Source organism: Streptomyces sp. NBC_00057, assembly GCF_045041165.1.
Taxonomy (GTDB): Bacteria; Actinomycetota; Actinomycetes; order Streptomycetales; family Streptomycetaceae; genus Streptomyces.
Genome location: NZ_CP108256.1, coordinates 5867202 through 5924872, shown reverse-complemented (window position 1 = coordinate 5924872; position 57671 = coordinate 5867202). Strand labels below are relative to the sequence as shown.

Here is a 57671-nt window from a genome sequence, read left to right as displayed (position 1 = left end):
GGTGCGCAGCACCGCGCTCCAGCGCGGTGAAGCCGCCCGGGTGGTTCTCGACGTGCTGGCGTACTTCGACGAGACGACCGACGACTTCGTCCGCCGCCGCCACCGCGAACTGCAGTCCGGCGGCCTGGTGAACACGGAGATCTTCGAGCGGATCGCGGCCGAGCTGCCGCACCGGGCGGTCGCGCCGCCGGAGCTCTCGCTCCGCCAGCTGCGCCGCATCGTCTACGGCTGAGCAACGGGCACCACAGGTACATCGATGGAGGGGCAGAGACTTTATGTGCGGAATCGTCGGATACATCGGGAAGCGTGATGTGGCTCCGCTGCTGCTGGAAGGGCTGCAGCGGCTGGAGTACCGGGGTTACGACTCCGCGGGCATCGTCATCACCGGCAAGGCGTCGGCCGGGAAGCCCGCCGCCCTGAAGATGGTCAAGGCGAAGGGCCGGGTCCGCGAGCTCGAGGCCCGCGTTCCCAAGCGTTTCACCGGCACCACCGGTATCGCTCACACCCGCTGGGCCACCCACGGCGCCCCGAGCGACGAGAACGCGCACCCCCACCTGGACGCCGACAACAAGGTCGCCGTCGTCCACAACGGCATCATCGACAACGCCTCCGAGCTCCGTGCGAAGCTCGTCGCCGACGGTGTCGTCTTCCTCTCCGAGACCGACACCGAGGTGCTGGTCCACCTGATCGCCCGCGCCCAGGCGGTGACCCTGGAGGAGAAGGTCCGCGAGGCGCTGCGGTCGGTCGAGGGCACGTACGGCATCGCCGTCATGCACGCCGACTTCAACGACCGCATCGTGGTAGCCCGCAACGGCTCCCCGGTCGTACTCGGCATCGGCGAGAAGGAGATGTTCGTCGCCTCCGACGTCGCCGCGCTGGTGGCCCACACCCGCCAGGTCGTCACCCTCGACGACGGTGAGATGGCCACCCTCAAGGCCGACGACTTCCGTACGTACACGACGGAGGGCTCGTCCACGACGGCCACGCCGACCACCGTGGAGTGGGAGGCCGAGTCGTACGACATGGGCGGCCACGACACGTACATGCACAAGGAGATCTCCGAGCAGGCGGACGCCGTCGACCGGGTGCTCCGCGGCCGGATCGACGACCGTTTCTCCACCGTGCACCTCGGCGGTCTCAACCTGGACGCCCGCGAGGCTCGCGGGGTCCGCCGGATCAAGATCCTGGGCTGCGGGACCTCGTACCACGCGGGCCAGATCGGCGCCCAGCTGATCGAGGAGCTGGCCCGTATCCCCGCGGACGCCGAGCCCGCCTCCGAGTTCCGTTACCGCAACCCGGTCGTCGACCCCGACACCCTGTACGTCGCGGTCTCCCAGTCCGGTGAGACGTACGACGTGCTGGCCGCCGTCCAGGAGCTCAAGCGCAAGGGCGCCCGGGTGCTCGGTGTGGTCAACGTGGTGGGTTCGGCAATCGCCCGGGAGGCCGACGGGGGTACGTACGTCCACGCCGGCCCCGAGGTCTGTGTCGTCTCCACCAAGTGCTTCACGAACACGGTCGTCGCGTTCGCGCTGCTCGCCCTGCACCTGGGCCGGATCCGGGATCTGTCGGTCGCCGACGGCAAGCGGATCATCGAGGGGCTGCGCAGGCTGCCCGCCCAGATCAGCGAGATCCTGGCGAACGAGGACGAGATCAAGAAGCTGGCGGCGGAGTATGCGGACGCCAAGTCGATGATGTTCATCGGCCGGGTGCGCGGCTACCCCGTCGCCCGTGAGGCCTCGCTGAAGCTCAAGGAGGTCTCGTACATCCACGCGGAGGCGTACCCCGCCTCCGAGCTGAAGCACGGGCCGCTGGCGCTGATCGAGCCCTCGATGCCGACGGTCGCGATCGTGCCGGACGACGATCTGCTGGAGAAGAACCGCGCCGCGATGGAGGAGATCAAGGCCCGCAGCGGCCGCATCCTCGCCGTCGCGCACCAGGTGCAGGAGAAGGCCGACCACACCATCGTCGTACCGAAGAACGAGAACGAACTGGACCCGATCCTGATGGGCATCCCGCTCCAGCTCTTCGCGTACCACACGGCGCTGGCCATGGGCCGTGACATCGACAAGCCGCGCAACCTGGCGAAGTCCGTCACCGTCGAGTAGGCATCCCCGCACGGGCTGTGCCCGGAGCAGAGCGGCCCCGTACCCACCGCCACCGCGGGTACGGGGCCGCTCCCGTCGGGGCCGGCGCCTCTTCCCCTTGCCGCATCGGCCCGGTCACTGCCTCAGCCGGTGGCCGTCACCCGTCGGCCGGCAGCACGCCCCGGCAGCGCCGTGGGCCAGTCGGCCAGCGCCGCCGTCGCCCCGTACCAGGCGGCGAGACCGGACACCGCGGCGAGCCAGCCGCCCGCCTTGGCCAGGCTCCCGCTGTCCGCGAACTGCCCGACGCCCAGGAGCAGAAGCGCCAGGAACAGCAGTGCGTATGTCCCCTGGGCGAGCAGACCGCCACCGGCCGCGCCGAGGGTCAGACTGAGCGCGAACAGGGCCCAGAGCAGCAGGAACAGCCCTGCCGCATGGCTGGAGACATGCGCGTCGGCGCCGGTGCCCCAGGTGAACCAGAAGGCGCCGAGTCCGGCGAAGGCCGTGCCGGTGAAGCTGTTTCCCGCGCGGAACTCCAGGAGTCCGGCGACGAACAGGGCGATACCGCCGACATACAGCGCGAGCGAGACGGCGTCGGCCGCCGTCACACCGTCCACGACTGCGGTGTGACCGATACCGAACGCCAACAGGGTGAGTCCCAGGGCGAGATGGCCGAGGGTAGAGGTGCTGGTGCTTCCCGCAGAGACGTCATTGTCCACGGCGGGCTCCCTTCACATGCAGTGGTCCTGCTTCCCAGTGACCCTTATGTACCCTTCACAAGCGCACAATCCACCCCTACGCATCGGTAGACTGCCGGTTTCCACAGGCGAGTTGACGCCACGTCCACTGCGGGGTCCGGAACCGGTGACGGGGGTGACGGCAGAGGCGTCCGGGACGGGGAACGCTCAGGGGATGACGACGACCGGGCGCTGTGCGCGCCGCGCGAGGCGCCCCGCCACCGAGCCGAAGATGCGGCCGACGATGCCGTGCGTGGAGCCGACGACGATGGCGTCGGCCGAGTACTCCCGGCCGACCTCCTCCAGCTCGTGACAGATGTCCCCGCCGCGCTCGACGAGCACCCAGGGAACCTCGGAGAGGTAGTCCGCGCAGGCGAGCTCCAGGCCGAGCACCTCGGTGCGGTGGTCGGGCACATCGACGAAGACGGGCGGCTCGCAGCCTGCCCAGACGGTGGTCGGCAGCCGATTGGCGACATGCACGATGATCAGGCCGGAACCCGATCTTCGGGCCATGCCGATGGCGTATGCGAGGGCGCGCTCACTGGACGTCGAGCCGTCGAAGCCGACCACGACCCCATGCCGGAAGGCGGGGTCGCAGGAATGACGTGTTTCTTCGACCGCCTGCGGGTCCGACCTGGGGTCGGTCACCTGCTTGCGGTCGGCGGGTTCGGGGATTTCGTGACCGGCCATCGGTGTCTCGGCGAAGAGAGTCCTCGTGAGGAGAGCGACTTGGGGAAGATGCGTCAGCGGGCGGTGTTGCGGTGTCCGGGAATCATCTTCCCAACCCCTTACCCCCAAGGGTACGGCGCCACTCCTCCACTGCCCAGACCCGCACATAGCGCGTGCGACGTTTCACGGAGCATGCCCGAGGCGGACCCGTATGGCAATGCCGGTTGCGCTGTACATCGACGCCGGCGGGCCGAAACGCCTCCCCTCGGTGACCGGGCGGACCCTATCCGTCACCCACTCCACAGCGCACCGGGACCGCCGCACCCCCGGCGTGGATCACCACTCCGCCGTCGAGCGCCGCGCCGGCGGTCCACTCCCAGGAATCACACCGCGCCGACCCCGGCACGTCCGCCCCGCGCGGAGCTCTCCGACCGGCGGCGGACCGATATCGGCCCGCCGGTCGGGATCCCGCTGTCCGCCGGTGCCGCCGCGTCATTCCGTACGATCGGCCGTCCGACCTGCCGAGGGGGCGCAAGGAAGTGGCCACCCATCGTGGTTGTGCGCCGGTCGACTGACTGAATCACATACGCACAACCGACTATTTTCAGCCAACTTCACACCCCTGTCGCTTCCTTGCCGAATTGGCCGATCAACCCCCTTGCCACCAGGCAGGAAGAGACCGCGCGGTACGCTTCCACCCGACGGGGACGGGCCATGAACGCGAGGCGCACTTCCCTGCACGGCCGCTGGATGAAACCCTTCGTGATCGAATGCTTCCCGCCAAGTTGCCTTGTCGACATAACGCCGGTTGGTGAACTTGTCACGCCGGCACCACGGGACGCAGTAGATTCGATCTTGAGTATCGAAGACGGGGACTCGTGCAGGACCGAGGGGAAAAGTGCAGGAGCGACAGGCCCGTAAGGACCAGGAAGACGCGAACACCGAGGGGGGCTTAGCGTCATGAGCCAGGACTCCGCCGCCGCAACGGAGGCTGTACGGAAGCTCAGTGGGCGACGACGACGAGAAGTCGTCGCCGTACTGCTGTTCAGCGGCGGCCCCATCTTCGAGAGCTCGATCCCGCTCTCCGTGTTCGGAATCGACCGCCAGGACGCGGGAGTTCCGCGCTACCGACTCCTCGTCTGCGGCGGGGAAGAGGGGCCGCTGCGGACCACCGGAGGACTCGAACTGACCGCGCCCTACGGGCTGGAGGCGATCAGCAGGGCAGGCACCGTCGTGGTGCCCGCCTGGCGTTCGATCACCTCGCCGCCCCCCGCGGAGGCGCTGGACGCGCTACGCCGCGCCCACGAGGAAGGGGCCCGCATCGTCGGGCTGTGCACCGGCGCGTTCGTGCTCGCCGCCGCCGGTCTGCTGGACGGCCGCCCGGCGACCACGCACTGGATGTACGCACCGACGCTGGCCAAGCGCTATCCGTCGGTGCATGTCGATCCTCGTGAGCTCTTCGTCGACGACGGCGATGTGCTCACCTCCGCCGGGACAGCAGCCGGGATCGATCTCTGTCTGCACATTGTCCGCACGGACCACGGCACGGAAGCCGCCGGGGCACTGGCCCGCCGGCTCGTCGTGCCGCCGCGGCGCAGTGGCGGCCAGGAGCGCTACCTCGACAGGTCTTTACCTGAGGAGATCGGCTCCGACCCGCTCGCCGAGGTCGTGGCCTGGGCGCTGGAGCATCTCCACGAGCAGTTCGACGTGGAGACGCTGGCTGCGCGCGCCTACATGAGCAGGCGGACCTTTGACCGGAGGTTCCGCTCGCTCACCGGCAGCGCACCGCTCCAGTGGCTGATCACCCAGCGGGTGCTGCAGGCGCAGCGGCTGCTGGAGACGTCCGAGTACTCGGTCGACGAGGTCGCGGGCCGCTGCGGCTTCCGCTCGCCGGTCGCGCTGCGCGGACACTTCCGGCGCCAGCTGGGCTCCTCCCCCGCCGCATACCGGGCCGCATACCGGGCCCGCCGTCCGCAGGGCGGTGGCGCGGAGGCCCTCGCCCCGGCGATCGAGCCGATCGTGCCCGCGCAGGGCACCTCGGCGGGCCGGCGTGCCACGGCTGCGGCCACCCCACCGGGTCCGCATGCCGTCACGTCGGCGACGGTCGGGGCGGGGCAGCCGGAGCACGGGAAACCGGGCCCCGACGCGTACTCCACCGGGCGCCCGCCCCTGCCGGGTCAACGGAGTGCGCCGTAGGGTGGGGCCATGAACGATCGCATGGTGTGGATCGACTGCGAGATGACCGGGCTCTCGTTGACGGAAGACGCACTCATCGAGGTGGCCGCACTGGTCACCGACTCGGAGCTGAACGTGCTCGGCGAAGGGGTGGACATCGTGATCCGCCCACCGGACGCGGCACTGGAGACGATGCCCGAGGTGGTGCGCCAGATGCACACCGCCTCGGGTCTCCTCGACGAGCTGGCCCAGGGCACCACCCTGGCCGACGCCGAGGCCCAGGTGCTGGCCTATGTCCGCGAACATGTGAAGGAGCCCGGCAAGGCCCCGCTCTGCGGGAACTCGGTCTCCACCGACCGCGGCTTCCTGGCGCGGGACATGTCGGCCCTGGAGGGCTACCTCCACTACCGGATCGTCGACGTGTCCTCGGTCAAGGAGCTGGCGCGCCGCTGGTACCCGAGGGCGTACTTCAACAGTCCGGAGAAGAACGGCAACCACCGGGCGCTCGCGGACATCCGTGACTCCATCACGGAGCTGCGCTACTACCGCGAGGCGATCTTCGTGCCGCAGCCCGGGCCGGACTCGGAGCGCGCCAAGGCGATCGCGGCACGTGTCGCGCCGCCCACGCCGTAGGACGTTGCGAAGCCGCTGGTCATGGACCTTTCGGGGGCCGGGATCAGCGGCTGAACAACTAGGGCGCGAGCACCCTCTCGGACCCTGTACACTTTTTCTCGGCCGGTCAGAAAAAGACCGGGCATGGTGGGTATAGCTCAGATGGTAGAGCACCTGGTTGTGGTCCAGGATGTCGCGGGTTCGAGTCCCGTTACTCACCCTGAAGAGAAGGGCCCCGGTCAATGACCGGGGCCCTTCTCGTACCTGAGCCACCCTCACCGGCGACTGTGTGACGGTCGTCACGAGGAGTCACGGACGAGTTCCGTGGGGAGCACGATCTGCGGACGCTCCTGGTTCTCGCCCGCGATCTCCTGGAGCAGTACGCGGGCCATCGTGCGGGCCATCTCCTCGACCGGCTGGCGCACGCTGGTGAGCGCCGGGTCCATGTGACGGGCCACGGCCGAGTCGTCGAAGCCGATGAGAGCCACATCGTCCGGGATGCGCCGGCCGGCCTCACGCAGCACCTGGCGGGCCCCTGCGGCATGACGTCGGAGGCGGCGAAGCCCGCGTCGACGTCGGGGCGGCGGGCGAGCAGGTCGCGCATGGCCTGTGCGCCGCCTTCCTCGGTGAAGTCTGCGGGGGCGATCAGCTGCTCGTCCGGTCCGGGACCGGCCGCGGAGACCGCCTTGCGGTAGCCGTCGAGGCGGCGCCGGGCACCGTAGACATCAAGGCGCCCGGTGATCGTGGCGATGGAGCGGCGGCCCCGGGAGATCAGATGGCCGACGGCTGCGCGGGTTGTCGGAGTCGACCGCGGCGAGCGGTTCCGAGGCGGATCTGCGGCCGCTCATCACGGCCGGCATGCCGAGCTGCTCCAGCAGGTCCGGGAGCGGGTCGTCGGCGTGGACGGAGACCCAGCAGCACTCCGTCCACGCCGTGTGCGGTCGGATACTGGGCCAGCCGCCGGCGCTCGCGGTCGCTGGAGGTTGAGGGTGACCGAGGTCTGTGCGGTAGCGGGGACGACCACTACCACCGCTACCGCGACGACGTGGCGCTGCCACCGCTTGACGGCGCCGGACATGATCACTCCGACGATCTGCTTGCCGAAGATCACGAAGACCACGAGCAGCGGCAATGTGCTGATCAGCGCACCGGCCATCACGATGCTCTGGTCGGGGGTGTAGGAGGCGCTCAGCCGGCCGAGGGCCACCTGGAGCGTGGGGTTCTGCTGATTGAGGGCGAGGTAGGGCCAGAAGAAGTCGTTCCACGCCTGTACGAAGGTGAGCATCCCCAGCACCATCATCGCGGGGCGGGCCACCGGGAGCACCACGCTCCGCACGATGCGGAAGTTGTTCGCGCCGTCGACCTTGGCAGCCTCGATGAGTTCGTAGGGCAGTGCCTCGGTCAGGTACTGCCGCATGAAGAACACACCGAACGCGCTCACCAGGGTCGGGAAGATCACCGACTCCAGCTTTCCGCCCCAGCCGATGTCGGACATCATCATGAACAGCGGGACGACGCTGAGCTGCGGCGGGATCGTAAGCGTGGCGATGACCGCGGTCATCGGTCCGCCGCGGCTCCTGAAGCCCATCTTGGCGAACGCGTAACCGGCCAGGGTGCAGAAGAAGAGCGTCGCCGCCGTGATGCAGCCGGAGACGATGACGCTGTTGACGGTGACCACATAGGTTCACCGTGTCCGGAATCCGTCTGCCCGGCTCTGCGGGGACGGAGCCAGTGCTGCGATCATCATGACGAAGGCGGAAGGCGCGGCCGAGGGGGAACAGAATGATTTCTGAGCCGGAGTTGGCGGGGGAGTTCGGTGGGGTTGAAACCCGCGAGGTGATGGGCGACTTCGACCGGGAGTTCGTTGGGGAACGTCGGCCGCGAAGGCCGTGGCTGTGGGCGCTGGGCGGGGCGGTAATGGCGTCGGCCCTCTGGGCGGCGGCGCTGTTCCTGTATGAAGTAGGCGATCGGAAGCCGGACATGCATGGGTACCAGCTGGGCCAAGACCCTTGCCCATCTTTACAGCTGAAGTCGATCGGCACGGCGATCGCACCGCGAGAGTCCACCACCAAGGTCGAATCAGGGCTGTTGAACCATGCTGTCCTCGACCAGATCCAGTGCTTCATTCCTCTTCGGTCCCGGGCCGGGGCGGAGCGGCCCGGGAACGGCTGGTCCATCGAATACACCGTCGGAATCACGGTGGCACTGCACAAGAAGACCGACCCCGGCGCCGAATTCGAGGCGCGGCGAGGGGTGACCGATCTCGGCGTTGATCCTGAAGCGAAGCTGGAGACGGTTCCGGAACTTGGTGACAAGGCGTATCTGCTGACCCGGGATGACGGTAACTCGGAGCTGCGGGTGCTGGAGGGCGGAGCGGTCCTCACGCTGAGTCTCTCCGCCTTCACGGTGCACCAGAGCGACGACCGCAGCGAAGACGAGGCCGGTGACGGGCCGGACATCCCTGACCTGTCCCCGTACCAATCGGCCATGATCAGCGACATGCGTGACCTGATGTCAAGCCTCAAGCAGTGAGCTTGAGATTCAACCTCCGCGAACATCGACCGGCGTGTCACCGGACCCGGCGAACATTCATGGTCACCGCACTAGCCGAACGCCGACGGCGGTGGCGCCGGTGAAGGCCTGGCGTCCGCGTCGCTCACCGCCGCCGCGCCGCCGGTGAAGTCGGCGAGCGCCCGCCCGTGTTCGACGCGTCCGGGGTGCGGGTCGGTCGCGACCCGGCGGGTCAGCTCCGCGACCTTCAGCGGCAGATCCGAGGCGAGCAGCACGGCGTTGCCGAAGCGACGGCCGCGCCACACGGTCGGGTCGGCGGCGAGCGCCAGTTCGGGGAAGACCGTGCCCGCGGTGGCGATCTGGCCGCGCAGATGGGTCAGCGGCGGGCCGTCCGCGAGGTTGGCCACGTAACTCCCGCCGGGCTTCAGGACCCGGCGCACCTCGGCGAGGAACTCGGTGCTGGTGAGGTGCGCGGGGGTACGGGCCCCGCTGAAGACATCGGCGATGACGAGATCCGCCCAGCCGTCCTGGATCTTCCCGAGCCCGGCGCGGGCATCGGTGGCCCGGACCCGGATCCTGGCCTGTGGGTCCAGCGGCAGCTCCCGGCGGACCAGTTGGACGAGCGCGGCGTCCACCTCGACGATCTGCTGGGTGGATCGGGGCCGGGTCGCGGCGATGTAGCGGGCGAGCGTGAAGGCGCCGCCGCCCAGGTGCACCACGTGCAGGGGCTGCCCAGGGGGTGCGACGAGGTCGGCGATGTGGCCGATCCTGCGCTGGTACTCGAAGGACAGATACGTGGGGTCGTCGAGGTCCACATGGGACTGGGGGGCTCCGTCGAGCGTCAGCGTCCAGGCATGCGGACGCTCCCGGTCGGGCACCAGCTCGGCGAGACCGCCGTCCACCGGTTCGGCGAGGGGTTCCGTCCTGCGCCCGGTCCCGCGTTCGGTCCTGCCGTCGGCCTTGCGGTCGGACCGCTTACGGGCGCCCGCACCGCCGCTCGACGCTCCTCGACGTGCCACTGCTGCTCGTGCCTGCTCACTGCTCATCGCTCCGGGCCGGTACGGAACCGGCCGTGCCGGGGAAACCCGGCCACCGGCCCATTATGGGCGCGCGGGCGGGGAGCCTGCAGTCAGCGGCAGTTGTCGGCCGCCTCGATCAGCCGGGCCGCCTGGTCGAGAGCGGCCCGCAGCACGGCCGGGTCGGTGACCGGGGCGTCCCCCTCGGGCGGCAGCAGCCAGCCGCTGCCGGTGACGGGCGGCTCGGTGGGGATGCGCAGCCCGCGGCCGTCGGTCCGCGTACAGGCGCTGCCCGGTACGTCCCATGCCTCGGCGGTCCCCGGGGGAACCAGGAATCCGAGGGTGTCGCAGGGGCCGTCGTGCAGGACCGGGCCGACGGCTTCCTGGTCGGCGCCCCGACGCAGGATGTCCACGGCCTCCAGTCCCTGGCGTGCCGGGACTGTCACCAGGTCGCAGGGTGCGGCGCCGCGGTCCTCCGTGGGCGCGGTGGGCACCGTGGCACCCGTTGCGGCCGTGGTCGTCGCAGTCGTCCGCGAGCCGGTCTCCGTGCCGATGTGCAACAAGGGACCTCTCCTCTCATCGCCGGGCGGAGCCGGATTCCGTCTCCACGTGGACCAACGCGCCGACGGCGTCAAGGGCTACGGTGCCACGCCGCCGCAAAGGGTGGCAGTTCATGGCGGATCGCGGGCGAGATATCCCCTTTGTAGGCAAACGCCGTGTGTGCGCTCCGTCACAACCGGTACGTTCTTGCTCCGCCGGGACACCGGAAGCAGGAGCCCGGCTGCACCAGAGAGGGCTCAGCCATGGTGTCGACAGGGGCAGTTCCCAACCTCTCCTTCCGGCGGCTGCGCGGACCGCGCTCCGCCGGGGAGTTCGCTGCCGCGGTACGCAGGTCCGCCCGCGAGATCGGCGAGCAGGTCGCGTGCGACGCCCGGTACATCGGACGCGTGGAGTCCGGCGAGATCCGCTGCCCCAACTACGCGTACGAGCGTGTCTTCCTGCACATGTTCCCCGGCGCCACCCTGGTGGACCTGGGCTTCTCACCGCGCGAATCGGTACGCGGCCGGGGGGCGCGGACCACTGCCGAAACCCCACCGCCCCCCACGCTCCACAGCGACACCGACGAGGAGAGCGACGTGCTGCGTCGCGTATTCATGACGAGCGGCACCACCGCGATGGCGACCGCGACCCTGGGCCTCGGCCTCGGCGGCACGTCCGCCGCCGCCCTGCCCGACCGGCACCGGGTCGGAGAGGCCGAAGTGAGCGCCGTCGAGAAGGCAGTACGGCAGATCCGGCTGCTCGACGACCGGCACGGCGGTGACGGCCTGTACCGCAGGGCGTCCCAGCCGCTGCGGGCGGCGTACGCGCTGCTCGACTCCGGAACCGCCACCAAGCGCTCCACAGCCGACCGGTTGCATGCCGGGGCGGGCGAACTGGCCATCTCGGTGGGCTGGCTGGCCCATGACTCGGGCCGGTTCGAGGACGCCCGCTCGCACTATGCGGAGGCTCTGGCCACGGCGCGAGTGGCGGGCGACGCGGCGCTGGAGGCGCATGCGTTCTGCAATGCGTCGTTCCTGGCCAGGGACACGGGGAGGCCCCGCGAGTCCGTACGCGCCGCCGAGGCCGGGCAGCGGGCGGCGCAGCCGCTGGGCTCGCCGCGGCTGCTGGCCCTGCTCGCGCTGCGGGAGGCGGGGGGCCGGGCGGGGCTCGGGGACCGTACGGGCTGCGAACGGGCGATCGGCCGGGCGCACACCGCGTTCGAGCGCGGTCCGTCCGACGCCGATCCGGAGTGGATGACCTTCTTCCGGGAGGCGGAGCTGGAGATGCTGGAGGCGCAGTGCTGGTCGGCGCTGGGCGACTGGCCGCGGGCGGCCCGCCATGCGCTGCGGGCGACGCGGCTCCAGGACCCGCACTTCACCCGGAACCTGGCGCTGTACCGGGCCGAGCTGACCACGGACCTGGCCCGGGCGGGCCGGGCCGCGGAGGCGGCGACCGCGGGCCACCAGGTGCTGGACCTGCTGGACCGCGTCCAGTCGTCCCGCATCCGGGCGATGCTGGCGGGGGCGGCGGGGGTACTGGCGCCGCAGCGGGGTGCGGCGGAGGTCGGGGGGTTCCTCGAGCGGCACGCGGAGGTCTCCGAGGCGGGGGCGTAGGCGTTCGCAGAACGGCCCGGATTCCACGCGCCCCGCGCCACGTGACCGGTTCCGTCCTCGATCGCCGGACGGGCCGGCTTCCACCGCGCGCCGGCAAGATCGAGCCCGTCCGGCGATCGATGCCCCCCGCTGCCGGGGGCGGCAGGACTACCGGTCCAGGTGGCCCGTGTCGTTCCAGCGTTCTATCGCGGGCGCACCGTACGCCCACCCCAGCACCGACAGCGACGTCGGATCGAGCCGGATGCGCGCCGCGAACGACACGTCCTCGCCCAGCCACCGCGCCCCCAGTGCCCGCAGGATGTGACCGTGGGCGAAGACCAGGACGTCGCGGTCGGCCGAGCGGGCCCAGTCGACGATCTCGTCGGCGCGGGCGGACAGCTCGGCCAGGCTCTCCCCCTCCGGCACCCCGTCGCGCCAGATGAACCAGTCGGGACGGATCGCCTTGATCTGTGCCGGGGTCATCCCCTCGTACGCCCCGTAGTCCCACTCCAGCAGCGCGTCCCACGGCTCGGCCCGGTCCGCGAAACCCGCGATGTCGCAGGTCTCCTTGGCCCGCAGCAGCGGACTGGTGCGGACTTCCAGGCCCGGCAGGTCCGCCCACGGCTTGCGGTGCAGCCGCTCACCGAGGAGCTTGGCGCCCGCACGGCCGGTGTCGAGCAGTGGGATGTCCGTCCTGCCTGTGTGATTGCCCTTGACGGACCATTCCGTCTGGCCGTGCCGGGCGAGCAGGATACGCGGTGCCATGACGGCTCTCCCTGGGGCTGAGATCTGAGGCCGGAGATCGAGACAGAACGGATCGTCCGGTTTTCCCATCATCGCGCACGTCTTCGGGAGGCAACCTCCGGGGCCGAACCGGCGTCACTCCCTGCGCGGAGAAATCTGTGCACACACGGGGCACCCGACAAGGACCCCCGGGAGAATCGCAACCGACCCGCACCGTACGGTTGTACGCCCGCCGTCGGTCGCATGAACACATGATGGAGAGCTTCCGGATGCAGCATGCCAGCACCGCGTACGTGCCGCGCCCGCGGCCCCGTTGGTGGACCGAGCTTCCGCTGCTGGCCCTGGTGTACGCAGCCTACTCGGCGGGCCGGCTGGTGGTACGCGGCGACGTGTCCACGGCCGTCGACCACGGTCTGCGCATCCTGGACCTGGAGAAGACGCTCCACATCAACTTCGAGCACCCGCTCAACCGGCTGTTCACCGAGCACCCCTCGATAGGCATACCCGCCGACTTCGTGTACGCGTCCCTGCACTATCTGGTCACCCCGGCCGTTCTGATCTGGCTCTTCCGCCGCCGCGAGGCCGTGTACCGCAGAGCCCGCACCTGGCTGATGACCTCCACTCTGCTCGGCCTGATCGGCTTCACGCTGATACCGACCTGCCCGCCCCGGCTGCTCCACGCCACTCACGGCTTCGTCGACACAATGGCGCAGTACAGCTCGTACGGCTGGTGGGGCACCGGGGCGAGTGCCCCGCGCGGCATGAGCGGTCTGACGAACCAGTACGCGGCGATGCCGAGCCTGCACGTCGGCTGGGCGCTCTGGTGCGGAATCCTGCTGTGGCGCCACGCCCGGCACCCGCTCGTACGGGCCGTGGGCATCGCCTACCCCCTGGTCACCACGTTCGTGGTGATGGGCACCGCCAACCACTACTTCCTCGACGCGGTCGCGGGCGCTGCCGTGATGGGCGTCGGAGCCCTGCTGGCCGGACCGGTGACGCGTCTCGCCGACCGGGTCGCCGCCCGGCTCGGGACCCGCTTCCCGCGGTTCGCCCGGACCACGAAGTCCCCGATTGTCAGTGCCGGATGCAAGACTTCGGCGGGTGAGCGAATCCCTGGCCAGCGGACCACCTCCGCAGATTCCACCGATGCCGCAGCATCGGCCGACGCAGGCACCGCGGCCGGTCGCGCAATCCGGGCCGACGCCGCTGCCCCCGCAGGCGCGGGAGCAGCGGGGGACGACACTCCGGCAGCGGCTCGCTGAGCTGCGGGGCCCGGCTGTCGCACCGCGTCCGCTGGATGCCCGCGCGCTGGCCGCCCTCGCCGCCAACCCCGGCTGCCGACGTCGCGCCCTGCTGGACGGCGCCGGGGTGGACAAGGCCGCGCTGGCCACGGCGCTCGGTTCACCGGCCCCCTTCGGCCAGTCGCAGTTCGCTTTCGTCCGGGGCAACGCCTTCGAGGCCAAGGTCAAGGCCGACAGCGGTACGGAGCTGATGCGGCTGCTCCACGAGCGCCTCGGCGGCGGCGCCGAGGCTCCGCGCGAGGTCCTGGTGCCCGATCTGACCGCGGCCGGTCCCCAGGGCCGCGCGGCGCGTACGGCGTTGGCGCTGCGGGAGGCGACCGAGGCAGGCGGCTGGGCGCTGCTGGACCACCCGATGCTGGCCCTGGATGTGGCGGGCTCCCCGACCTATCTGGAGCCGGACGCGGTCGCCGTGCACCCCGACGGCACCTGGACGGTCGTCGAGATCAAGTCCTTCCCCATGATCGACGGTTCTGCCGACGCGGCGAAGGTCGGTGCGGCGGCCCGGCAGTCCGCCGTCTACGTACTGGCGCTGGAGCGGATCGCGGAGCTGACCGAGGGTGCGGAGGTCGGCCACCGGGTGCTGCTGGTCTGCCCGAAGGACTTCTCCAATCTGCCCACCGCCTCGGTCGTCGACGTACGCAAGCAGCGTGCGGTCACCCGGCGCCAGCTGGCCAGACTGACCCGGATCGAGGACATCGCGGCGGCCCTGCCCGAGGGCACCACCTTCGATCCGGAGTGCTCCCCGCAGCAGCTCGACGCCGCGGTCGAATCGGTCGGCGCGGCGTATGCCCCGGAGTGCCTGGCCGCTTGTGAACTGGCCTTCCACTGCCGGGCGAAGGCCCGCGCGGCCGGTGCCGTGGAGGCGCTGGGGCGGAGCGTGCGGGGTGAGCTCGGCGGGCTGACGACGGTGGGTGCGGTGCTGGCCGCCGCCGCGGGCAAGGAGGGCGACCCGGCGGATCCGACGGTCGTGGCCCTGCGGCGCGCGGCGGCGCTGCGCGCCGAGGCGCTGGAGGGCAGTGCGTCATGTCGCTGATCAGTACCCTGGCCCGGCTGGAGGCCGTGGACAGCGGCCGGGCACAGCCCATGACGACGGTCCTGCACCGCCATCTCACCGACCGGCCGCTCGTCCTGGTGCCACTGACCACCGCCGGTGAGGCGGGCGCCCCGCTGGGCGCACTCGTCGGGACCGACCGGGAGGCGCCCCGGCTGCTGGCGGTTTCGCAGCCGCGCGACCGGGATCTGCGGTTCGCGTTCCTCGCCGAGCTGGCCGAGGCGGTGCTGCCGCACATCGAGGCGTACGAGGATGCCGTCGAGCCCGCCGAGCGCAATGAGACCGATCCGGAGACCGGGAAGAAGGTCAAGGTCGAGGTCGAGCTGTGCGCGAACGCACCGCAGTTGATCGTGCCGAGCCGGGCGGGCATCGATTTCGTACGGCTGCTCGGTCGCTCCATGCGGTTCAGGCGCACGGCCGAGGACGATCCCGACACCCCGTACCCCGCCCCTGCCCGTGTCCCGCTGCTGGGCCGCTGGCTGACGCACTACGGGGAGCGGGCCAGAGTGCCGGGCTCCTCACTGCTGCTGGCCACGACCGATCTGCTGAACCGCCACTGGGCGACCGGGCAGAGCAGCCTGGAGGATCAGCATCTGGGCGCGCTGCTGGCCTGGATCGCCGCCCCGACGGGCGAGTCCGGGGCGCGGGCTGCGCTCCGTGCGGAGCTGGAGCGGGACGGCGATGGGCAGCTGCTGTGCCCGCCGGCCGGTCCGGCCACGGACCCCGCGTTCGACAACCGGCTGCTGGCGCCCGCCATCGAGAAGTACGACCGGGCGCGCACCTCCCTCGCAGCGGCCGAGGACGGTCTGGCGGCCGATGCCCGGCTCGCCGAACTGACCGCCGCCGAGCGGGACATCAGGGCATTGCTGGCCGGGGTGCTGCGGCCGACCTGGGACGCGGTGTGGCAGGGGCTCGATCTGCTGAAGGAGCTGCCCGAGGGGTCTCGGGCCGGTGACCGCTGGACGAGGGACCGCTGGTCGTTCACCGGTCACCGGGACCGGGTGCGGTCCGGTGAGCCGCCGCAGCCTCGCCGGGACGATGCGGTGACGGCCGCGCAGAAGCTGGCCTCGCGCGAGACGGCGCAGGCCCAGCTGGAGGCGCAGGAGGCGCTGGACGATCCGCTGGTGCTGGCCGGGCGGCGGCTGGCCGGTGAGGCGTTCGTCGGCGACGTGACGGAGGTGGTGATGGCGTACAGCGAGTCGAAGCGCCCGTCCCCGCGCCCGCTGGTCACGGTCCGCACGGACGAGCGCCCGCATCTCGGGGAGCGCACCAAGGTGTACCGCTCGCTGGACGGCAAGCCGCAGACCGCCGAGTTCGTGGAGTACGCCGCGGAGCCGGAGGACGGGAACGCGCCCCTGCTGGTGCTGCGGATCACCGACCGGATGGGCCGGAGCAAGGAGCCGGCCCCGGGTTCGGTGCCCGAGCCGGGCGACCGGATCGCCTGGACGCTGTTCGAGCACGATCAGCGCGGCGGCCCGAAGCTGCCGGACCCCGAGGAGACGCCCTGGACGCACGGCGGCCCGCCGGGCGCCACTGCCGGGCAGGCCGAGAGCCCCGATCCCGTGACCGCGGAGGACCTTCTGTGACGGCCGTATTCGACCCGGGCGCCCAGGCCGCGCGGGCGACCGACGCGATCCTCGCCGACACCCTGGGCGGTACGTCGCGCGGCATCGTGGTGGACTCCCCGCCGGGCGCGGGCAAATCGACGCTCGTGGTGCGTGCCGCACTCGAACTCGCGGCGGCCGGGCACCCGTTGATGGTGGTCGCGCAGACCAATGCCCAGGTCGACGACCTGGTGGTGCGGCTGGCCGAGAAGGACCCGGGGCTGCCGGTCGGGCGGTTGCACAGCAATGACTCCGACCCGTACGACAAGGTGCTGGACGGCCTGGCCAATGTACGGAAGTCGGCCAAGGCGTCGGATCTCGCCGGACTCGACGTCGTCATCTCGACGGCCGCCAAGTGGGCGCATGTGAAGAACGTCGAGCCGTGGGGGCATGCGATCGTCGACGAGGCGTACCAGATGCGTTCGGATGCCCTGCTGGCCGTCGCGAGCCTCTTCGAACGGGCGCTGTTCGTCGGCGATCCGGGCCAGTTGGACCCGTTCTCGATCGTCGGCGCGGACCAGTGGGCGGGGCTGTCGTACGACCCGTCCGCGAGCGCGGTCTCCACGTTGCTCGCGCACAATCCCGGGCTGCCGCAGCACCGGCTGCCGGTGTCGTGGCGGCTGCCCGCCTCCGCCGCGCCGCTCGTCTCGGACGCGTTCTACCCGTACACCCCGTTCCGCAGCGGTACGGGCCACGGGGACCGGCGGCTGACGTTCGGCGTCGCGTCCGACGGCTCTGCGCCGGACCGGGTGCTGGACGAGGCCGCGGAATCCGGCTGGGGCCTGCTCGAACTCCCGGCCCGGCACACCCCGCGCACCGATCCGGAGGCGGTACGGGCGGTGGCCCTGGTCGTCCGCCGGCTCCTCTGCCGGGGTGGCGCGGCGACGAGCGAGCGCTCCCCGGATCCGGTCCCGGTGACGGCGGACCGGGTCGCGGTCGGCACCGCCCACCGCGACCAGGCGGCGGCGGTACGGGCGGCGCTCGCGGAGCTGGGTGTGACGGGCGTGGCGGTGGACACGGCGAACCGGCTCCAGGGCCGCGAGTTCGATGTGACGGTGGTCCTGCACCCGCTGTCCGGCCGCCCGGACGCCACGGCGTTCCATCTGGAGACGGGCCGGCTGTGCGTCCTGGCCTCGCGCCACCGGCATGCGTGCATCGTGGTGTGCCGGGCGGGCGTCACGGAGCTGCTGGACGAGCACCCGTCGACGGAGCCGGTGCAGCTGGGGGTCACGGTGAAGTTCCCGGACGGCTGGGACGCAATGTTTACCACATACCTTCACCTCCTGGAGCACCGTGTGTCCTGGCGTCCCTGAGCTGCGATGACGCGCAGGCAGTCAGTCCAGGGACGCCAACGCACCCGCTATGAGAGAACGTGCAGCCGCTCCCCTCACGGCTCCCTGTGACAGCCGCTCAAAGGCCCGGCTGTACAGCTCGACCTGGCTGGGCTGCGTAAGGGTGGCAGCAGCATCCAGGGTGTCCGCGTGCACCCTGGTGTCGTCGAAGATCGTGAAGGTGGGCATGGGCCACAGGGCTCGTTGCGCGGAGAACGGGATGAGCCCCACGGCTACGTTCTGGAGATCCATGACCCCAAGCAGGTGGCCAAGCTGTGCCGCCATGGTCTCCGCGCTGCACAGCCGGTACCGCAGCACCGACTCCTCCAGTACGAACGAGAACCGGCGTGCGCCATTGCTCAGCACCTCGTTACGCCTCACCCGGGCCGCCACAGCATCGCTCACGTCGTCCGGGGTCCCCCGGAAGTCTGCGATCGATGACAGCAGGGCAGCGGCGTATCCGGGTGTCTGGAGGAATCCGGGGATCACGTCGGAGACGTAGACCCTGAATATCTTTGTTTGTTGGTAGAGATCCCCAGTCGACTCCTGCAAACGGCGGAGACCGCTTCGCTGGAGTCGCCTCCACTGCACATGAGCGTCTGCGGACTGCCTGTTGGCAGCGATCAGGTCGGGGGCCTGGTCATCAGCGGTGCAGGCCCGGCACCACGCTTTGATATCCGCGTCGGAGGGAGGGGTCTTGGCATTCTCGATACGGGATGACTTCGACTCTGACCAACCGCACCTGACGGCCAGCTCCCGCCCGCTGATTCGATCGCCGTCGGGAATCGTGTCCCAGCCCCCGACCTTTCGCCAATGCTGTCGCCCGGCCGGTGCTCTTCAAGTCGTCATGCCGAGCATTCTCTCTCACCGCGAGTCGCCCGGTCTCGGCGTCCGGGGAAGAATCGGGCTGACCACAGACCGTGACGGACCCTCAGGCGACCTGATCCACTTCACGGAATCCGTGCCTGAACCGGTGAACGGGAGCCACTGCATCGGCGAGTTTGGGAGCCACTTTGCTCCATCTGTGACGAGGGCCCGACACAGGTCCATGATCGTCAACGGGTTCGGGAGCCACCCCTGTCGGGTGACATCACGCCTGTGGATGTGGAGTGTCCGCCGTGGTCCGGAGGTGTTTGGCGATAGTTTGGTTGCCCCGGGTCCTGCTGGTCCGTGTCCCTGACAGGCGCGGTTCGGCAGGGCCCGGCCTCGCGTTCGGCCGGCTATTGGTCGGCGGTGTGCTTAAGGACGTGCGCTCAGCCGTCTACGGGGATCGGCCGGTTCGGTGGGCCGTCGGTCAGCAAGGACGCCAATAGTTTCGGCAGCTCAGCCGGCCGCAGCACATCCGAGGTCGCGGCCAGTTCCGCTATGGTCCACCAGCGGTGCCCGGTGATCGCGGCCTTCTCGATCTCCTCGAAAGCCGAGGTATCGACCTGGAACGCAGGCGTCCGGGCCATGTAGTAGCGCTGGCGAACCTCATAAGCGACGCCGCCCCGGACCGCTGTCCACGGACGCCCTCGCCAAATCTCCGGACCCAGCGAGAGGTTCGTCAGCCCGGTTTCTTCTCGCAACTCCCGCAGGGCTGCCTGCTCGTGGCTTTCGCCTGGCTTGAGTCCGCCTCCAGGGGTGAACCACCGAACGGAACCGTCCCCCTTGTTCAGGGCAGAGAACAGCAGTAGCCGACTGGCGTCGTCCAGCAACACCACGCGCGCGCTCGGGCGCGGCACCAGGCTCCCCTCCGGTTTCATCACCTCGTCAGATTAGAACCGCGGTCCCTGGGTGACCAACGGAGTTGGTCACCGGGCTGAGCTTTCACGCAAGTCTGGTCAGAGCCGGATTCAGAGAGCCTCATGACCGTGCGGTGGCCTGGCGGTCGGCTTCGGTGGACTGGAAGCGGTAGGACTCGGTGCCGGTCTGGATCAGCGTGCAGCGGAACGTAATGCGGTCGGCGATGGCCGCGCAAAGCCGGCGGTCGCCGAAGGTCTTGTCCCACTCGGCGAACGGGGAGTTCGTGGCGACCGCGGTGGCCTTGCGCTCCTCGCGTTCGGTGAAGATCTGGAACAGCAGCTTGGCGCCCTTCTTGTCCAGGTTCGCGTAGCCAAACTCGTCCAGGCAGAGCAGGTCGACCTTGGTGTAGCGGGCCATGAGCGAGGACAGCCGCCTGGCCGCCTCGGCTTCGGCGAGCTCGTTCACCAGGGCCTGGGTGGTGATGTAACGGGCGGACAGTCCGGCCTCCGCGATCGCGGTACCGACCCCGATCAGCAGGTGGGACTTGCCGGTGCCAGAGTCACCGATCAGCACCAGCGGACGGCCCTCACGGACCCAGGACGTGGACTTCAGATCGGCGACGACTTCCGGGGAGACGTTGGGGTTCTTGTCGAAGTCGAAGTCCTCCAGCCGCTTTGGCCGGGGGAATTTCGCCGCGCGGACGAGCCTTTGCTGACGGCGGACGTCGCGGTCGGCGACCTCGGTCTGCAGCAGGTCCAGCAGGAACTGCTTGTAGGTCGACTGCTCGCGCCGGGCAGCGGCGGCCAGCTCCACGAACCGTTCACGGAACGCGGGAAGCCGCAGGTCCCGGCAGGCTTCGTCGATGCGAGCACGAAGTACACCACCACCCGCGAAGGCAGCAGCCGCAGGCGCTGCTCGCGCCGGCCGGTCTCCTCCAGCACCGCGTCCACCAGAGCAAAGTCCACGACCTGGGTCAACTCCCCCAAATGACCCGGCGCGAACACACCCCGGGCTGTCTCGATCGTGGACGTGATGACAGACTTCTCCTGCAACGGGACCCCTGACCTTGATCGACTCTCTTCGCCGATCGTTGATCTATCAGGCGGTCCCGTTGCGTTGTTCAGCAGGGCTTGACGTACAGCTCAGGGACCAAACGCAACGGTGTTGAACTCTTATGGGCTGACCCGCGATTGATTGGGGTGTGCCGGCCCGAGGTTTGGCTGGTGTGTGACTCTGAAGGTCGTCGTGCGGACGTGAACGGCTCCGTCCGCCACGCTCAACAACGGCCTGTGGTACTCGTCGGACGCCACTGTCATCTACGACACCGAAGACGGCGGGCAAGGGTGCCCGGGCGTGGAAGCTGACCGGTTCGCCGCTCCTGCGCTGACCACCCACCGGGGTCCTGAGTACTTCTACTCATGACTGTGACTTCGAGCGATCGGTGGCCAGGGGCGTTCGGATCCGCCCTGGTCAGCCCTCCGTGACGATTCGTAGTTGGCCACTGTGTCGACCGATAGTTGGCCATCGGGGATCCGAACTGCATGGCCGAGTCCGATTCGGGAGACCGACGTGCTTCGGCCCCCGTGCTGCTGTGCAGCGCGGGGGCCGAAGGGGTGCCGTCCTCGCTCCGACTCAGGTCACTGGATTACGGTGGCTCCGGTCACCATGCGTTGATGACCGGCGCGTCGGGTTCGTGCTGCCGCCAGGCCTCGTTGAGGCGCGCGAGCCGGTCCGCGGCGGCGATGCCGCGCAGGGACGCGACCTTGCCGTCGCTGACTTCGAACGCCACGGCGCCCACGACCCGGTCGTCGACCACGGCGAGGACGGCTGGGGAGCCGTTGACCAGCGCGATATGGATCGCGGGCGAGCCGCCGACCAGCCGCCGCTTCGCCGGCGTGGACTTGAAGCCGGCTCGCACGTAGGAGGCGACCCGCTCGCGCGTCTTGTACCGCAACAGCCGCTTGCCCAGTCCGGCGCCGTCCGAGACCGCCGTCACGTCGTCGGTGAGCAGCGCCACCAGCCGTTCGGTGCGCCCCGACGTGGCGGCGGCGAGGAACTCCTCGACGACCCGGCGCGCGGACGCGGGGTCGGCCTCGCCGCCGCGGCGGCGCTCGGCGACGACCCGGATCCGGGCCCGGTGGACATGCTGCTGGCTCGCGGACTCGGTGATGTCGAGGATCCCGGCGATCTCGGCGTGGCTGTACGAGAAGGCCTCACGCAGGACGTAGACGGCCCGCTCGACCGGCGAGAGGCGCTCCAAGAGGGTCAGCACGGCCAAGGACACCGATTCGCGCTGCTCGAAGGTCTCGGCCGGGCCGAGCATCGGGTCGCCCTCGAGGAGTAGCTCGGGCAACCAGGCACCGGCCGCTCGCTCGTGGCGCGCCTGCGCCGAGCGGAGCCGGTCGAGGCAGAGATGGGTGACGACCTTGGTCAGCCACGCTTCCGGCACCTCGACCCGTTCGCGGTCTGCGGCCTGCCAGCGCAGGAACGTGTCCTGCACGGCGTCCTCGGCGTCGGCGGCCGAGCCGAGCAGACGGTACGCGAGCGAGGCCAGCCGGCCCCGGCTGGCCTCGAACCGATCGATGGCTGCGTTGTCCATTCGGAACAGCCTATGCGGCGCCCCTCACACCGGCCCGGTCAGGCGCGGTGGCCAGGCGGCGCTTGCGCTTCGGCATGCCGAAGGTCGGGTGGGCGATGCCCCACCCGGCCCCCTTGAGCACGCCCGACTTGAGCCGCGCGGCGGTCCGGCCGCCCAGGTACCAGGACTTCGACCGGACGTCACCGTCCACCATCTGGAAGATCGCGTCCCGCCGCCCGAGGCTGATGTGGTTGCCGTGGTACTTCAGCCCGGTGGTCGGGACCTCGCTGCCCGTCAGGCGCGCGATGATCGCGGCGGTCGCCTGCATGTTGGTGAAGCCGGCCGAGGCGCAGGACATCGGCAGCGGCCGGCCGTTCTCGCCGATCGCGTAGACGCAGTCACCGGCGGCGTAGACGTCCGGGTGCGAGACCGAGCGCATGGTGCGGTCGACGACGATCTGGCCGGTCTCGGCGACCTCCAGGCCGCTGGCGGCCGCGATGGGGTGCACGGCGAACCCGGCCGACCACACCGTCACGTCGGCCGGGATGGACGTACCGTCGGCGGCGATCGCCTGTGTCGGCTCGACGACTTCGATGCCGGTGTGCTCGTGGACGGTGATGCCGAGCCGGTCGAAGGCATGGCGCAGGTGACGGCGGGCCTTCGGGGAGAGCCAGGCGCCCAGCTCGCCGCGGGCGGCGAGCGCGACCGAGAGGTCGGGCCGGGACTCGGCGAACTCGGTGGCGGTCTCGATGCCGGTCAGCCCCTCACCGACGACCAGCACGGTGCCGCCCTCGCCCAGGCCGGCGAGGCGCTCGCGCAGACGCAGCGCCGAGGACCGGCCGGTCACATCGAAGGCGTACTCGGCCACGCCGGGAACGCCATGGTGGGCTACGGAGCTGCCGAGCGCGTAGAAAAGCGTGTCGTACGCGAGCTCGCCGTCGCCGTCCTCGCCGGTCACGGCGACGGTCCGGCGCTCGGGGTCGACGCCGGTGACGCGCGCCAGGCGCAGCCGCACCCCGGTGCCCGCGAATACGTCGGCGAGCTTGCGGAACGCGAGGTCCTGGCCGATCGCGAGTTGGTGGAGCCGCATCCGCTCAACAAAGTCGGGCACGGCGTTGACGACGGTGATCTCGGTGTCGGCGGGGGAGAGCCGGCGGGCCAGGTTTCCGGCGGCGAAGGCCCCGGCGTATCCGGCGCCGAGTACGACGATGCGGTGCTTCATGGCGTTGCTCCTGTCTCGTTCGCGTGCCCTTCGAACGAGACGGCGCCCGGATTGCTGACAGGAGCCGGGTGTGACGCGGGTCACCGAACCAAGACGAGCGGCTGAGCCCCCGACAGACGCTTGGGCCTGTCTTGGGCAGTCGAAACGGGGCGATGGCCAACTACGGATCGAGATGGCCAACTATCGGTCGGCGTCACAATGACCCCGGTCCGCTTTTGAGGGACGGTAGAGGCGATGGGCGACACCCGCACCGCCACGCGGTGCTGGCACATCTGGGCGAGCACCGGGCGCGGTGGGAGGTGTGAGGGCGCCCGGTCCCGGCAGGTCGCAGCCCCCCTTCCGGGCATCCGTGGAGGCCACTTGCGCGACGTTGGACAATGGAGGGTGGCTGTCGGGCCCACCGAAGGAGGAAACACCGCATGGCACAACCCGAGCGGAACGAGCGGCAGCGGCTGCGTCCCGCGCCCCTGCTCTTCGAGCCGTCGGCGGTAGTCGCCGATCCTGAGCACTTCTTCGACCTGGAGTCGATGGACGATCCGAAGGAGATGCTGTCCCGCGCCACCGAGCTGACCCTGGCGTTCAGTGCCGCAGCCGACCGTGCGGCCGAGTTCCAGGCGATCGCCGCCGCCCAGCTCGCCGATCCGCGCCGGTTCGACCGGCTGACGACCGCGGACATCGCGCAGCGTGCGGAGTGGACCGAGGACTATGCCAAGAAGATGGTCGAGTTCGGCCGGAGCCTGCTGGGCGGCTCCACGCCCTGACCGCCGTATCGGCCCCGTCGCGCTCGCCGCACCGGGCCCGCCACCGACCCCGGCCCGCCATCGCATCGGACCATCCGGACCGCCCGTCCACGCCAGGTCCTGACGCCGGGTACAACCAGTGGCATATGCCCGAGCGCAAGATACTCCTCCGCACCCCTACCTGTCCCGCTTTCCGGCAACTCTCGGAATCCACTTGATCACTCCCGGTAGACATGGGCACATGAGCGCATGGCTGCCAGACGAAACGACCCTGCATCACGGCGACGGCCCCCACCACGGCGCCGACATCTTCGCCCTCCTGCGGGACCGGGCCGCGAACCAGACGGCTCAGGTCACGGCGGCCGGCGCCGCCTGGCTCGCCGGCGCCGCGGCCTATCCGCGCAGCGCGCTGGCCCAGTGGGAGGCCCACCCCTCCTCGCCCGGGGTGCTGCCGTGCGGCTCGGCCTTCGACGTGGTGAATGTGCCCACCCTCTTCGGGCGCCGGATGCTGGAACACCTGTGGGCGGACGGCCCGGGCTCCGGACCCGTCGCCACTCACCGCGGACGGATGCTGCTCTTCGCCTCCCCCGGCACCGCCCAGCGGCTGCCGTCACTGCTCGACTGGGAGGAGTGGGGCGGCGGCCACGAACCGCGGACCGGCAGGGGCGCGCAGGGGCGGGACGGCGTCGACGGCAAGGTCCCGCCGCTGCTCTGCCACGGCATCGGGGACGCGGTGACCGTACCGCCCCTGACCTGCGCCTCCTCCACCCCCGGGCCCCGCTGGGTGGTCGCCCCCGACACCCGCAGCCCCTGGCTGCCGGGGCCGGACGCACTGCTCTGGGCCTGTGTACGGGTGACCAGGTCGACGCCTTCGTCGGCGGCCAGGAATTCGATTTTTCCTCCTGCCGATCAGGATGCTAATGTCTACGACGTCAGCAGGCGCCGCTAGCTCAGTTGGTTAGAGCAGCTGACTCTTAATCAGCGGGTCCGGGGTTCGAGTCCCTGGCGGCGCACAGACGGAAGAAGCCCTCTCGCGAAAGCGAGGGGGCTTCTTCGTGTTCGCGGAAGGCCTGCGTCAGGGGCCTTTCCGTGTTCGTGGGAGCCTACGCTCCCGTGGTGATCCGGACCGTCCAGGCGCCCGACGGCGTCCGGTCGGCGACCTCGACCCTGGCGTGCGCGCCGGGGATGCTGTATGTCTCGCCGACCCGCAGCGGGGCGTCCGCGAGCGGCGCGTAGACGGACAGGTCCCAGCAGGCGTCGGTGCGGGGGTGGGTGTCGATGACCTCGACCGGGCCGCCGCCGGACGGGGTTGCGTTGCGCACCCGGTAGAGCAGGACGCCTTCGGTGCAGGTCGTCCGGTCGTTGCCGGTGGCGCCGCGGGCCTCGATGGCCACGGCGCTGCCCTCACCGGTCCTGATCACCGCGAGCCGGGTGCCGACGGAGGCCCCGGGCACGGGCACGGCTGCGATCGACTCCAGGGTGATGTCCCGGCTGCGCTGGACACACACCACCTGTCTGCGGTCCAGCCAGCCGAGCTTCCACTTGTGCCAGCCGAAGAAGTCCGGCGCGAGACCGAACTGACTGCCCATCACGTCCCAGTCGCCGACATAGGTGTCCCAGTCGCCCTTGCCGTCGGACGGCCGGTGGTAGAGGTCCGGCAGGTCGAAGATGTGCCCGGTCTCGTGGGCCAGCACATTGTGGTCCGGCGGGTGCCGTTCGAAGACGGTGACGACGCGCCGGATGTCCGTACCGTCGGCGTGCAGCGGCTGGTCGAAGTTGACGACCTTGGTGGCGTCGGAGTCGACGCCCGGGGCGTCCGGGTCGGCGACCAGATAGACGATGCCGAACCGGGAGAAGTCGACCTTCGGGTCCGCCGCGGCGATGGCGTCGCGCAGATAGGCGCTGCGCCGCTCGTTGCTCCAGTCCCGCTGCATGCCGTACCAGTCGGACGCCTTGGGCATCTGGATCCACTGCTGCAGCGGGTGCGGGCGCAGGGTGAACTTCCCGTACGAGGCACGCTGGAAGAACTGGGTGGTGGCGGGGAAGTAGTCGGCGGTGAGTTCCTTGGGGGTGTTGGCGGGACGGTGATCCGGGAAGGAGAGAAAGACCATGACCGCGTCGAGGAAGTGGTCGGGGCGGGGGTACGCGTCGTTCCAGTCCCCCACGCCGAGCGAGTGGTGCACCTCGGTCCGGGGCAGCGCGCACGGACCCGCTTCGCCGGTGGCCGCCACGGCAGGCCCGGCGACGAGGGAGGTGGCAGCGAGCGCCAGAAGGGAGGTCGCAGCCGCGACCACACCTCGCAGGCTCGGCCTCCCCACTCCCCCGGTTCCGTGCTGACGCGGCACATCTACCTCCGGGTGCGAGATGCAGTCACCCACCCACCCTGTGATGATTCGAGGCTTTCGTCCTGTTGAGCTGCCCCAGTCGAGTCAGCAGTCGGCCGAGGCATTCACCCTCACGGACAGTCACAATCAATCACCAGGACATCGCGAGAGAACGGAATCGCTCAAAAACGATCAGCCGCGGGCAAACCGGATCAGCGCGCGACTGACCCAAGTGGGGCGAACGCGGGGCGCGGAGGGGTCGGGCGCTGGAACGGCCGACGCACCAACCTCTATGCTTCACCAGGCTTTCCCGCGCGGTTTCCGCCTCCGACAACGGCGCCCCGCGCGGCGGGCCAGTCCGGCCACACCTGTTCAGGACAGAACTGCACGGCGGGAGCGAACGGTGAGCGGAACCTCCGAAGGGCCGAGGCCTGCGGTGGACACACCCCCCCATTCCGCAGGACCGTCGGTCACGGAGCGTCACCCTCTGTGGTCCCCTGCCGGAGCCGCTGGTTCCGAGCCGCACGGCTACCGGGCCGCCTTCCGGGCCGCCACGCTCCCGATGGCCGTCATCGACCACGAGGGCCTGGTCGTCGCCGCCAACGACGCCCTCGGCGGCCTCCTCGGCTTCCCCGCCGCGGCACTGACCACACAGTCCGCAGCCGATCTGCTCGACCTCGTGGCGGACGGCCGCACCTGGCACGCGTACCGCGAGGTGCTTCACCGCCGGCGCTCACGGTTCCGCTGCACCCGCAGTCTCAAGCACCCCGACGGGCGCTCGATGTGGGCCGAGATCACCGTCGTACCGATGCCCGAACCGGAGGCCGGCAGGGCCGACGGCCCCGGGCCCGGCCGGGTGCTGCTCTCCGTCGCGGACATCAGCGACCGGCGTGAGCTGCAGAAGCGGCTGCGCCACCTCCAGATGCACGACCCGGTGACCCGACTGCCCAACCGGACGCTGTTCTTCGAACGGCTCTCGGCCGCCCTGGAGACCCCGCCGTACCAGGACGGCAGTGTCCCCGGACACGGCCGTATCGGGCTCTGCTATCTCGATCTCGACGGCTTCAAGGCCGTCAACGACACGATGGGCCATCGGATCGGCGACCGGCTGCTCGCCGCCGTCGCCGCCCGGCTCACCGACTGCGCGGCCCAGGACGGCCCGCACCGCCCCGGTTCACATCTCGTGGCGCGCCTGGGCGGCGACGAGTTCGCGATCCTGGTCGAGGACTCCGCCGGTACGCAGCAGCTCACCGACCTGGCCCGCACGGTCCTCGCCGCGCTGCAGAAGCCCTTCGACCTGGGCGGGCAGCGGCTCTCCGTCTCGGCCTCGATCGGAGTGGTGGAACGGGCCGTGGCCGGCACCTCGGCAACCGGTCTGATGCAGGCTGCGGACACCACGCTGTACTGGGCGAAGGCGGACGGCAAGGCCCGCTGGACGGTCTTCGACCCGGAGCGCAACGCCCACCGGATGACCCGGCAGACGCTCTCCTCCAATCTGCGGCCCGCCGTCGAACGCGGTGAGTTCACCATCGAGTACCAGCCGCTGGTCGGCATGGCCGACGGAGTCGTACGCGGGGTGGAGGCACTGGTCCGCTGGAACCACCCGCAGTTCGGCATGCTCTCGCCGAATCGGTTCGTCGCGATCGCCGAGGAGGACGGCTCGATCGTCCAGCTCGGCCGGTGGGTGCTGCAGTCCGCCTGCCGCCAGGCCCGGCGCTGGCAGCTCGACCACCCGGCCGAACCGCCGCTGTTCATCAGCGTCAATGTCGCCGTACGGCAGGTCTGGGACTCCGACCTGGTCACCGATGTCGCGGAGATCCTCGCCGAGACCGGCCTCGATCCCGGGCTGCTGCAGCTGGAGCTGACCGAGTCCGCCGTGATGGGCTCGGCGGGCCGCCCGCTCCAGGCCCTCCAGTCGCTCAGCGAAATGGGCGTACGGATCGCCATCGACGACTTCGGGACCGGCTACTCGAACCTTGCCTATCTGAGCCGGCTGCCGGTCTCCGTACTGAAGTTGGACGGCTCGTTCGTACGCGGCTTCCGCCACGACGACGGCGACCGCCCCAGCCCCGCCGACGAGACGATCGTCGAGGCGATGGTGGAACTGGCGCACCGCCTGGGCCTGACCGTCACCGCGGAGTGCGTGGAGACGGCAGGCCAGGCGGAACGGCTGCGCAGGATCGGCTGCGACACCGGGCAGGGCTGGTTGTACTCACGCGCGGTGGCCCCGGAGCGGATCGCCGAGCTGATCGGCAGCGGAAAACTGAAGGTCTGAACCCCGGCGGCCGGTGTCAGGCCGCCGGCAGCCCGTACGCGTCCGCGATCAGTTCGTAACTGCGCAGCCGGGCCTCGCCGCCGTGGGCGTTGGCAGTGATCATCAATTCGTCGGCGCCGGTGCGCTTGGCCAGGTCGTCGAGGCCCGTACGGACCTCGTCCGCCGTGCCGTGGACGATGTTGAGCAGCCAGCTGTCGACGAACTCCCGCTCCATGGGGCTGAAGGCGTACGCCTGCGCTTCCTCGGGCGTGGGGACCAGGCCGGGGCGCCCGGTGCGCAGGCGGACCATGGACAGGGCGCCGGAGAGCACCTGGCGCCGGGCCTCGCGCTCGTCGTCGGCGGCCAGGGCCGAGACCCCGATCAGGGCGTACGGGGCGTCGAGCACCGCGGACGGCCGGAACGACTCCCGGTACAGGTCGAGGGCCGGCACCGTGTTCTGGGCCGAGAAGTGGTGGGCGAAGGCGAACGGCAGGCCGAGCACGCCGGCCAGCCGGGCGCTGAAGCCGGAGGAACCGAGCAGCCAGATCGGCGGGCGGGCAGGGGACTGGACCCCGCCCTCGGCGGTGGCCTGGACCGGGCCGGGGACCGCGTGGATACGGGCGTAGGGGTGGCCGTCGGGGAAGTCGTCGTCCAGGAACCGGGTCAGCTCGGCAAGCTGCTGCGGGAAGTCTTCGGCGCCTTCGCCCAGCCGGTCCGTGCGGCGCAGGGCGGCCGCAGTCGCGCCGTCTGTGCCGGGGGCGCGACCGAGACCGAGGTCGATGCGGCCGGGGGCCATGGCCTCCAGGGTGCCGAACTGTTCGGCGATGACGAGCGGTGCGTGGTTGGGCAGCATCACGCCGCCGGAGCCGAGCCTGATGCGCTCGGTGTGTGCGGCGAGGTGGGCCAGGATCACGGCGGGTGAGGAGGAGGCGACGCCGGGCATGGAGTGGTGTTCGGCGACCCAGTAGCGATGGAATCCGCGGCGCTCGGCGAGCTGCGCGATGTCCACGCTCGTACGCAGCGCCTGGGTGGCGGTGCGGCCCTGGCCCACGGTCACCAGGTCCAGCACGGAGAGCGGAACGGTGGCCGTCCCCTCCGTCTTGCCACGGATCCCGTCGCCTCGAATCTCGTCCACGTCCTGGCCTCTCCGGTGTTGCGCCTACGTCCGGCTCATACGTCCGGAAGGGCACAACAGGAGGTGGTCTCCGTTTATTCCCCCGACTCACCGGCCATCCCTTGACTCACCGACCGTCCCCTGGCTCACCAGCCGGGGTGGGTCTGCTTTCCGGGCCGCCCCTTCTTCCCGCTGTGCGCGCGCTCCCGGCCCGCGCCCCATGCGGTCACCGGGGCCGGGGGCGCCTCGCGCTCGGCAAAGATCTTGCCGAGCCTCGGGGACCAGGTCCGGCGGTCCGCCAGCCGCAGCCCCTCCCGGACCGTCACCTGGTTCCCGGTGAGGACCGGCTTGCCGAGGAGTTTCTCCAGCTCCGCCACGTGCGAGACGGTGTGCAGGGCCGTGTCGGGCAGCAGCATCACATCGGCCTCCGGCCGGTCCGCGGCCGTGACGAGTTCCTTCACCCGGTCCAGGTCCCAGTCGGCGGCCTCGGCTGCGGAGGAGAGAGAGGCGGCGTGAGTGGCGGCCACCTCGATGCCCGCGGACCGGAGAAAGGCGGTGAACAGTTCGGCGATGTGCTCGGGGTAGGTCACGGCGACGGCGACGCGGTCGGCGCCCAGCTCCCGTACCGCGTGGACGAAGCCGAAGGAGGTGCTGGAGGCGGGCACACCGGCCGCCCGGGCCAGGGCGGCGGTCTGTTCATGGGCACCCTCCCAGCCGTACAGGAAACTGCCACCGCTGCTCGCCCACACGACGGACTCGACACCGGCGCGCTGCAGCTCCGCCACTCCGGCGGCCAGACATTCGGGTGCACCGGTCCGTAGCAGCGCGTCGATCCCGTAGGCGTCCTCGTCGACTTCGGTGTGGTTCACGACCAGCCTGACGGCGTCGAGCAGGATCTCCATCCGCGGGAAGTCGTCCTCCGCGTAGTGGTGGCCCGGGTAGAGAAAACCGAGGGTCGTCATGTCCACCCTTCCTGTTCCTGCGGGTTCCTGGACGGGCACTCGGGGGCCGGGCGGGGCCGGGTACACCCTGCCCATGACCGTTTTCGCCCGTCCCTCCCCAGTATTCCCCCCATCCGTCGCCACCCCCACTGCGACCTGTTGACGAAGCCGGGCGGGGGTGCGAGCGTGGTCAATCCGTGCATCTCAGAGGCAGCGGAGCGACCGTCTCTCATGTCAGAGCCCACCCTGCTCGTCCTGGACACCCACCCGTCGCCGCGTCTCGGCCGGCTGACCGGCCGGGCCGCCGTCCGCTATACGGACGAGGCCGGACTCGCCGCACAGCTCCCGGAGGCCGACGTACTGCTGGTGTGGGACTTCACCTCCGACGCGGTACGGGCCGCCTGGCCCGGTGACGGACCGCGCCCGGCATGGGTGCATACGGCGAGCGCGGGCGTGGACCGGCTGCTCTGCCCGGAGCTGGCGGCCTCCGACACGGTGGTGACCAATGCGCGGGGCATCTTCGAGCGGCCGATCGCCGAGTACGTGACGGGCCTGGTGCTGGCGTTCGCCAAGGATCTCCCGAGCACTCTGGAGCTCCAGCACCGGCGACTGTGGCGCCACAGGGAGAGCGCACAGGTCGCGGGCAGCCGTGCGGTGGTCGTCGGCGCGGGCCCGATCGGGCGGGAGATCACCCGGTTGCTGATCGCTCTCGGGGTCCAGGTGGCGCTCGTGGGACGCCGGGCGCGGCGCACCATCCACGGCGTGGCGGAGCTGGACCGGCTGGCCTCCATGGCCGACTGGGTGATCTGCGCGGCTCCGCTGACGGAGTCGACCCGTGGCATGTTCGACGCGCGGTTCTTCGGGCTGATGCAGCCGTCGGCCCGATTCATCAATGTGGGGCGCGGCCCGATGGTCGTCGAGGACGATCTGGTCGCCGCACTGCGCAAGCGCTGGATCGCGGGCGCGGCGCTCGATGTGTTCGAACAGGAGCCGCTGGGGCCGCTGAGCCCGCTCTGGGACGTACCGGATCTGATCGTGTCGCCGCACATGAGCGGTGACACGGCGGGCTGGCGGGACCGGCTGGGCGAGCAGTTCGTGGAGATGTACGAACTCTGGTCGGCCGGGGAGCCGTTGCCGAACGTGGTGGACAAGCAGCGCGGGTACGTACCCGTCCGGGACCGGAGCGAGTGACCCCAACGGGCCGGGCCCGCCTGCCACTTCACCTGCCCATCACGGACATCTCCGCATGACGGTCAGTCATGGAGCGTTCCACGCAGGGAACAACGCGCTGCACACCGGCCGTCGCACTCCGCCCGCGACGGGACACGGGAAGGTCGCACTCCAGTCACTGTTCGATCACAGGAGGCCTCTTCCTGCATAGACGTACGGGATCGGGCAGGCGCATCTCCTGTCCGGACTGTTCGACTGCTCCAGGAGATTGCGAACCATGGCTGACTTCCCGAACCTGTCCCGCCGGGGCTTCCTCAACCGATCGGCGGCCGTGGGTGGCCTGCTCGTCGTTCCCGGTCTGCTCTCCGCGTGCAGCAAGACCGACGCCGGTTCCGCGGACGGTGCGGGGGCGCTCGACAAGCTCCGCAAGCAGGGCTTCGTCCGGGTCGCGTACGCCAATGAGGCCCCGTACGGCTATCTGGAGGGCAAGCAGCTCAAGGGCGAGGCGCCCACCCTGCACCGGGAGATCTTCAAGGCGCTCGGCGTCGACGAACTGAAGCCCACGCTCTCCGAGTGGGACGGTCTGATCCCCGGGCTGCAGGCCGGGAAGTATGACGTGGTCAGCGCCGGCATGGCCATCACGCCGGAGCGCTGCGCGAACGCCATCTTCTCCGAGCCCGAGTTCATCTCGCCCACCGCGCTGATGGTGAAGAAGGGCAACCCGAAGAAGGTCACCGACCTGGCATCGGCGAAGGCCGCCGGGATCACCGTCGGCGTGATGTCGGGTGCCGTCGAGGGCAAGTACGCCGAGGGCGCGGGTATCCCCAAGGACAAGATCAAGACACTGCAGAAGCCGCAGGACGGCGCCGACGCGGTCAAGGGCGGCCGGATCGACGCGTTCCTGCTCACCGGCATCTCGCTGCGCCGGCTCGCGAAGACGAACCCCGACACCGAGGTCACCGGGGCCTTCCTGCCGGAGCTCGACGGCAAGAAGCAGTACAGCCCCGGCGGCGCCGTCTTCCGCAAGGGCAACGAGGATCTGCGGGACGCCTTCAACCGCGAGCTGAAGAAGATCGTCTCGGACGGTTCACGCTATGTGGGCCTGCTCCGGGAGTACGGATTCGGGGCCACCGAGCTCCCGCCTGCCACCCTGAAGACGGCCGATCTGTGCAAGGGCTGACGGGGACGGAACGCACCGCATGAGTGATTTCTTCTCCGCCTTCTTCGACGATCTGCCGCAGTTGCGCTCGGGGCTGTGGGTGACCCTCCAGGCCACCGTCCTGGGCGCGCTGCTCGCCCTGCTCCTGTCGTTCGTCCTCGGTCTGATGTCGGTCAGCCGGCTGCGGGTGGCGCGCGGTGTGTCGCGCGTGGTCGTGGAGTTCTTCCGCGGCACCTCGCTCTACATCCAGCTGTTCTGGCTCCACTACGCGATGCCGCCGCTGACGGGGTACGAACTGACGCCGCTGCTCTGCGGTGTCGTCGCCTTCGGTCTCAACTACGGGGCGTACGGCTCCGAGGTGGTGCGCGGGGCAGTCAACTCCGTACCGCGTGCCCAGTACGAGGCGGCCGTCGCGCTGAACATGACGCCGCTGCACCGGATGCGGAAGGTGATCCTTCCGCAGGCCTGGGTGCAGATGATCCCGTCCTTCACCAATCTGCTGATCCAGCTGCTGAAGTGCACCCCGCTGCTGTGGCTGATCTCCGCGGCCGACCTGATGACCGTGATCCAGCAGCTGCGCGACCGTACCGGTGAGACGCTCACCGCGTACATGACCCTGCTGGTCGCCTACTTCGTCCTGGCCTACGCGCTGACCCTGCTGATGAATCTGCTGGAGCGGAGCGCCAAACGGCGACTGGGTCTGCAGACCGGTGCGGGCTCGCTGCTGCGCAGCCGCAGCGCCGCGGAGGCCGTCGCCTCTGCGACCGGAGGTGCCCGGTGAACGACTTCGACCGGAACGCCGCCCGGGACGTCCTCCCCCTGGTACTCGAAGGTTTCGAGGTCACGTTGCTCGCGACCGTGCTCGGCACGCTCGTCGCCGCGGTCCTCGGGCTCGCCATCGCGGTCGCCGGACGGGCCACGAGCAGGTTCGTGACGGTGCCGGTGCGGGTCGTGATGGAGTTCATCCGCTCCACCCCGCTGCTCGTCCAACTGGTCGGCGCGGCCGCCCTGTTCACCTCCGTGGAGCCGCTGACGATCGGCATCGTGGTGCTGGGCGTCCACTACGCCGCGTACACCTCCGAGGTGTACCGCGCCGGGATCGACGGTGTGCCGAAGGGCCAGTGGGAGGCCTGCCGGGCGCTCTCGCTCACCCCGCGGCGGACCTGGCAGGCCGTGATCCTGCCGCAGGCGGTGCGCAATGTGCTGCCCGCCCTCGGCAACTACGCCATCTCGATGTTCAAGGAGACCCCGTTCCTCGCCGTGATCACGGTGCAGGAAATGGTCTTCGAGGCCCGTAAGTACGGCGCCGATCACTTCGCCTACACCGAGGCGTTCACGCTCGCCGGACTGGTCTTCCTGGTCGCGAGCTACCCCACCTCGCTGCTGATGAGAAAGCTGGAGAAGCGCCTTGGCCACTGAACCCCTCCCCCTGCAGAAGACGGCGGCCGCGGGCATCGCGGGCATCGCCCCGGTCCCCGCCACGGCGCAGACCGGCCATCCGCTGGTCCGCTTCGACAGCGTCGTGAAGCGGTACGGCAACCATGTCGTCCTCGACGGGCTGGACTTCTCGGTGCGGCGCGGCGAAAACGTCACCCTGATCGGGCCGAGCGGCTCGGGCAAGACCACCATCCTGCGGCTGCTGATGACGCTGGAGAAGGTCAGCGACGGAGTGATCTGGGTCGACGGCGACCCGCTGTCCCACGCCAAGGCGCCCGACGGCTCACTGAGGCCGGCGACGGAGAAGCATCTGCGCGAGGCCCGGAAGAAGATCGGCATGGTCTTCCAGCAGTTCAACCTCTTCCCCCATATGAAGGTGCTGCAGAACATCACCGAGGCCCCGGTCAGTGTGCTGGGCATGGACCGCGACGAGGCGGAGACCCGCGCCCGTGAGCTGCTCGACCTGGTGGGACTCTCGGGGAAGACCGACGCACACCCCTCCCAGCTCTCCGGCGGCCAGCAGCAACGGGTGGCGATCGCCCGCGCGCTGGCGATGCAGCCGGAGATCCTGCTGCTGGACGAGGTGACGTCCGCGCTCGACCCGGAGCTGGTGGCGGGCGTGCTGGAGCTGCTGAGCGACATCGCCAGGAACACCGACATCACCATGCTCTGCGTGACCCACGAGATGAACTTCGCCCGGGACGTCTCGGAAACGGTACTGATGTTCGATGCCGGACGCGTGGTCGAGTCGGGGCCAGCGGAAAAAATCTTCACCGATCCCACGCACGAACGTACGCGCGAGTTCCTCACCGCGGTGCTGTGACCTCGCCACTCGCCATATGCCAATGACGCTGGCATATGCCAGACGGGCGCGCCCCAGCTTGCGGCGCCGGGGCGCCCCATAAAGTCGCCAACAGCCGCCCCGTACAGGGCTCTTGGCAGGTATTGTGAAAGTAGAGCTTGCGGTCACAACCTGGTGGGGGAAACCGTGACGTTGAAGCCCGAACCGACCGCACCGTTCCATTCGGTGCAGTACGCCCTTCGCGTTCTCGAAACGGTCTCCAAGCACGGCAACGGCGTGCCGGATACCGAGATCTCCCGGGAGACGGGGCTGCCCATAGGGCATCTCACCTCTTTGCTACTGACGCTGCGCCGCGAGGGGTACGTCGAGCAGGTCACCGACGGCGCGTATGTCATCGGCTCCTCACTGCTACTCCTCGGCTCCGGCCCGGCCCGCAGACAGGCCCTGGAGGCCAGACTCCAGCAGATGCTCACGCAACTGCGCGATTCGGTCGGTGCGGCGGTCTACATCAGCCGGTACGTCGACGGCGAGATCCGCGTCACGCAGTACGCCGACGGCCCCCATACCCCCGCGGTCAACGAGTGGGTGGACTTCCGTTCCTCCGCGCACGCCTCGGCCGTCGGCAAGTGCCTGCTGGCCCAGCTCGACCAGAACGGCCGCCGCGACCACCTCTCGCGCCACAAGACGGCCCGGCTCACATCGCGGACGATCACCAACGAGAAGGTGCTCTTCTCCAAGCTGGACAGCCAGCCGGTGACCGTCCCGATGCTCGACCTCCAGGAGTACGCGGTCGGCACGGTGTGCGCGGCGGTACCGCTGACGGCCGGGGCGTCGGCGGGTTGCCTGGCACTGTCCCTGCCGGTCGAGGATGCGCATCGCCTGCGCGCGGCGGCAGCCACGCTGAATCGGCGGGCGGCGCCCGTGCTTCTGTCGCTGGCGCTCTAGGGGTGGGGGTTCGATGAGGCCGACCGGGGTGCCCCCGGGACGGCTTTGTCCTCAATCGCCGGACGGGCTTGATTTTTGCTGGGCGGGCTCGATTTTGCCGGGCAAGGTCGATTTGACCTAATGAGTCCAAATTAGTCCGAGTGTCATCAGCACCCTCGGGAGCAGGTATTATTTTTGAGTCAGCAGGCGCCGCTAGCTCAGTTGGTTAGAGCAGCTGACTCTTAATCAGCGGGTCCGGGGTTCGAGTCCCTGGCGGCGCACAGACAACGCACTGGGCGGTTCACGTACACACGTGAACCGCCCAGTGCGTTTTTCGCTGCCCATCGAGATGTACGAACGTTTTACACATCCGTACTAGACAATCGTTTTACACACTCGTACATTTTCTGGCATGACGAACGCTCCGAGCACCACCGCCGAGCGCGGCCATCTCGCCGGCCGCCGGGAATGGACCGCCTTCGTGGTCCTCCTGCTGCCCCTCCTCCTCGTCTCGATGGACGCCTCCGTCCTCTTCTTCGCAATCCCTTCCATCGACCGGGACCTCGCCCCCAGCGCCACCCAGCAGCTCTGGATCTTCGATGTGTACGCCTTCGCCCTGGCCGGTCTGCTCATCACGATGGGCTCGCTCGGCGACCGGATCGGCCGCCGCAAGCTGCTGCTCCTCGGGGCGTTCGCGTTCAGTGCCGCGTCCGTCGCGGCCGCGTACTCCACCAGCCCCGAGATGCTGATCGCGGCCCGCGCGCTGCTCGGGATCGGCGGTGCGACGCTGATGCCGTCGACGATGGGTCTCGTGCGGAACATGTTCCGCGACGAGCGGCAGCGCGGCCGGGCCATCGGCATCTGGTCGGGTGCCATGGCCGGCGGGATCGCGCTCGGTTCGGTACTCAGCGGGGTCATGCTGGAGCACTTCTGGTGGGGCTCGGTCTTTCTGATCAATGTGCCGGCGATGGTGCTGCTGTTGGTCCTGGTGCCGGTGCTGGTGCCGGAGTTCAAGGACCCGAGCCCCGGCCGGTTCGACTTCTTGAGCGTGCCGCTGTCGATGGGGGCCGTGCTGCCCGTTGTCTACGGGGTCAAGGAGAGCGCCGCGCACGGGCTCGATGTGCGAAACACGCTGATCATCGCCGCCGGGCTCGTCGTCGGCTGGTTCTTCGTCCGCCGCCAGCGCAGCCACGGCGACGCGATGATCGGCCGGGAGCTCTTCCGCAACAGCGGCTTCGCGGCCGGGATCGGGCTGAACGCGCTGGCCACGTTCGCCATGATGGGGTCCTCGTTCTTCACCACGCAGTATCTGCAGTCGGTGCTCGGCATGGACACGATGGAGGCCGCGCTGTGGAGCCTGGCCCCGTCACTTGCGGTGGGTGCCGCCGCCCCGACGGCCACGGCGATCGCCCAGCGGACCGACCGTACGCGCGTCATCTGCGCCGGTTTCGTCATCGCCGCCGCCGGTTTCGCGGTCCTCGCCCTGACGGGCACGGACTCGCTGTGGCTGCTGCTCGGCGGCTGCGCCGTGATGAGTTGCGGCATCGTCACCGTGATGGCGCTCGTCTCGGACCTGGCGCTGTCCACTGCCCCGCCGGAGAAGGCGAGTTCGGCGGCCTCGCTGCTGGAGACCGGGCAGGAGTTCGGCGGTGCGATGGGGATGGCCCTGCTCGGTGCGGTGGCCACGGCCGTCTACACGGCCGACATGCCGGGCTCCGCGCCGGAGGACGCCCGTAAGACGCTGGCGGGTGCGGTGGCCACGGGGGACGGTTCGCTGATCTCGATCGGGCGGGAGGCCTTCGTGCACAGCATGCAGTACGCCTCGGTGGCGGGGGCCGCGCTGTTGCTGGCGGGCGCGGTGCTGGCCGTGACGCTGCTGCGGCCCAGGTCCGCGGTGGCGGACCGGGAGGAGCCGGCCCTGACGAATTAGTGCGGGTCCACCCACCTCGAGGGCAGCAGGCCGTCTCGCCCGTGCGCTTTGAACTCGCCCAGCAGGGCGTCCAGTTGTTCATCGCCGAACGCTTCGTACCCGCCCCGGGCACCGTTCCACCACACAGATCCCCCGCACCGGAACCCCTCGCGGCGCAGCCCCACCCGGTGCACCTTGTTCGTCGCCGTCACCGGCATCGCCGGGACGATGCGTATGAAGCGGGGGGCCATCTTCGTACCCAGGTCCGTCTGCGCCCCGAGGAACGCGGCGAAGGCGGACGGGTCGAAGGCGGCGCCCTCCCGCATCGCGAGCGCCGCCATCACCTGGTCACCGGCGACCGGATCCGGCACCGCGTACACCGCCACGGCCGCCGCGTCCTCCCAGCGGGCCAGGATGTTCTCGATCACCGCGGCGGCCAGGTTCTCGCTGTCCACCCGCAGCCGGTCGTCCGTACGGCCCGCGAAGTAGAGGAAGCCGTCGGCGTCGCGGAAGAAGAGGTCCCCGGTCCAGTACCAGCCGCCGTGCACCCGGTCCGCATCCGCCGCCGCGTTGCGCCAGTACCCCTCGAAGGGTGTACGGCCCCGATTGACCAACTCCCCTATCGCATCCGCCCCGTTGGCCAGCCTTCCGAGCTCGTCGAAGACCGCGGCGGCCCGCTCCTCGCCGGTCTCCGGGTCGACGACCGCGAGATCGTCGCGCGACGCCGCCTTCCCGATCGCGCGCTCCGGGGTGTCCGGGGTCCGCTGGATCGCCGCGCCACCCTCGGAGGAGCCGTAGCCCTCGATCAGCCGCACCCCGAACCGCTCCCGGAAGCGGGCCGCGTCCACCGCGCCGGCTTCGGTGCCGAAGCCGAGCCGCAGCGGGTGCTCGCGGTCGTCGGGGCGCTCGGGGGTGGCCAGCAGATACTGCACGGCGCGGCCGACATAGGTGAAGTACGTAGCCCCGTGCGCCCGTACGTCGTCGAGGAATCCGGAGGCCGAGAAGCGGCGGCGCAGCGCGACCGCGGCCCCGCCGGCCAGCGCGGGCGCCCAGTCGGCGATCACCGCGTTGCCGTGGAACATCGGCATGCAGATGTAGTGGACGTCCTCGCGCCGGACGCCGAAGTGATCGGCGAGGGACCGCCCGGCCGCCGCCAGCCGCCCCTGGGAGCAGATCGCGGCCTTGGGGGCACCGGTCGAGCCCGAGGTGAAGTAGAGCAGCATCCGGGTTCCGGGCCCGACTTCGGCCAGGACCGTGTCGCCCGGTTTCGCTCCGGCGTAGGGGGCGAGCAGTTCGGTGTACGCATCGATGTCGGTGACCAGCACCCGTACACCCGGAAGATCCAGGCCGTCGAGCAGCGAGAGATGCGCGCGTTCGGTCACCAGGACCCGGCAGTCGGTGTGCAGGATGTCGCGGGCCAGTTCGGCGCCGCGCCGGGTGGGGTTGATGCCGGCGACGGCGACCCCGGCCAGGGCCGCCGCGCTCAACCAGAGTGCAAATTCAGGGGTGTTGTCCATCAGCGCCCCGAGGTGCGGTTCGCTGCCCGCCGGCAGCAGATCCGCCAGGAGCGCGGCCCGTGCGGCAGCGCCCGAGGCGACCTGGTGATGGCTGAGGACGGCGTCCTCAGATCTCAGTCCGGGCCGGTGGTCGCCCCATTGGCGCTGTACGAGCTCCGCGACGGTGCCTGCGCTCCCCATGGCGCCGCACGGTAACTGACTACACGTCAGAACTGAACATCGGAGCAGGCGTAGAACGCGTTCGCCGTGTCCGCGATGGTCCAGACGCTCAGGATGATGTGCTTCCCGGTCTTCTGGGTGGGGATGGTGCCCTGCTGGGTCAGCTGCGCTTGCCCAAACTGCGGGCGGAGGCATCTTCCGCGTCATCGTTCCGATCGACGGCGGTCTGCGCCTGCTGCGCGACCCGGCCGCGAGTGGCCAGGCCGCGAGTGGCCAGGGCGCGGGCGGCTCGGCGGGCTGAAGCGGGCAAGTTGCCAGGTCTGCCTCTTGCGCGGTCAGGCGGCAGGTTTCTGTGCGGCCATCGATCCGTTCTTCCGCCTGGTTGTGCCAGGTGTGTGGGTAGCGAGCCACCAGCAGCACCGGCGTATCGCAGTGTGGGCAAGGAGGCGTCGTCCCGGAGGGCCGCAGTTCGACAGCGGCAGTCTCGCCGGTCCCCGGCATCATGCCAAGCCTGCCCATGCGTCAGCTCCGAACGTGCCCTTCACATCGGATGCGACGGTGGTGGCGTCCACCTTGGCTTGCAGGGCGTAGACGGTCGTCTTGCGTGCGCTGCGGACGCTGAGGTGGACTGGGCTGTCGCCCGGGTGGTCCGCAAGGATGCGCTTCAGTTCTCTGACGGACCGTTCGGTGATCCGGTGGGCGGGGAGGTCAAGCCGCACGGGGGGTTTCCCGCCGTGCTCGGCGGAGGACACGTCCAGTACCGCGAGTTCTCTGCCGAAGACGTTCACGGTTCCGTCCCGGTCTTCGATCTTGCCCTTGACGGCAATGACGTTGTCTTCGGCCAGTGCGTGCTGCACGAGCTGGTAGGCGGCGGGGAAGAAGAGGACCTCGATGCCGGCATCACGGTCCGCGAGGTTCACGATGGCCCAGGCGTTGCCCTGTTTGGTCATCTTGAGCTGGATGCCGGTGATCAGTCCGGAGAGCTGCACGTCCCCGGTGGTGCGGCCGGAGGCGAGCAGTTCGGCGATGGAGCAGTCCCGTGCGCCGGAGAGGATGTGCTCGGCGCCGTCCAGCGGGTGGGCTGAGACGTAGAGGCCGAGCATTTCGCGTTCGGTCGCCAGGAGCTGTCTACGGGGCCACTCTGAGTCGTCGATGGGGAAGTCGAGGCCGAAGGCCGGTTCGCCGCTTCCTTCGCCGCCCAGGTCGGCGAAGAGATCGTCTTGTCCGAAGCTTGCCGCTTTCTTCACGGGGATGATCGCGTCGATGGCGTCCTCGTGGACCGCGGTGAGGCCCTTGCGGGAATGCTCCAGGGAGTCGAAGGTGCCGGCCTTGATCAGGGACTCCACAGCTCGTTTGTTCAGTGCGGGCAGGTCGGCCTTGTCGAGGAAGTCGGAGAAGGAGGCGAATTTCCCTTTCCGGCGGCGGGCGTCGACGATGGCCTCGATGACGTTGTCGCCGACGTTGCGTACGGACCGCAGCCCGAACCGTACGTCGTCACCGACGGCGGTGAACTCGGCGACGGACTCGTTCACGTCGGGCTGGAGGACCCGGACGCCGTTCTTGCGGGCGTCGGCGAGGTAGATCGCGGCCTTGTCCTTGTCGTCGCCGACGGAGGTGAGCAGGGCGGCCATGTACTCGGCCGGGTAGTTGGCCTTGAGGTAGGCGGTCCAGTACGAGACGAGGCCGTAGCCGGCGGTGTGGGACTTGTTGAATGCGTAGCCGGAGAACGGGAGCATGACGTCCCACAGGGCCTTGATGGCTTCCTCGCTGGATCCGTTGCCGCGCATGCCGTCGTGGAACTTGTCCCACTCCGCGGCCAGCACCTCCGGTTTCTTCTTGCCCATCGCGCGGCGCAGCAGGTCGGCGCCGCCGAGGGTGTACCCGGCCAGTTCCCGGGCGATGGCCATGATCTGCTCCTGGTAGACGAGCAGATGGAAGGTGTTGCCGAGGATCGGGTCCAATGCGTCGCGCAGCTCGGGGTGGATCGGGGTGATCTCCTGGCGGCCGGTCTTGCGGTGTGCGTAGTTGGTGTGCGCGTTGGCCGCCATGGGGCCGGGCCTGTAGAGGGCGTTGACTGCGGCGATGTCCTCGAACCGGGTGGGTTCCATCTGCTTCAGCAGGACGCGCATGCCGCCGCCGTCCAGCTGGAAGACACCGAATGTGTTGCCCTCGGCCAGCAGCCGGTATGTCGTGACGTCGTCCAGAGGGATCACGACGGTGGACGGGTCGCCGTCCAGGGGATCTACGGTGGCCAGGCTGATGCCCCGGTTCTCGCGGATGTTCTCGATGGCCTGGTCGATGACACCCAGGTTCCGCAGCCCCAGGAAGTCCATCTTGATCAGGCCCATGGCTTCGCAGGACGGGTAGTCGAAGCCGGTGATCTTCACGCCGTCCGAGGCGCGCATGTGCAGGGGGATGCGGTGGGTGAGCTTCGTCTTGGAAAGGATCACCGCCGCGGCGTGCACGCCGGTGCCGCGGGTGAGGCCCTCCACCCCGCGGGCGGTGTCGATGACCCGCTTCACATCCTGCTCGTTGTCATACATCTGCCGGATCTCGCCGGCCTCGCCATACCGCTCGTAGGAGGAGTCGAAGACGGCAGCCAGTGGGGCTGACTTGCCGTTCTGGTCCGGCGGGAGCGCCTTGGTGATCCGCTCGCCGTGAGAGTAGGGATAGCCGAGGATGCGCGAGGAGTCCTTGATCGCGTTCTTGGCCTTGATCTTGCCGAACGTGTTCACCATGGCGGTGTACTCATCGCCGTACTTCTCGGTGACGTAGCGGACCATCCGGTCGCGCTGACGGTCGTCGAAGTCGAGGTCCACATCCGGCGGGTTGATGCGCTCGGGGTTCAGAAAGCGCTCGAACAGCAGGCCGTGTTCCAGGGGGCACAGCTCGGTGATGCGGGTGGCGTAGGCGACGATGGAGCCGGTGGCCGAACCCCGTCCCGGGCCGAGCGGAATCTTGTTCTCCCGGGCGTGGCGGCAGATGTCCGCCACGACGAGGAAGTAGGAGCTGAAGCCCATGGGACCGATGACCGTCATCTCAGTCTCGAAGCGATCCAGGATGTGTGGGGGGACCGGTGCCCCGTAGCGCATCGCCAGACCCTTGAGGACTTCCTTGCGCAGCCACGACTCCTGCGTTTCGCCTTCGGGCACGTCCGGGAACTGCGGCATCTCGTCGACGTAGTCGAAGACCTCGTCGTAGGACTCGATGCGCTCGGCGATCAGCAGGGTGTTGTCGCAGGCTTCCGGCAGTTCCGAGAAGAGGCTGCGCATCTCGGCGGCTGTTTTGAGGTAGTAGCCGGAGCCGTTGAACCGGAAGCGGCCGGGGTCGTCCTTGTTCTTGCCGACACCGATGCACAGCAGGCTGTCGTGGGCGTCTGCCTGGTCCTGGGTGACGTAGTGCGCGTCGTTGGTGGCCAGGAGGGGGATGTTCAGTTCCTTGGCCAGGCGCAGCAGGCCCTCACGGACCTCACGCTCGATGTCCAGGCCGTGGTCCATCAGCTCCAGGAAGTAGTTCTCGCGGCCGAAGATCTCCTGGTAGGCCGCGGCAGCGGCCTTCGCCTCGTCGTACTGGTTCAGCCGCAGTCGGGTCTGGATCTCGCCAGAGGGGCAGCCGGTGGTGGCGATGATGCCGTCCGGCCGTTCAGCGATCAGCTCGCGGTCCATGCGCGGCTTTCCGGCAGGGAACTGGCCCTCGTAGCTGGCCTGCGTGCTGAGCCAGAACAGGTTCCGCAGGCCCTGGCTGTTCCGTGCCCACATGGTCGTGTGGGTGAAGCGGCCGCCACCGGAGACGTCCTTCGACCCCTCACCGTCCGCGCTCGTGGCGCGACGGCCTCCCGGCCCCCAGAACTCCTGCTTCCGGACGAAACGTGAGGAAGGCGCCACGTACGCCTCGATGCCGATGATCGGCCTGACGCCCTCGAAGCCCTTCGCGACCTGCGCGAACTCGTAGGCGCCGAACATGTTGCCGTGATCGCTCATGGCGATCGCGGGCATCTCCTGCCGGGCCACCTCGGCGAACATCGGCTTCAGCTTCTGCGCGCCGTCCAGCATCGAGTATTCGGTGTGATTGTGCAGATGGACGAAGGAATCCGGCACGTGTGGGTCGCCTCCGGGGTGAGTAGGAAGCCCCATCCCGGCCCGAGACGCGATGGTGGCCTTGTCGGTGGCCGACCGCACCGGCATCGGCATATGGGCGGACGGCTCGACCCGTCGCGGTGCGTCACGCCGACGGGGCGGCCAATGCGTCGCACCGCCCGTGAACGCGATCAGTCCGAGCCCTTGAAGTGCAAAACCCGGCAGCCACCCGACTGCCTGGCAGCACACCTCCTGCCGTGCTGCTTGCCAAACCGCATGTTGACCAGAGACATCAAAGCGAGCGTGGCGCACTGGAATCAAACAACCATTTCGCCGATCAGACTCAACGATTGGTTGTCTACCTAAGATGGTCAGCGTGGATCTCACTGCCGTGCGCACCTTCGTCACCGCCGTGAACGCGGGACAGTTCCAAGAAGCCGCCACCAACTTGTCGATCACCCCACAGGCTGTGTCCAAGCGCATCGCCGTGCTGGAGAAGGACCTCGGTGTGCAGCTGTTCAGCCGTACGCCCCGCGGAGCCCGGCTCACCATCGACGGGCAGGCGTTCCTGCCTTACGCCCGGGCTCTCCTCCAAGCCGAGGAACGGGCAGCCGCTTCCGTGCGGCCAGGGCGCCGGGCGTTGCGCGTCGACGTGATCGGTCGCAGGCTCTCACTGGCGGGTCTGCTGCGCGACTTCCACCGCGCGTATCCCGAGACCGATCTTGATGTCGTGACCCTGTTCGATTCCGACACGGCCATCGCCGCCGTCCGGTCCGGAACGATCGACGCAACCTTCCGCGCCGTGAGCATGCCGGGCCGGCAGCTCCCTGACGGTATCGAGGCGACTGCGGTCTTCGACGAACCGCTGCACCTGTTCACCGGACCGGATCACGAGTTCGCCGCCGCCCGCGCGATCGCTCCCGCCCAGCTCGCCGGGCGCCGGATCTGGATGCCCGGCAACATGCCTGGCACCGAGTGGGCTGCCTACTATGACGAACTCGCCGCCACGTTCGGTCTCACCATCGACTCGGTCGGCCCCAACTTCGGTATCGAGCCCCTCCTCGACACGATCGCGGGCTCCTCGACATTGGCGACCTTCGTCAGCGAGCGGACTCCGCTGGTCTGGCCCGCTGGCCACGACCTGCGGCGCATCCCCCTGCACGACCCGACCCCGGTCTACCCGCACTCACTGATCTGGCGCACCGACAACCCGCACCCCGCCCTCACCGCACTGCGCAACCACCTCACCTCTACATACCCCGGCCGCCCCGACAGCAGGACCTGGACACCGAAGTGGGCCCAGCGCGCCACACCGCCGAGCTAGCCCGGAGAAATGCCGGGCGCACCTCATCTCGTCGCCCCGTCCAGGCCGGAGGGGTCTGGGTCGGGAAAGTGGCAGCAACGTCCGGTGCGGATGCCGATGAAGCTCTGGCGTCCTCAGTACGTTGAAATTCCTGTGCTTGAGCGTGAACAACCCCCACGCGGCAGCCGATCACCGCGCCAGCCGATCGTGATCAATCTCGGCGACAACGGCTGTGTTGGTCGACGGCCTTGAATGCCTCGGTCTGGCTCACCGGGCGCCGCCTCGTCACAGGATTGAAGCGTTTTCCGCCGAACTACATTCATTTGCCTGGAACATCAATCTGGCGCTGACCAGCAACTTCAGCTTGACAACCCTGGATAACCATCGAGACCGACCCCCGCGTCGAGGCCTGGCACACCGCCTACCGGTCCTTCGGCACCACCCCCCCGCCGCATCCGCCCCAGCGTCGACGCACTCGGCCGTCGCCTCACAGAGAAGGGCACCCTGCCGCGTATCAACCCGGCCGTGTCGACTCCTACAACACGATCTCCCGACCCGCGCCATCCGCCACGACCCCCGGCAACGACGGACTGTCGCCGGCAAGTACCGCCCCGATCCGCGGCAGCCGAACTCGGCCATCCATCACATCCCGATGCGCACGGGACGCCCTCTGTACAAACATGGGGCGATTTTCGACCGGGCGTCACCACCGAGTCGAGCCGTACTCCTCGCTGGTGCAGTCAACAGACCGCTTCGCCGTCGGAGCGCCCCCGAAGCCCTCAGGCACCCTCCCCGCCACTGCGTCCGGTGTAGAAGGCCACCGTCAAGTCCTTGACCAGCGCCTTCCGTTCGTAGTCGTCCAGCTCCACGAGCCCTCTCGCGGTCAGCCGGTTGACAGTGTCGTCCACCGCGTCAACCACCGAAGTCAGCACACTGTCGCGGTGCTTGGCGTCGATGGCGGCGATCCGGCAGCGCTGCATGGCCGCGGCGATCTCCGGTGCGTACTCGATTCCGGTCGGCTGCGCGGAGTACACCTCGATGCCGACGGGCTCGCAGTCCGCCTTCAGCATCCGGGTCAGCGCATCACCGACGGCCTCCGCGTTGCGCAGGGTGTGCGCGTCCTCGTGGAAGGCGTCGGCGGGCAGCTGCGAGAGGACCCGGGCCATCGCCGCCTCGACCTGCTCACGCAGATACGCCTCGTGGTCCGCGACCCCGAGCGTCGCCCGTACGGTGTCCCTGATCCGCCAGACGACGAGGACGACGACGCGCAGCGCCGTACCGTTGGCATCCACGGCGGGGAGCGGTTCGCTGCGCCAGTGCCGCAGGCGTACGTCGACCCGGCGACGCAGCAGCAGCGGGCTGATCCACATCAGCCCGGTCCGCCGCACACTCCCCCGGTACTCGCCGAAGAGCGTCAGCACCCAGGCGTACCCGACCCGTCCGCGGCTCAGACCGCCGAGCGCGAAGAGCACCGCCGCCACAGGCACGGTGAGCGCCGCCCGGGCGCCGAAACCGATCCCGTCGTACGGACGCGAGCCGATCCCGAACCGGGCGAGTGCGGCGGTGGGCAGCGCGCCGACCCACCAGAGGACGGCACCACCGGCAACGATCCCGGCCAGCCCGGCGAGCAGTGCCACCCAGCCGGGCAGCACGGGCCCCGACCGCTCGGCAAGCTGTGGATCACCGACCGGCGCCGGCCGCGTCGAGGGCTGCACCTGCGGCCCCCTCGGCACGGGCGGCCGACGCACCCCCGCCACCGGCTGGTCACCGCCGGCCCCGCGCCGCATCACACCGGCGGGGAGCGCGGCCGCGTCGGTGTGCTCGGGGTTCTCACGGAAGAGCAGGTGTACGGGGATGGTGGCGGTCCGCTCATTGGCGATGAGCGCGTGATGCCGCCCGGTCCGCCACGGGGCGTCGCCGGACTGCTCGGCCCCGTCATCCCCGGCGACGGGGAGGGAGTCGAAGACAGTGTCGGAACCGGGCCCGGTGCGGTGGCCGGCCAAAGCCGGGACGGGCGCGGCGTCCGGGACGGGTGCGGTGCCCACGGCCGGGACCGATACCGAGGCCGAGGTCGCACCGAGGGTGGCGGAGTCCACGTCCTCACCCGGGACCAGGTCCAGCACAAGGTCGACCACCGAGTCGGGACCGGCATCCGGCTCCCCGTCCGGAGCGGCCCCCGGGCCCGCACCGCTCCCCGGGGCCAGAGCCGTCTCCTCGCCCGGACCCCCCGCCCCGTCGCGCGCCTTCACCCGGTCCGGACCCCACACCTGCTCCCGCTTCCCTTCCCGTTCCCTCGCGTCCTCCGGGGTTCCGGAGCTGTCCGACGCCGTGGATCCCATTCCCGCCTCCGTCATGTCCGTTTTGTCACGCGAAGAGTCGTCGCCAGGTCTCCGGGCCGGGGTAGCCGTCAGCCGCTCCGCCCCGCCAGCCCTGGGCCCGCTGGAAGGCCTCGACATTGCGCCGGTCCGCCTCTGTCCACCGGGGCCCCGGTCCCGACAGGTAGTACTTGCCGTACCCCTTCTTCACCAACTGCTTGCCGAGCTCGTCGACATGGCTGTTCGACCGACCGGGCCGGAAATGGCCCCGCCCGGGGAAATTCGAAGCCGATTTCGAATCACCCTGGCCGCTCCCGCTTCTGGTGGCGGGGATGTCGCGACCGGTCCCGTTGGCCAGGTGGTGCCAGGTGTGGGGGCCGGGGATGCCGTCCGCTTCCTTGCCCTTCCAGCCCTGGGCCTTCTGGAACGCCTGGGTCGCACGCCGGTCGGCATCGCCCCAGCCCGGCCCGGGGCCGACTTTGTAGAAGCGCTTGCCACCCCGGTCCACGAGCATCTTCCCGAGCTGGGTGACGTACGTGTTGCTGATGCCGGGGCCGAACTTCCCGGCGCCCGGGAACGCCTTCGTCGACACGCCGCTACCGCTGCTGAGCGCCTTGTAGCGGTACGCGACGTACTTGCTGGAGTTGGTCCAGTACGCCATGGGCGTCGTCTGCTTGCGGGTGTGCGGCTTCGTCTGCTCGTACGCCGCGTAGTGGGTGTGCGTGTAGTCGGTCCAGCCGCCGAAGATCGTGACGTGCGAACCCTTCGAGGGGTTGGCCGGATTGTGGAAGAGCAGGATGTCGCCGGGCTGCAGCTTCTCCCGCGCGATCTTCTTCCCGTACTTGGCGAGGCTGCCGGTCCACTCGTTGCCGGGCAGGTTCCAGGCCATCGACACATAGCCGGAGCAGTCCTGCCGGTAACCGTCGGACCAGTACTTGCTCATGCTGTACGGAACCCGCGCGGACACCCACTTCTTCGCGCGGTTGGTGATCGCGGCCCGGCTGGTCTTGCGCAGCGTGGTCCCGGTGGACGAGGGCGGGCCCGAGGACCCCGTGCCCCGCAGCGGCCCCGGCCCGCCCTGCGGACTGTCCGGATCCGGGTCGGCCGGGGTGAGCGGGTCGCCCTCGTCCGCCGGAATCTCCGGGTCCGCCGACACCGTCGCCTCGTCCGTACGGGCGGCTCCGGTCGCCTCCGCCGCCCGGTCGCCCGGCGCGCTCGCCGCCTCGGCCACGCCGGTGCTCAGCACCACTCCGGCCGCGGTGACCAGCACCAGCGCGCGGCGCGCGCCGTGTGCGGCCGGATGGCCTCCGTACCGCATGGGCAAGGCGCCGGCGGCGGTGCGCCGTTGTGCGGCGCATCCCGCGCAGGTGCAGTCGCTGGCGGGTGCGTACTCCTCGAAAGCCGGCACAGTCATGCGATTCCCCTCCGCACTCGTCAAGATCTTTGGGCGCATCTGCACGGGCGCCAGTGTCTCAACTCTCCCGACATATCGCATTTTGACGGACAGAAGAGAAAAAACGACCATCCGACAGGCCGCGATGGACGGGAAATGGTCAGGAGCACACCTCGCCTTCAGGTAGAGTTCTCCAGGTCAGCAGGCGCCGCTAGCTCAGTTGGTTAGAGCAGCTGACTCTTAATCAGCGGGTCCGGGGTTCGAGTCCCTGGCGGCGCACGCAGAGTCAAGGCCCCCTCACCACGCGTGAGGGGGCCTTGTCCGTTCATGAACCGGGCCCCCGCATCGCCACTCCCATGGGACTCACAGGCGGCGCGCAGCTTTCATGCGGTTGCCATCCCGTTACTCAGAGGCTCGAAGAGCCCTCACGTACACCTCTGCGCGCCCCCTCCGCAAGAATTCCGTAAATCGCACATATGACTGGTAACCCACCCTTTTCACCCTTGCGATCAGGACCGGGGTCGGACAACCTGCCTAGGGGCCGTCAGCTCCAACCAGGCTGGTGCGCCGCCCAGTTGGGGGATGCAGAGGGGGGAAGTTCCGGTTGTCCGCTACGTGGGGTGGGGCACGCTCGGGGACAGATGTCGGGAAGGCATCAGACAGCCGGAAGGGCGTCGTTCCGTGTCCGAGCGGAAGGGGTCGCCCGCCATTGATGTCGGCCGCGGCGACCGACGGGGAATCGCCGTGGCCGAGACGACCGACACCAGTCACGCACCGACCATGCGTGCAGGGGGATGACGTCGACGCCGACAGGCGCCCGGCAGCAGAACAACGACCCTTCCCGGACCACTCAGCCCCGGATACCGGCGCAGCCGAGGACCGGGGAACAACGGCGACACCCGAGGAATGCATGCCGCGTTACGACTACGAGCTCCGTTCACCCGGAAGCCGAAAGTGACCGATTGCCGACGATACGTCAGACAAGCTCTGGGCCAAGGTGGTTCGCCGCCCTAGAGTGTCGGGCACGGCCCACCCCCTGGCCTCCCGTGTCGGCGCCGGCTACTCCCGCACCCGCCCGCCGCGGTCGAGGAACGGCCCGGCCGGCGCCCCGGCGGAAGAGGGCTGCCGGCCGGGCCGAATACCGGCGTCGTCAGTCACTGCCGCTCCCCCCGGACTTCTCGCCGGTCAGGTAGGCCGAGACGACCACATTCGCGTCGTACGAGCGCGACGCCCGGTCGTAGGTGCCGCCGCAGGTGATCAGGCGGAGTTCCGCGCGGCCGTTCCTGCGGGGGCCGTACGCCTTGTCGGCGTTGAAGCGTTCCCGGGTGATGACCTGGACGTCGTCGATGGTGAATTCGGCGACCCTGCCGTCCGCGCGGGTCACCTCGACCTTGGCACCGGGGCGGGCCGCGCTGAGCCCGTAGAAGACAGCCGGCTCGGTCTCGGTGTCGACGTGGCCGACGAAGAGGGCGGGGCCCTTCGCGCCGGGCTCGATGCCGTTGCCGTACCAGCCGACGGTCTGGGGCGTGTCGAACGGCGGTGGTTCGATCGCCCCGTTCTTGTCCAGGCCGCGGGCGACCACGGGCGCCTTGACGCCGATCGACGGGACCTCGATCCGCTCCGGCGCGGCGCCCTCGATCGGGTCGTGCGGCGGGGGCAGCGGGACGCCGAGCGGGCGCCCGACCGCGGCGATGTCACCGGTGGTCGGGGCTGAACTGGCGCCGGAGCCGTCGGCGATGTCGCGGCCCCACAGCCACAGGCCCATCAGCAGGACGGCCCAGGCCACTCCGGTAAGCAGCCGACCGCGACCCTCGGGGCGGTCGGGGGCGGACATGTCAGTCCTCGGCCGGACGGCGACGACGCACGCTGCGGAACGCGACGGCGGCGGCCGCGACGGCGGCCAGGGCCAGACCGATCACCACATGCACGACGCCGGGGCCGTCCTGATGGGCTTCCTTGTCGGTGAGGACGGCGGTGCCGCCGCCTCCCGCACTGACCGGCGCGAGGGGCGTGGCCCGGTCGCGGTCGATGACGGTGACCCTGCCGGTCGTCCTGGTGCCTTTGTCGTCCGTACAGACGATCTGGATGTCGTGGTCGCCCGGGGAGGCGTCCGAGCTGATCCGGGCCTGCGCGAAGAGGCCCCCGTCCGCGGCGGGCGAGAAGCGCGCCTGGGAGACGAAGGCATCGGAATCGCCCTTGGCCTCCTTGCCCCCGCAGGCGTCCAGCCTGAGGGCCACGTCGCCGCCCGGGGCGGCGGAGGGCGGGGTCACCGAGAGTGTGGTGCGGGAGTCCGAGCCCGTCTGGTCGGATCCGGATTCGGCCAGTGCGGCGGAAGCCGGCACCAGGGTCGCCGCGACGGCCGCGACGACACAGAACGTGAGGGATATCGAACGCATCGTGAACCTCCTTAGGGAAGGTTCACGCCTGCTCCGGCTTTTCGCATCCGCAGGAGCACGGGAGGGGCGGGCAGGCAAGGCCCTCCGGAACGCTCCCCCCGCCCCCTCGGGCGGGTGCCCCGCCGGGCTCGGCTCACGTCGACGAGGTCGACCGGATCGGCAATGGAATCGACGACCGTGGACGGCCGGAAGGGGTTGTGAGCTGCTGTCGGATTGCTGAGCTGAAGTGCGTTGTAGTGAGCAGGGGTGAGTCCTGTCGGCGGCTTCGCGGGGCGGGAACGGTAGTTCTGGGGCCGAATAGGTGACCTACGGGTCTCGCCACGTACGCGTTTCCCCCTGTGCCCGGTCCGAGCTACGAGACGTTCAGGCTCTGAACGCGATGAGTGAATAGCATGGTCATCCAGTGAGTCCTCGTATGGCAGGAGCCGCACCCATGACAGACCACGCGCCCATCGAATCGTGGCTCACCGACATGGACGGGGTGCTGATGCACGAAGGCGTGCCGATCCCTGGCGCGGATGCCTTTATCAAGAAGCTCCGCGATTCGGGCAAGCCGTTCCTCGTCCTGACGAACAACTCGATCTACACGGCCCGAGACCTGCACGTGCGGCTCAGCCGGATCGGTCTCGATGTACCGGTCGAGAACATCTGGACCTCGGCACTGGCCACCGCCAAGTTCTTGGACAACCAGCACCCTGGCGGCACGGCGTACGTCATCGGCGAGGCGGGGCTGACCACCGCCTTGCATGAAGCCGGGTACGTGCTGACCGATGCCGAGCCCGATTTCGTGATCTTGGGTGAGACACGGACTTACTCGTTCGAGGCCCTGACGAAGGCCATCCGGTTGATAAACAACGGTGCCCGCTTCATCGCCACCAACCCCGACAACACTGGGCCCTCACCCGAGGGGGCGTTGCCCGCCACTGGTTCCGTCGCTGCGTTGATCACGAAGGCGACCGGCAAGGAGCCGTACTTCGTCGGCAAGCCCAACCCGCTGATGATGCGCAGTGCGCTGAACACGATCGGTGCGCACTCCGAGACCAGCGCCATGATCGGCGACCGGATGGACACCGATGTGCTGGCCGGGCTGGAGGCCGGGATGGAAACCTTCCTGGTGCTCACCGGGCTGACGACCAAGGCCGACATCGAGCGCTACCCGTACCGGCCGACGAAGGTCGTGGACTCGATCGCGGACCTCGTCGACCTCGTCTGAGTGGTGGTCCGGCACTCCGCCCCGCACGGATCGGCTTGCGCTCTGCCATGTGGGACTCCTGCCGTACGCCGTGTGCGGGGACGCCGGCGGCACCGCGTTGTGCGGCGCCGGCAGTCAGCACACCCGTGAACGCCCAGGCGCGGACGGGCCTGGCGACGGGTGCGGAAGGGGCGGTTCAGGGACGGGGGCGGCGGCGTAGACGGCGGGACCGGACCACCATGGCCCCGCCGCCGATCAGGAACCCGGCAACGGTGATGCCGGGGTACGGAACGGTGGCCGGGCCGGTTGCGGCCAGCTCGGGGAGGCCGCTGTCGGCAGGGGTCCGGCCGGGTGCGAGCGGCCGCGGAGCGTCACCGGTGACGGCGGTGTCACCGGGCCTGGCTTCGTCGGGCAGGGTGTCGCGGGGAGTGTCGCCGACCTTTCCGGTCCCGGCGACCTTCCCAGTCCCGCCGACCTCCCCGGTCCCGCCGACCTCCCCAGTCCCGCCGACCTCCCCGGTCTCGCCGGTCTCGTCGATCTCACCGGTCTCGCCGCTGTCCTCGACGACGGCGAAGGGGTATTCGCCGGACTCGCCGACCCAGGCCCCGTCGTCCTTCCCGGTCCCGCCGCTCGCTGCGTGCTGCCGCTGGACGATCGCGGCATTGGCGGTGATCCGGCCAGGGCTGGTGTCCGAGGTGAACGCCATCCGGACCTGGACCGTGACGGTACGGCCCGCGGGGATGGTGAAGCCGTCGAAGGCGTCGGCGCCGTCGCCGTCGCCGCCGAAGACGCCGATGTGTTCGTCCTGGTCGGTGGTCTCCCAGGTGACGCGGTGCTCCACATCGGGACGGCTCGGCTCGGAGAACTCCAGCTGGATCTGGTCGGAGGTCAGCTTCCGGTCCTCGTCGGTGAGGACCAGCACCGGATGGATGGCCCGGCACGGCTCGGTGGTGGTGTTGGTGAGGTCCAGGAACCAGGTTCCGTAGCCGCCGCCGGATGCGTAGGTGTCCGGGCCGCCGTGGATACGGGTGCTGATCGGGAAGTCGCTCGCCGCGGGATCACCGCAGGTGGGCTGCTGGTCGGCGGTGGCGGAGTCCGGCTTCGAGACCGGGGTGGCCGAAGGTGCGGCGGAGGCGGGTGCGGCGGATGTGCCACTGAGGACGACGGGAACCACACTCGCCGCCGCCAGCCCGAGCGCGAGCCCGTGCCGCGTCCGCCCGGGGAGCGGTTGCGGGGGCGAGGGAGGACGCGCGGGGGCGGGGGATGCGGGGGTGGAGGCGGCGGAGGACAGGGGGATGGGTACCGGACCGGCCGCGGGGGTGGATGCAGGGGTGGAAGCGGAAGGCCTGCCGGACGGGGGCGGTGTGGGGGGCATGTGGGGGGCACCCTTCGCTGCTCGCGAGACGGTCGGCTCGCCCCGTGCGCCGGAGTTCACCGGTTCTGGGCCGCGACGCTGCCACGCACGCGCAAGGCGACCCGCACCGACTTGCCGGAGGGCCGCCCGGCCGGGGGCCCGGAACCGCTCGATCGGCTCAGTTGCGCCCCGCTTCCGCGCCTCTTCGCTCGGCCGCCGGGCGGTCACGGGACCAGGACCGCGCCCCCGTCCGCACCTCCGACGTCCGCACCTGCGACCCGCCCGAACAGCGGGGCCAGGACCAGCTGCGCGGCCCCCTCCGCGACCGGCCGGTCCCCTCCCCCGGCGGCGGTGACCGGCACCGGCGCGTCGATGCCGCCCAGCCGGGCGCGCTCGTCGATCACGGCGCGGACGCCTCGTACGTACGCATCGGGGTCGGCGGCGACGGTACGGCCGCCCAGCATCACCCGGTCGATGTCGAGCAGCCCGACGAGGTTGGCGGCGCCGGTACCCAGCACCCGTGCAGCCTCCGCGACATCACCGCGGGCGACTGCGGCGAGACAGAGCGCCTCGATGCAGCCGCGCCCCCCGCAGCTGCACACCGGCCCGTCCAGCTGGACGGTCTGGTGCCCGAACTCACCGGCCCCGGTACGGGCCCCGCGATGCAGCCCCCCGCCCAGGACCAGCCCGGCGCCGAGCCCGGTCCCGAGGTGCAGATACGCGAAGTCGCCCGCGCCCGCCGCGCGCAGGGCGAGGCCCAGGGCCGCGGCGTTGGTGTCCTTGTCGACGACGACGGGCAGCCCGGTCCTCGCGGCGAGCGCGTCCCGCAACGGATACCCGTCCCACTGCGGGAACCCGGTGACGCGGTGCAACACCCCGCCCCGGTGGTCGAGCGGCCCCGGCACCGCCACGCCGATCCCGAGCACCGGCAGGTCCACGGGCTGCGCGCACCCGTCCCGTACCGCCGCGACCGCGTACGCCGCCATCGCGACCACCTCGTCCGCCGGGGCACCGAAGTCCAGCGGGGCGGTACGGTCGGCGGCAACCGCGCCGGCCAGGTCGACGAGCACCACCGTCAGCTCGTCGCGGTCCAGGTGCAGGCCGACCGCGTACCCGGCGTCCGGCACCAGCCGCAGCACGGTGCGCGGCTTGCCCCCTGTGGAGGCCCGGTGGCCCGCATCGGTCGCCAGGCCCTCGGCGCGCAGCCGGGCGGTGATCTTGCTGACGGCCTGCGGCGTGAGCCCCGTACGCTCGGCGAGTTCGAGCCTGCTGATGCCGCGCTCACCCGCCACCCGCAGCAGATCCAGCACCAACGCCGCATTGTGGCTGCGCAGCGTTGGCAGGTTCGCGCCGCTATTACTCCTGTTCACAGCCCCATTGTCCCGGTCGCTTGCACTTTGGCAACAGCGTTGCTTAAGTGGCGGGCATGACTGGCAACGCGACTCACGAGACGCCCGGGCTGTCCGAGACCCCCCTGCGCGTCGGACTCGTCGGCTACGGCCTGGCGGGTTCCGTCTTCCACGCCCCGCTGATCGCCGCGACCGAGGGCCTGGTCCTCGACACGGTCGTCACCTCGAACGAGGAGCGGCAGGCGCAGGCGCGCGCCGAGTTCCCCGGCGTACGGTTCGCCGCGTCGCCCGAGGAGCTGTGGGGGCGCGCGGACGAACTCGATCTGATCGTGATCGCGTCGCCGAACAGGACCCATGTCCCGATCGCGACCGCCGCGATCGAGGCCGGTCTGCCGGTCGTCGTGGACAAGCCGATCGCCGGTACGGCCGCCGAGGCACGGGAGCTCGCGGCCCTCGCCGAGGAGCGCGGGCTGCTGCTCTCGGTCTTCCAGAACCGCCGCTGGGACAACGACTTCCTCACTCTCGCCCGCCTGGTCGCGGACGGTGAGCTGGGGGACGTACAGCGCTTCGAGTCCCGTTTCGAGCGGTGGCGCCCGCAGCCGAAGGGCGGCTGGCGCGAGTCGGGCGATCCTCAGGAGATCGGCGGGCTGCTGTACGACCTGGGCAGCCATGTCGTCGACCAGGCGCTCGTCCTGTTCGGACCGGCGGTACAGGTGTACGCGGAGTCCGATGTACGCCGCCCCGGCGCCGCCGCCGACGACGACACGTTTCTCGCGATCACCCATGCGAACGGGGTCCGCTCGCATCTGTACGTCAGCGCCACCACGGCCCAGCTCGGCCCGCGTTTCCGGGTGCTCGGCTCGACCGCCGGCTATGTGAAGTACGGCCTCGACCCGCAGGAGGCCGACCTGCGCGCGGGCGCGCGTCCGACGGACGGCCGGCCGTGGGGCGAGGAGCCCGAACACCTGTGGGGCCGGATCGGCTCGGGCGAGTCCCCGCTGACGGGCGGTGGCGCCCCGGTCCGTACGCTGCCGGGCGACTACCCCGCGTACTACGCGGCGGTCACCGACGCACTGCGCGGAAAGGGTGACAATCCAGTGACCGCCCTCCAGGCCGCCGCTGCCCTGGACGTACTGGAGGCCGCGCGCCGCTCGGCCCGCGAGGGCGTCACCGTGCCCCTGCCCGCCGCAACCCCGTCCGCCTCCGCCGATACCGATACCGAGGAGCAGACCGTATGAACCCCACCGCTCCGACCATCTCCGAGCTCATCGCTCAGGAACGCCGACTGACGCTGCCGCATTTCAGCTACGACGACGCGTACGCGCTCGGCGGCCTGCTCGTCTCGATGGCCCGGGAAAGGCACGCCCCGATCGCGATCGACATCCGCCGCGGCGCACAGCAGCTGTTCCATGCCGCGCTGCCGGGATCGAGCGCGGACAACGACGCCTGGATCGACCGCAAGCGCAAGGTCGTGGAACGGTACGGCGAGAGCTCGTACCTGGTCGGATCGCGGTTCCGGGCGAAGGGGACGACGTTCGACGAGTCCTCGCGCCTGGACCCGGACACGTACGCCGCGCACGGCGGTTCGTTCCCGATCGCGGTCGAGGGCGCGGGCGTCATCGGCTCGGTGACGGTCTCGGGCCTGCCCCAGGCGGAGGACCACGCCCTGGTGGTCGAGGCGCTGGAACAGTTCGCGACGACGATCGGCGCATGACGGGAAGGAGGGGTGGGGTGCTGCTTGAAGCAGCACCCCACCCCTCCGACCTTTACAACCGGTCAAATCAAGCCCGTCCGGCGCTTGAGGACAGAGCGGCCACCCGGACGCCCCCGGCGAACCGCCCCGCCCCCAACACCACCGCTACGCGTCCTTCAGCTCCTGCCGCTGCCGCCCCAGCCCCGCAATCTCCAGCTCCACGACATCCCCCGCCCTCAGGTACGGCTTGGGCTCGGGCTGCCCCAGAGCGACCCCCGCGGGCGTCCCGGTGTTGATCACATCGCCCGGGTACAGCGTCATGAAGTGGCTGAGATACCGGACCACCTCGCCCACCGGGAAAATCTGGTCGGCCGTCGTGCCGTCCTGCTTCAGCTCACCGTTGACCCAGAGCTTCAGCGGCAGCGCCTGCGGGTCGGCGATCTCGTCCGCCGTCACCAGCCACGGCCCCAGCGGGTTGAACGTCTCGCAGTTCTTGCCCTTGTCCCAGGTGCCGCCGCGCTCGATCTGGAACTCGCGCTCGGAGACGTCGTGCGCCGTCGCGTATCCGGCGACATGTGCGAGCCCCTCCTCGGCGGACTCCAGGTAGCGAGCGGTGCGCCCGATGACGACCGCGAGCTCGACCTCCCAGTCGGTCTTGACG

Annotated in this window: 46 protein-coding genes, 4 tRNA genes and 5 pseudogenes (2 of these 55 cut by a window edge); 29 read left to right on the top strand and 26 right to left on the bottom strand. The window is 70.0% G+C overall.

Going from position 1 to position 57671, the window contains the following annotated elements; all coding sequences use genetic code 11:
* Both OG953_RS27930 and glmS read left to right on the top strand, forming a co-directional pair.
* Positions 1–232, top strand: the 3' portion of a protein-coding gene (locus OG953_RS27930) for a hypothetical protein (RefSeq protein ID WP_114244647.1). Its footprint begins 44 nt before the window's first position; only the last 232 of its 276 coding nucleotides appear in the window; its start codon lies beyond the left edge, outside the window; it ends in the stop codon at positions 230–232.
* Positions 233–275: 43 nt separating this feature from the next.
* On the top strand, positions 276–2105 hold the full coding sequence (gene glmS, locus OG953_RS27925) for a glutamine--fructose-6-phosphate transaminase (isomerizing) (RefSeq protein ID WP_405687691.1): 1830 nt from the start codon (positions 276–278) through the stop codon (positions 2103–2105).
* 122 nt (positions 2106–2227) lie between these two features.
* On the opposite strand, the gene OG953_RS27920 is transcribed toward glmS, so the two are convergent.
* Together OG953_RS27920 and OG953_RS27915 are read right to left on the bottom strand one after the other, a co-directional pair.
* A complete protein-coding gene (locus OG953_RS27920) occupies positions 2228–2800 on the bottom strand; it encodes an acetate uptake transporter (RefSeq protein ID WP_405687690.1) in 573 nt (190 codons plus the stop codon).
* A gap of 186 nt (positions 2801–2986) precedes the next feature.
* On the bottom strand, positions 2987–3508 hold the full coding sequence (locus tag OG953_RS27915) for a universal stress protein (protein ID WP_405687689.1): 522 nt from the start codon (positions 3506–3508) through the stop codon (positions 2987–2989).
* A gap of 939 nt (positions 3509–4447) precedes the next feature.
* On the opposite strand from OG953_RS27915, the gene OG953_RS27910 reads away from it, so the two are divergent.
* The 3 genes from OG953_RS27910 (at position 4448) to OG953_RS27900 (ending at position 6494) form a co-directional block, all read left to right on the top strand.
* A complete protein-coding gene (locus OG953_RS27910) occupies positions 4448–5683 on the top strand; it encodes a helix-turn-helix domain-containing protein (RefSeq protein WP_405687688.1) in 1236 nt (411 codons plus the stop codon).
* Positions 5684–5692: 9 nt separating this feature from the next.
* Positions 5693–6295, top strand: a complete 603-nt coding sequence (orn, locus tag OG953_RS27905; protein ID WP_405687687.1) for an oligoribonuclease — start codon at positions 5693–5695, stop codon at positions 6293–6295.
* A 126-nt stretch (positions 6296–6421) separates the two neighbouring features.
* Positions 6422–6494 (top strand) — tRNA-His (locus tag OG953_RS27900).
* 79 nt (positions 6495–6573) lie between these two features.
* Here the strand turns inward: OG953_RS27900 and OG953_RS27895 are convergent.
* Positions 6574–7252: pseudogene (locus tag OG953_RS27895) on the bottom strand (substrate-binding domain-containing protein); the annotation flags it as partial.
* A gap of 82 nt (positions 7253–7334) precedes the next feature.
* A pseudogene (locus OG953_RS27890) lies at positions 7335–7943 on the bottom strand (carbohydrate ABC transporter permease); the annotation flags it as partial.
* A gap of 113 nt (positions 7944–8056) precedes the next feature.
* Between OG953_RS27890 and OG953_RS27885 the strand changes: the two are divergent.
* Positions 8057–8806, top strand: coding sequence for a hypothetical protein (locus OG953_RS27885; RefSeq protein ID WP_405687685.1), 750 nt, complete (start codon positions 8057–8059; stop codon positions 8804–8806).
* 71 nt (positions 8807–8877) lie between these two features.
* Here OG953_RS27885 and OG953_RS27880 read toward each other — a convergent pair whose 3' ends face one another.
* The gene (locus OG953_RS27880) at positions 8878–9804 is read right to left on the bottom strand and encodes a spermidine synthase (protein WP_405692104.1); all 927 of its coding nucleotides are present in this window, start codon (positions 9802–9804) and stop codon (positions 8878–8880) included.
* 110 nt (positions 9805–9914) lie between these two features.
* Positions 9915–10364, bottom strand: a complete 450-nt coding sequence (locus tag OG953_RS27875) for a hypothetical protein (RefSeq protein ID WP_405687684.1) — start codon at positions 10362–10364, stop codon at positions 9915–9917.
* Positions 10365–10604: 240 nt separating this feature from the next.
* Here OG953_RS27875 and OG953_RS27870 point away from each other — a divergent pair, with 240 nt between their 5' ends.
* Positions 10605–11954 (top strand): tetratricopeptide repeat protein, encoded by a 1350-nt coding sequence (locus OG953_RS27870; protein ID WP_405687682.1) that lies wholly within the window; start codon positions 10605–10607, stop codon positions 11952–11954.
* Between the two features lie 147 nt (positions 11955–12101).
* Here the strand turns inward: OG953_RS27870 and OG953_RS27865 are convergent, their stop codons facing one another.
* Positions 12102–12698 (bottom strand): histidine phosphatase family protein, encoded by a 597-nt coding sequence (locus OG953_RS27865; protein WP_405687681.1) that lies wholly within the window; start codon positions 12696–12698, stop codon positions 12102–12104.
* Positions 12699–12946: 248 nt separating this feature from the next.
* Between OG953_RS27865 and OG953_RS27860 the strand changes: the two genes are divergently transcribed.
* From OG953_RS27860 to OG953_RS27845, 4 genes are read left to right on the top strand one after another with little or no spacing between them, the layout of a single operon-like run.
* On the top strand, positions 12947–13939 hold the full coding sequence (locus OG953_RS27860) for a phosphatase PAP2 family protein (RefSeq protein ID WP_405687680.1): 993 nt from the start codon (positions 12947–12949) through the stop codon (positions 13937–13939).
* Positions 13824–15011: a hypothetical protein gene (locus OG953_RS27855; protein ID WP_405687678.1), complete on the top strand. Its 1188-nt coding sequence runs from the start codon at positions 13824–13826 to the stop codon at positions 15009–15011. Before OG953_RS27860 ends, OG953_RS27855 begins: the two co-directional genes overlap by 116 nt.
* Positions 15002–16615, top strand: coding sequence for a hypothetical protein (locus tag OG953_RS27850; RefSeq protein WP_405687677.1), 1614 nt, complete (start codon positions 15002–15004; stop codon positions 16613–16615). The genes OG953_RS27855 and OG953_RS27850 overlap by 10 nt, the downstream gene beginning before the upstream one ends.
* Complete coding sequence (locus OG953_RS27845; RefSeq protein WP_405687675.1) at positions 16612–17946, top strand: AAA family ATPase; 1335 nt, start codon at positions 16612–16614, stop codon at positions 17944–17946. Before OG953_RS27850 ends, OG953_RS27845 begins: the two co-directional genes overlap by 4 nt.
* 21 nt (positions 17947–17967) lie before the next feature.
* Here the strand turns inward: OG953_RS27845 and OG953_RS27840 are convergent, their stop codons facing one another.
* The 6 genes and pseudogenes from OG953_RS27840 to OG953_RS27815 form a co-directional block, all read right to left on the bottom strand.
* Positions 17968–18750, bottom strand: coding sequence for a helix-turn-helix domain-containing protein (locus OG953_RS27840; protein ID WP_405692102.1), 783 nt, complete (start codon positions 18748–18750; stop codon positions 17968–17970).
* A gap of 467 nt (positions 18751–19217) precedes the next feature.
* On the bottom strand, positions 19218–19709 hold the full coding sequence (locus tag OG953_RS27835) for an NUDIX domain-containing protein (RefSeq protein ID WP_326771047.1): 492 nt from the start codon (positions 19707–19709) through the stop codon (positions 19218–19220).
* A 100-nt stretch (positions 19710–19809) separates the two neighbouring features.
* Positions 19810–20532, bottom strand: coding sequence for an IS21-like element helper ATPase IstB (istB, locus tag OG953_RS27830; protein WP_405692101.1), 723 nt, complete (start codon positions 20530–20532; stop codon positions 19810–19812).
* Positions 20533–20552: 20 nt separating this feature from the next.
* Positions 20553–20741, bottom strand: a pseudogene (locus OG953_RS27825) (transposase domain-containing protein); the annotation flags it as partial.
* A 608-nt stretch (positions 20742–21349) separates the two neighbouring features.
* Entirely contained in the window at positions 21350–22288 is a 939-nt protein-coding gene (locus OG953_RS27820; protein ID WP_405687674.1) for a sigma-70 family RNA polymerase sigma factor, read from the bottom strand.
* A 10-nt stretch (positions 22289–22298) separates the two neighbouring features.
* Entirely contained in the window at positions 22299–23489 is a 1191-nt protein-coding gene (locus tag OG953_RS27815) for an NAD(P)/FAD-dependent oxidoreductase (protein ID WP_405687672.1), read from the bottom strand.
* 419 nt (positions 23490–23908) lie between these two features.
* On the opposite strand from OG953_RS27815, the gene OG953_RS27810 reads away from it, so the two are divergent.
* From OG953_RS27810 to OG953_RS27800, 3 genes are all read left to right on the top strand, one after another.
* Positions 23909–24250 carry a hypothetical protein gene (locus OG953_RS27810; RefSeq protein ID WP_405687670.1) on the top strand — a complete coding sequence of 114 codons (342 nt, stop codon included), beginning with the start codon at positions 23909–23911 and terminating at the stop codon, positions 24248–24250.
* Positions 24251–24470: 220 nt separating this feature from the next.
* Positions 24471–25178 (top strand): hypothetical protein, encoded by a 708-nt coding sequence (locus tag OG953_RS27805; RefSeq protein ID WP_405687668.1) that lies wholly within the window; start codon positions 24471–24473, stop codon positions 25176–25178.
* A tRNA-Lys gene (locus OG953_RS27800) sits at positions 25169–25242 on the top strand. Before OG953_RS27805 ends, OG953_RS27800 begins: the two co-directional genes overlap by 10 nt.
* A gap of 90 nt (positions 25243–25332) precedes the next feature.
* Here OG953_RS27800 and OG953_RS27795 read toward each other — a convergent pair.
* The gene (locus OG953_RS27795; protein ID WP_405687666.1) at positions 25333–26547 is read right to left on the bottom strand and encodes a M6 family metalloprotease domain-containing protein; all 1215 of its coding nucleotides are present in this window, start codon (positions 26545–26547) and stop codon (positions 25333–25335) included.
* Positions 26548–26956: 409 nt separating this feature from the next.
* On the opposite strand from OG953_RS27795, the gene OG953_RS27790 reads away from it, so the two are divergent.
* Positions 26957–28828 (top strand): putative bifunctional diguanylate cyclase/phosphodiesterase, encoded by a 1872-nt coding sequence (locus OG953_RS27790; RefSeq protein ID WP_405687665.1) that lies wholly within the window; start codon positions 26957–26959, stop codon positions 28826–28828.
* Positions 28829–28844: 16 nt separating this feature from the next.
* On the opposite strand, the gene OG953_RS27785 is transcribed toward OG953_RS27790, so the two are convergent.
* Both OG953_RS27785 and OG953_RS27780 read right to left on the bottom strand, forming a co-directional pair.
* Entirely contained in the window at positions 28845–29942 is a 1098-nt protein-coding gene (locus OG953_RS27785) for an LLM class flavin-dependent oxidoreductase (RefSeq protein WP_405687663.1), read from the bottom strand.
* 125 nt (positions 29943–30067) lie between these two features.
* Positions 30068–30883 (bottom strand): decarboxylase, encoded by an 816-nt coding sequence (locus OG953_RS27780; RefSeq protein ID WP_405687661.1) that lies wholly within the window; start codon positions 30881–30883, stop codon positions 30068–30070.
* Positions 30884–31093: 210 nt separating this feature from the next.
* On the opposite strand from OG953_RS27780, the gene OG953_RS27775 reads away from it, so the two are divergent.
* The 8 genes from OG953_RS27775 (at position 31094) to OG953_RS27740 (ending at position 38284) form a co-directional block, all read left to right on the top strand.
* Positions 31094–32053, top strand: coding sequence for a D-2-hydroxyacid dehydrogenase (locus tag OG953_RS27775; protein ID WP_405687659.1), 960 nt, complete (start codon positions 31094–31096; stop codon positions 32051–32053).
* Between the two features lie 256 nt (positions 32054–32309).
* On the top strand, positions 32310–33212 hold the full coding sequence (ehuB, locus tag OG953_RS27770; protein WP_405687658.1) for an ectoine/hydroxyectoine ABC transporter substrate-binding protein EhuB: 903 nt from the start codon (positions 32310–32312) through the stop codon (positions 33210–33212).
* A 19-nt stretch (positions 33213–33231) separates the two neighbouring features.
* Positions 33232–33972, top strand: coding sequence for an ectoine/hydroxyectoine ABC transporter permease subunit EhuC (gene ehuC / locus OG953_RS27765; protein ID WP_405687657.1), 741 nt, complete (start codon positions 33232–33234; stop codon positions 33970–33972).
* Positions 33969–34610 (top strand): ectoine/hydroxyectoine ABC transporter permease subunit EhuD, encoded by a 642-nt coding sequence (gene ehuD / locus OG953_RS27760; RefSeq protein ID WP_405687656.1) that lies wholly within the window; start codon positions 33969–33971, stop codon positions 34608–34610. The genes ehuC and ehuD overlap by 4 nt, the downstream gene beginning before the upstream one ends.
* Positions 34600–35451, top strand: a complete 852-nt coding sequence (ehuA, locus tag OG953_RS27755; RefSeq protein WP_405687654.1) for an ectoine/hydroxyectoine ABC transporter ATP-binding protein EhuA — start codon at positions 34600–34602, stop codon at positions 35449–35451. Before ehuD ends, ehuA begins: the two co-directional genes overlap by 11 nt.
* A gap of 165 nt (positions 35452–35616) precedes the next feature.
* On the top strand, positions 35617–36375 hold the full coding sequence (locus OG953_RS27750) for an IclR family transcriptional regulator C-terminal domain-containing protein (protein WP_405687652.1): 759 nt from the start codon (positions 35617–35619) through the stop codon (positions 36373–36375).
* 186 nt (positions 36376–36561) lie between these two features.
* Positions 36562–36635: transfer RNA gene (locus tag OG953_RS27745), tRNA-Lys, on the top strand.
* 131 nt (positions 36636–36766) lie between these two features.
* Positions 36767–38284, top strand: a complete 1518-nt coding sequence (locus tag OG953_RS27740; protein WP_405687650.1) for an MFS transporter — start codon at positions 36767–36769, stop codon at positions 38282–38284.
* Here the strand turns inward: OG953_RS27740 and OG953_RS27735 are convergent.
* From OG953_RS27735 to dnaE, 3 genes and pseudogenes are all read right to left on the bottom strand, one after another.
* Positions 38281–39960: an AMP-binding protein gene (locus OG953_RS27735; RefSeq protein ID WP_405687648.1), complete on the bottom strand. Its 1680-nt coding sequence runs from the start codon at positions 39958–39960 to the stop codon at positions 38281–38283. The two genes, OG953_RS27740 and OG953_RS27735, sit on opposite strands and share 4 nt — an antisense overlap.
* A gap of 26 nt (positions 39961–39986) precedes the next feature.
* Positions 39987–40109 (bottom strand): annotated as a pseudogene (locus tag OG953_RS27730) (lytic polysaccharide monooxygenase); the annotation flags it as partial.
* Between the two features lie 330 nt (positions 40110–40439).
* Positions 40440–44036, bottom strand: coding sequence for a DNA polymerase III subunit alpha (gene dnaE, locus OG953_RS27725; RefSeq protein WP_405687647.1), 3597 nt, complete (start codon positions 44034–44036; stop codon positions 40440–40442).
* A 355-nt stretch (positions 44037–44391) separates the two neighbouring features.
* Between dnaE and OG953_RS27720 the strand changes: the two genes are divergently transcribed.
* Positions 44392–45339, top strand: a complete 948-nt coding sequence (locus tag OG953_RS27720; protein ID WP_405687645.1) for a LysR family transcriptional regulator — start codon at positions 44392–44394, stop codon at positions 45337–45339.
* Between the two features lie 365 nt (positions 45340–45704).
* Positions 45705–45869 (top strand): annotated as a pseudogene (locus OG953_RS27715) (phenylalanine--tRNA ligase beta subunit-related protein); the annotation flags it as partial.
* Between the two features lie 228 nt (positions 45870–46097).
* Here OG953_RS27715 and OG953_RS27710 read toward each other — a convergent pair.
* Together OG953_RS27710 and OG953_RS27705 are read right to left on the bottom strand one after the other, a co-directional pair.
* A complete protein-coding gene (locus OG953_RS27710; protein WP_405687643.1) occupies positions 46098–47672 on the bottom strand; it encodes an SPFH domain-containing protein in 1575 nt (524 codons plus the stop codon).
* 10 nt (positions 47673–47682) lie between these two features.
* Positions 47683–49047, bottom strand: a complete 1365-nt coding sequence (locus tag OG953_RS27705) for a peptidoglycan-binding protein (protein WP_405687642.1) — start codon at positions 49045–49047, stop codon at positions 47683–47685.
* A 184-nt stretch (positions 49048–49231) separates the two neighbouring features.
* Here OG953_RS27705 and OG953_RS27700 point away from each other — a divergent pair.
* Positions 49232–49305, top strand: a tRNA-Lys gene (locus tag OG953_RS27700).
* A gap of 871 nt (positions 49306–50176) precedes the next feature.
* Here OG953_RS27700 and OG953_RS27695 read toward each other — a convergent pair.
* Together OG953_RS27695 and OG953_RS27690 are read right to left on the bottom strand one after the other, a co-directional pair.
* The gene (locus OG953_RS27695) at positions 50177–50860 is read right to left on the bottom strand and encodes a class F sortase (protein ID WP_405687641.1); all 684 of its coding nucleotides are present in this window, start codon (positions 50858–50860) and stop codon (positions 50177–50179) included.
* Position 50861: 1 nt separating this feature from the next.
* Positions 50862–51422 (bottom strand): hypothetical protein, encoded by a 561-nt coding sequence (locus OG953_RS27690; protein ID WP_405687639.1) that lies wholly within the window; start codon positions 51420–51422, stop codon positions 50862–50864.
* 433 nt (positions 51423–51855) lie between these two features.
* On the opposite strand from OG953_RS27690, the gene OG953_RS27685 reads away from it, so the two are divergent.
* On the top strand, positions 51856–52635 hold the full coding sequence (locus tag OG953_RS27685) for an HAD-IIA family hydrolase (protein ID WP_405687638.1): 780 nt from the start codon (positions 51856–51858) through the stop codon (positions 52633–52635).
* A 175-nt stretch (positions 52636–52810) separates the two neighbouring features.
* Here OG953_RS27685 and OG953_RS27680 read toward each other — a convergent pair whose 3' ends face one another.
* Together OG953_RS27680 and OG953_RS27675 are read right to left on the bottom strand one after the other, a co-directional pair.
* The gene (locus OG953_RS27680; protein ID WP_405692099.1) at positions 52811–53905 is read right to left on the bottom strand and encodes a hypothetical protein; all 1095 of its coding nucleotides are present in this window, start codon (positions 53903–53905) and stop codon (positions 52811–52813) included.
* A 287-nt stretch (positions 53906–54192) separates the two neighbouring features.
* The gene (locus OG953_RS27675) at positions 54193–55338 is read right to left on the bottom strand and encodes an ROK family protein (protein WP_405687637.1); all 1146 of its coding nucleotides are present in this window, start codon (positions 55336–55338) and stop codon (positions 54193–54195) included.
* 56 nt (positions 55339–55394) lie between these two features.
* On the opposite strand from OG953_RS27675, the gene OG953_RS27670 reads away from it, so the two are divergent.
* Both OG953_RS27670 and OG953_RS27665 read left to right on the top strand, forming a co-directional pair.
* Complete coding sequence (locus OG953_RS27670) at positions 55395–56555, top strand: Gfo/Idh/MocA family oxidoreductase (RefSeq protein ID WP_405687636.1); 1161 nt, start codon at positions 55395–55397, stop codon at positions 56553–56555.
* Positions 56552–57031, top strand: a complete 480-nt coding sequence (locus OG953_RS27665; RefSeq protein ID WP_405687634.1) for a heme-degrading domain-containing protein — start codon at positions 56552–56554, stop codon at positions 57029–57031. Before OG953_RS27670 ends, OG953_RS27665 begins: the two co-directional genes overlap by 4 nt.
* 144 nt (positions 57032–57175) lie before the next feature.
* Here OG953_RS27665 and OG953_RS27660 read toward each other — a convergent pair whose 3' ends face one another.
* Positions 57176–57671, bottom strand: the 3' portion of a protein-coding gene (locus OG953_RS27660; protein ID WP_405687632.1) for a fumarylacetoacetate hydrolase family protein. 365 nt of this gene lie beyond the right edge of the window; 496 of the gene's 861 nt are visible here — the last part of the coding sequence; the start codon falls outside the window, past its right edge; its stop codon occupies positions 57176–57178.

Coding starts and splice junctions, on each gene's coding strand:
- OG953_RS27855 (WP_405687678.1), top strand. CDS start 13,824: ATGCCGCAGCATCGGCCGACGCAGGCACCGCGGCCGGTCGCGCAATCC.
- OG953_RS27685 (WP_405687638.1), top strand. CDS start 51,856: ATGACAGACCACGCGCCCATCGAATCGTGGCTCACCGACATGGACGGG.
- ehuB (WP_405687658.1), top strand. CDS start 32,310: ATGGCTGACTTCCCGAACCTGTCCCGCCGGGGCTTCCTCAACCGATCG.
- OG953_RS27695 (WP_405687641.1), bottom strand. CDS start 50,860: ATGTCCGCCCCCGACCGCCCCGAGGGTCGCGGTCGGCTGCTTACCGGA.
- OG953_RS27870 (WP_405687682.1), top strand. CDS start 10,605: ATGGTGTCGACAGGGGCAGTTCCCAACCTCTCCTTCCGGCGGCTGCGC.
- OG953_RS27910 (WP_405687688.1), top strand. CDS start 4,448: ATGAGCCAGGACTCCGCCGCCGCAACGGAGGCTGTACGGAAGCTCAGT.
- OG953_RS27915 (WP_405687689.1), bottom strand. CDS start 3,508: ATGGCCGGTCACGAAATCCCCGAACCCGCCGACCGCAAGCAGGTGACC.
- OG953_RS27885 (WP_405687685.1), top strand. CDS start 8,057: ATGATTTCTGAGCCGGAGTTGGCGGGGGAGTTCGGTGGGGTTGAAACC.
- OG953_RS27865 (WP_405687681.1), bottom strand. CDS start 12,698: ATGGCACCGCGTATCCTGCTCGCCCGGCACGGCCAGACGGAATGGTCC.
- OG953_RS27690 (WP_405687639.1), bottom strand. CDS start 51,422: ATGCGTTCGATATCCCTCACGTTCTGTGTCGTCGCGGCCGTCGCGGCG.
- OG953_RS27805 (WP_405687668.1), top strand. CDS start 24,471: ATGAGCGCATGGCTGCCAGACGAAACGACCCTGCATCACGGCGACGGC.
- OG953_RS27780 (WP_405687661.1), bottom strand. CDS start 30,883: ATGACGACCCTCGGTTTTCTCTACCCGGGCCACCACTACGCGGAGGAC.
- OG953_RS27740 (WP_405687650.1), top strand. CDS start 36,767: ATGACGAACGCTCCGAGCACCACCGCCGAGCGCGGCCATCTCGCCGGC.
- OG953_RS27665 (WP_405687634.1), top strand. CDS start 56,552: ATGAACCCCACCGCTCCGACCATCTCCGAGCTCATCGCTCAGGAACGC.
- OG953_RS27835 (WP_326771047.1), bottom strand. CDS start 19,709: ATGAAACCGGAGGGGAGCCTGGTGCCGCGCCCGAGCGCGCGCGTGGTG.
- OG953_RS27670 (WP_405687636.1), top strand. CDS start 55,395: ATGACTGGCAACGCGACTCACGAGACGCCCGGGCTGTCCGAGACCCCC.
- OG953_RS27775 (WP_405687659.1), top strand. CDS start 31,094: ATGTCAGAGCCCACCCTGCTCGTCCTGGACACCCACCCGTCGCCGCGT.
- orn (WP_405687687.1), top strand. CDS start 5,693: ATGAACGATCGCATGGTGTGGATCGACTGCGAGATGACCGGGCTCTCG.
- ehuC (WP_405687657.1), top strand. CDS start 33,232: ATGAGTGATTTCTTCTCCGCCTTCTTCGACGATCTGCCGCAGTTGCGC.
- OG953_RS27810 (WP_405687670.1), top strand. CDS start 23,909: ATGGCACAACCCGAGCGGAACGAGCGGCAGCGGCTGCGTCCCGCGCCC.
- OG953_RS27710 (WP_405687643.1), bottom strand. CDS start 47,672: ATGACGGAGGCGGGAATGGGATCCACGGCGTCGGACAGCTCCGGAACC.
- glmS (WP_405687691.1), top strand. CDS start 276: ATGTGCGGAATCGTCGGATACATCGGGAAGCGTGATGTGGCTCCGCTG.
- OG953_RS27850 (WP_405687677.1), top strand. CDS start 15,002: ATGTCGCTGATCAGTACCCTGGCCCGGCTGGAGGCCGTGGACAGCGGC.
- OG953_RS27820 (WP_405687674.1), bottom strand. CDS start 22,288: ATGGACAACGCAGCCATCGATCGGTTCGAGGCCAGCCGGGGCCGGCTG.
- OG953_RS27860 (WP_405687680.1), top strand. CDS start 12,947: ATGCAGCATGCCAGCACCGCGTACGTGCCGCGCCCGCGGCCCCGTTGG.
- OG953_RS27735 (WP_405687648.1), bottom strand. CDS start 39,960: ATGGGGAGCGCAGGCACCGTCGCGGAGCTCGTACAGCGCCAATGGGGC.
- OG953_RS27705 (WP_405687642.1), bottom strand. CDS start 49,047: ATGACTGTGCCGGCTTTCGAGGAGTACGCACCCGCCAGCGACTGCACC.
- OG953_RS27815 (WP_405687672.1), bottom strand. CDS start 23,489: ATGAAGCACCGCATCGTCGTACTCGGCGCCGGATACGCCGGGGCCTTC.